This is a genomic window from bacterium, assembly GCA_028821235.1.
Classification (GTDB): domain Bacteria; phylum Actinomycetota; class Acidimicrobiia; order Spongiisociales; family Spongiisociaceae; genus Spongiisocius.
Window position 1 is genome coordinate 1 of the sequence record JAPPGV010000130.1, and the last position, 57,671, is coordinate 57,671.

Genomic DNA, 57,671 nt, shown 5'->3' on the forward strand with positions numbered 1-57,671 from the left:
CGAACGGATCCGCATCACCACCCGAGATATAACCCAACTTGATCGGCTCATCAGCGGTCATCGCAGTGGTCTCGGGCGCTGCCGCCTCGGTAGTGGCGGGGGCTTGGGTCGCGACCGGCTCGGGGGTCTCCTCGTCGTCACCGCAGGCCGCGGCGAAGAGGAAGAAGACCGAGACGATCACCAACCCTGGTCTGAACCTATACCACGTCCCTCGGAGCATCTTCTACCTCCCATAGCGCTGGTGCAAGGCATCGCCAAGCCGCCTCCTGCCCACTGATTGACCGTAGCAGGGGCCTTCGAAGCGGGGCCGTCCAGAAGGCGTTCTAATCTCCGGCCGCCGATCCGAGGATTCAGCGGCGGCGAGCCCGGTGGTAGAGGTCGACGAAGTCGCTGACGGAATAGCGGGCGATGGCCTCCCCGATGACCTCGAAAGGTAGGTCGTCGAGGCGGCGGAAGCGGACGCAGCTCTTGCCCATGTCCATGCGCTTGCCCGTAGCCCGGTACGCCTGCTCGAAATCGTCACGGGCTGCCTGATCGGCGTAGACGCCCGACAGGTAGACGGCCATGTGCCTCTTCTGCGATGCGAGCGCCGCGTACATGAGCGGCTTCCCGTTGTAGGTGTCAGGCTGGATCGCGAGCGGCACCTCGTAGGAGATCATGCCCCAGCGCATCTCCTCCTCGTACCCGTCCGGGAGCCGTTCGAGAATCAGGGACCGCACCGCCGAGATCGCCTCCCGCCGATCCTGGGGAAGGCTCGCCAGGTACTCCTCCACGGTCACGGCGTCCGATCTCATCGTGACACAGCATAGAACTGCGCCGGAGTTTCGCGGCGAGGTCGTCGCCCGCGGCTGCTGATTCATCCACGAACTCTGGATCGAAGGAGTTCTCTATCAGGATCGACGCCAGCTCAGCCTCGGAGCGGAGAAGCGAAGGTAGTCAAGGTCTCAGCGCGGTCAGGGGCACCACCGCCACCCCGTCGTCGGCCTGGTAGCCGGGCCCGAACGCCGTCAGCACGATCAGCCGCGCCGGCTCGCCGCGCCGGACCGTGTCCACCCGGGAACGCACGGCTCTCAGGGAATCCATGGCCCTCTTGACGGCCGATGCCCCTCCGAGCTTGATCTCCACAGCGGCCCAGCGACCGTCGAGACCGTCGATGACGGCATCGGCCTCCAGGTTCCTCTCATCCCGGTAGTAGTACAGATGCGCTCCCATCGCCTGGGTGTATACCCGAAGGTCGCGCACCGCCATCGACTCGAACAGCAAGCCCATCGTCTCCAGATCTCGCTCCAGAAACGCCGGGGAACCTCGCAGCGCGGCAACTGCCAGCGCAGGGTCGGCGAAGTACTTCTTGGGGGTCTTCCTCAGACGGGACGCCGATCTGAGATGAGCGAACCAGGCCGGTAATGGCTCAATCACGAAAAGGCGGGCGAGTTCGTCCAGGTAGGCCCCGATGGTTGAACGAGCGGGTGCTCCGGCACCCGCTTCGGCCAGATCGGCCTGCAGAGTGGCGATAGATGCTGTGGTGGCCTCGTTACGAGCAAGGGACGCGAGCAGGTCCGTCACCATCCGCGGGTTGCGTCTTACTCCTGCAACACGGGAGATGTCGATGCGGGCGATATCGCTCAGGTAGTCACGGAGGCGAGCCTGCGCGGTGCCAGCGGCCATCCCGATCATGCGAGGCCACCCTCCGCGACAGATGAGGGACGCCAAGTCGCTGATAGTCCGGCCCATGTCCGGCGCTCTGCATCGACCACCCTCCAATAGCGATGACAGAGACACCTCGCCGGTGGAGTCGCCGGATTCCCACAACGCCATGGGTCTCATACGTACACGGGCGACCCGCCCCGCGCCGGAGTGCTCGGTGAGATCGTCCGGGGGATTCTGCGAGCCCGTGAGTAGGAAGTGTCCGAACCCTCCCCGCCGGTCGCAGGCGCGGCGCATCGGATTCCAAATGCCGCGGACCAGCTGCCACTCATCCAACAGTCGCGGTTCCTCGCCCGCCAGTATCGAGTCCGGGTCCACTTCGGCGGCGATCCGGAGGGCTTCCGACCCGTCCAAGAAGATCTCGCTACGAGCGAACCTCTGCCCGGTCCAGGTCTTGCCACAGCCTCGCGGGCCCTCTATGAGCACGGCGGGTGACGAGGCTAGAGCTGCGGCTACCTCGGCGTCCACCGCTCGATCCAGATAATCGGGACTCCCGTGATCGACCAAGGCTCCTCCACAGGGCTGGTTGGCAAACTACACTTTGGGACGATTCTACACTCCACTTTGCGAGTGATCTGCAATGCACTTTGCGGAGTTCATGCACTCCACTTTGCGAAACATGGTGTCGTTCGGGCTGTGGGAGGCGGGAGGGACTCGGGGGGTCGACTTCGCTTACGGATCGAGGCCGAGGAGTTTCCTGGGATTGGTCCTGACCATCTTGCGGATGTCCTCGGCCGGCACGCCCAGGTCGAGGAGGCAGGCGATGAACTCGCGTAGGCCTTCGACCGGCGCCGGCAGGGTGTACCCGCCGAAGTCCGTCGCCAGGATGCAGTGATGCGTTCCCACCTGCCGCATCTGCTCGGCGGACTTCCTGATGCCGCCGCTCGCCTCCCCCGTCATCTCCTCGTCCGCCGCGTACGCCAGCTCTACGTAGTAGTGGGTCTTGGGGATCGACGTGGTGTGCGTGTAGGCACCCAGGGTGTACTCGATGAAAGCGCCCCTCCGGGCCATGTGCCGGAGCTGGTCCGTCGAGGCAGCCTGGGTGACGGCGGTGGCTACCAGCACGTTACCGATGCCGTACTCGTGTGCGAGATCGACCAGGCGGATGGCCTCCTCGGGCGAGACGTGGCCCGTGTTCAGGAAGACACGGGGATGGTCCGAGATGACGCTCAGGATCTCGTCCAGTTCGGGCCCCGCCGGCCCTTCAACGGGGATGCGGATGGACCGATCCACCTCCTCCCTCCTGAACTCCGGGTACAGGTCCTTCAGTGGTGTGAACTTCCCGTCCACGATCCGGCCCTCCCTGGAGGCCTGGTAGTAGGTGGAGTGGGCGCCGAAGCTGATGAACCTGGCGCCATCGCCGTACCCGATCGCCGTCTTGACAGCCCGAGGGTTCAGGCCGCCGTACGCGGTATTGAGGATCAGACCGCCGTAGACCGTGAAGTCGGGCACGGCCCGGTTCACGATCCAGGCGATCCCGTTGCTCATCTGGAAGACGTCCATCAGCACGATGGCCCTCATGCCTGCGTCCCGGGCCTCGATGGCCGCCTCGATGGGGTCCAGCCGTCGCGGGCTGCTGGGCAGGTGCGGGGTGGCGTGGACGTGGATGTCTATGGCACCTTCGAGAAGCTGCCGGGACAATTCGAAGGAACGGTTCTCGGGCAACATCATGCGACGGTCCCAGTCCCGGTCAAGCGCCGGGCTGGTTGATCAGGTGGGTGGCGGCGTTGTCGAAGTGGTCGAACATGGCGGCCCGGACCTCGGCAGGGAGGGGGCGGCCGGTGCCGTCGGCCAGGGTTGCGACATCGAGAGAGGCTGCCATGTGCGCCATCCAGGCGTCACGCTCGGCAGGGCCGATGGCAAAGGGCATGTGGCGCATCCGCAGGCGGGGATGGCCCCGCTCCTCGCTGTAGCGCGGCGGCCCACCCCAGTACTGGGCCAGGAAGCCGGCCAGGCGCTCGCGGGATCTCCGCAGGTCCCGCGGATACATGGGCCGCAGCAACGGGTCTCCCTCCACGGCATCGTAGAAACGGTCGACGAGATCGTCAAAGAATCGCTGGCCTCCGACCGTCTTGTAGACGGTGGGAGGAGCCTTCGTCGCCTCTCGTAGTGATCCGCGGAGGATCACCTTCGTCGGCTGACCAAAGTCGCCTGCCACGTTGCCCGGCTCGCTCACCTTCCCAGCCTAGATAATCGGGTTCTCATCGGCCCTATGCAGCTGCCGAAGGATGGGACACCGGTGTCGAACGCGCGACTTACCGTCAGGGTGCCGCGCGGCGGCTCAGATGGGGAAGAAGACCGGTACCAGGGCGACGACTATGCCCAGGACGACCACGGTCAGCGGAGTACCGACGCGGGCGTAGTCGATGGCCCGGTAACCACCCGCTCCCATGACGAGGAGGTTGGCCTTGTGGCTGAACGGAGTCATGAAGGCGGCCGACGCGGCCAGGCTCACCCCCATCATGGCCGCGTAGGGGTTCATGCCCAGCTGAGCAGCCGTTTCCAGGGCGACCGGCGCCAGGAGGACCACCGCCGGGGCCCCGTCAAGAGCCTGGCTGAGAAGGCTGGCAAGTACCACCAGGGCGATGAGGATGGCGAGGTGGCCCATCGGTCCCAGCCACTCCCTCACCCTGCTGACCAGGAGCAACGCCGCGCCGGTGCTCTCCATGGCGATCCCCACCGGCAGGACCGCCGCCACCAGGAAGATGGTGCGCCACTCGATGGCCCGGTATGCCTCCTCCATGGTGACGGTGCCGAACAGCAACACGAGGCTGGCGGCGATGAAGGCGGCCACGTGGATGGGCTGGATGCCCAGCACCACCATCGCGACCATCAGCAGCAACGCTCCCAGCGCGATGGGGGCCTTCTTGGGACGGCGAGGCCGCATCCCCGCCGGTGAGAGCACCACGAAGTCGGGGTCGGAACCGAGCAGGCTGATCCGCTCCCAAGGACCCTGCACCAGTAATCCATCACCGAAGCGGAACGCCAGATCGGCGAGGTCCTCGTAGATGGAGCGGCCGTCCCTCCAGACCGCCAGCAACTGGAGGCCGTAGCGATCCCGGAACTGCAGCTCGCGTGAGGTCTTACCCTCGATCGCCGAGCGGGGCGCCAGCGCCACCTCGACGATGCCGAAGTCCTCCGATTCGAGCTCTCCCTCACCCACCCGGGAATCCACCTCTACGTCACCCAGCCGGACCAACCTCTCGAACCGGGCCGGCTCGCACGCCACCAGCAGACCATCGCCGGCCTCGAGCACGTCGTCGGGATGCACGTCGAGACGGGTTACGTCATCACGGATGATCCCTCCGACCGTGACTCCCACCAGTTCGCTCAGCCGGCTCGACCCCACCGTCGATCCCGCCAGCGAGGAACCCTCCGGGACGCGGAGTACCGAGAGATGGCCCTCGAAGGCCTGCATCGCCGACAGCCCCAGGTCCTTCACCAGGAAGTTCGGGTCGGGTTGCATCTCCAGCAGCTGGGAGCGGGGCCCGATAGCGATCACATGATCCCCGGCGTGGATGGTCCGGGATGCCAGGTTCTCCCGCATGACCTCCCCATCCCGCTCCACGCCTACGATCACCGCCTCGTAACGGTCCCTGAAGCGCGCTTCGCGCGGGCTTGTTCCTGCCAGGCTCGACGAGGCGGGAACCTCGAACCTGATGGCGGTGAAACCTCGTCTCGGCCTGGGGAGTTGGCGGGTCGAGGTCGGCTGGAGTTCCACCTCCCCGACCCGCAGCAGGTCCTCGAGATCCGACAGCCTGCCCTCCACGAGAAGAACGTCACCGCCCCTCAGAAGGGTGTCGGCCGTCGGGGAGAGGTGCTTGGCGCCCCGGTGTATGGCTACCACCTTGATGCCCAGGGCGCCGGACAAGTGGGCTTCGGACAGGGTGACGCCGTCCATGGCGGACGGCTCGGGAATGCGGATCGTGAACAGGCGCTCCTCGAGTTGGTAGATGTGGGTCAACTCATCCGCCTCCGACTCCGCAGGACCCACCTGACGGTCGGGAAGGAGCCGCCGGCCGACCGTGATCATGAACAGGATTCCGGCGGCGAGGAGCACCAGCCCGATGGGAGTGAAGTCGAACAGACCGAACGGCGTCATGTCCCGCTCGGCGATGATGGTGGCGGCGACGATGTTGGGCGGGGTGCCCACCATGGTGGTCGTGCCGCCCAGGATCGACCCGAACGCGAGGGGCATCATCAGGCGCGAAGCCGGCAGCCCCGCCCTCCGGGCGATTCCCGCCACCGCCGGCATCAGGACCGCGGTGGCGGCGATGTTGTTCATGAACCCCGAGAGGATGCCCGACACCAGCATGAGGGTGATGATCAGCGGGACCTCCCTGCTGCCCACCAGGGTGTAGACCTTGGACGCCACGACGTCGGCTATCCCCGTGTAGAGCAGAGCGGCGCTGATGATGAAGATGGCGAGCATTGTTATCACGGCCGGCGAGGCGAAGCCGCTGAAGGCTTCCGTAGGCCCCACGTAGCCTCCGACGATCAGCACCGCCAGGCCCAGGAAGGCAGTCAGGTCCACCGGAAGCTTGGCGGTCAGGAACAGGTAGGCCATCACCACCAGCAGCAGGATCAGGAACCCGATCTCCCAGGTCACGAGCCTGCCCCGTCGACAGGAGCCTTCAGCCCGTTGGGTCTGCCTGCAAAGTAATCCATCGTGCGGTCCCTGTTTCCAGCGCTCCGGTTCACCGTGCGATCAAAACGACCAGAGACGGGGAATGAAGATCACCGACAGGATCCAGAAGATGATGCTGAGGGGCACGCCGGTACGCAGGAAGTCCGTGTACCTGTAGCCACCCGCGTTGTAGATCATCGTGTTCGTCTGGTAGCCCACCGGCGTGGAGAAGCCGGTCGAGGCGGCGAAGGTGATCGCCATCAGGAAGGGCCGTGGGTCGACGCCGATCTGCTCAGCGGTGGAGATGGCTATGGGCGCGAGGAGCACCGCGGCCGCGGCGTTGCTCATCGTGTCGGTCATCACCGAGGTCATCAGGTAGATGACCGCGAGCACGGCCACCGGCCCCATACCGCCCACCACTCCGACCGCCCGCTCCGCCAGGAACCCGGCCGCGCCGCTGGTCTGCATGGCTATCCCGAGCGGGAGGATCCCGGCGAGGAGGAAGATGACCTGCCAGTTGATGGCCTGGTACGCCTCGTCCAGTCTCAGCACGCGGGTCAGCAACAACGCGAGGCAACCGAGCAGCGCCGTCACGAGGATCGGGAAGACGTTGAAGGCGGCCAACCCGACGACAGCAACGAGGATCCCTATCACCAAGGGAGCGCGGTGTCGTAGGGCCGTACCCGGGACCTCGTCGAGCACGATGAAGCCTCTGTTGCGTCGCAGCGCCCTGATCTCGGCCTCGTGTGCCTGGACCAGGATCACGTCGCCGAGGCTGAGGGTGACGGTGCTGAGCCGGTCGTGGATCGTCTCGCCCCGGCGCTGCATGGCCAGCACCAGCGCCTTGTAGCGGTTACGGAAGTCCAGTTCCTTGAGGGTGTGGCCGATGAGCTCGGACCCCGGCGCGACCAGGGCCTGCACCAGGCGCAGGTCCTCGGTCTGCAGCGTCTCGTCCCTCAGTTCGAAGTCGACATTGAGCTCCAGGCCCATGGAGTCGCGCAGGCGGATCAACTCGTTGATCTCGCCGCGCACGAGGAGCACCTGATCCGGTTCGAGGACCTGCCGGAGCGGCGCCCATCCGGCATCCCCGATGTGCAGAACGCGTAGCACCGTGACGTCGTGCTCCTCACCGAGGCGGCTCTCGAGCACGGTCTGGCCGACCAGCGGCGAGTTACTCCGCACCCGCATCTCGGTGACGTACTCGCCGAGGTTGTACGTGCTGGCGAGCTCGCTCACCTGGCGGTCTGGTAGCAGCCAACGCCCGAACACAAGGAAGAAGGTGACTCCTGCGGCGAAGAGGATCAGGCCCATCCGGCTGAACTCGAACATGCTGAACGACCCGTACCCGGCCTGCTCGGATATCGAGCTGACCAGCAGGTTGGTGGAGGTGCCGATCAGAGTGCAGACGCCCCCGAACTGAGAGGCGTAGGAGAGCGGGATGAGCAGCTTGGAGGCGGAGACTCTGCGCCGGTTGGCGAGGATCGTGACCAGCGGGATGAAAACCGCCACCGCTGCCGTGTTGTTGACGAACGCCGACATCACCGTGATCGTGCTCATCACGACCACCAGCGCGCTGTAGTGGTCCTTGCCGAAACGGACCATGACCCGTCCTACCGCAGCCGTGGCGCCGGTCTTCTGGAGGCCCGCGCTCAGGATGAACATGGCGGCCACCGTGAGGGTTGCCGGATTGCTGAATCCGGAGAACCCCTCCTGTGGCGTGACCAGACCCAGACCCAGCAGGGCGCCCAGACCGAGCAATGCCACCATGTCGAGGGGGTACTTCTCGGCAACGAACAGGGCGACCGTTCCGACGAGAATGGCAAGGACGAGTACCGCGTCCAGCGACATATCCGTACTACTCGGGAGATCGAACGGATGGGAGTGGGGTCATGACTCCTCCCCAGGTTCCAGCTCTCGCGATACTGAGCCGGCGGCTCGCTTCGGCGCCTGGTATCCGACTCCGGATACCTTATCACGGGCTCCCGCCGCCGAACGCGCCCGCCCATATGTCAGAATCCGGGGTCAGCCACGGCGAGGACAGGTATGCCCGGTGATAACGCTCCCACCCTCAGGATCGGATTGCTGGCCGTCTACTTCGGGTTGTTCGATGCGGCCATGCCGCCCGAGTTCCGGCAGGAGCGCACGGCATTCGCCGAGGCTTTGCGGACCCGGCTCGAGCAGTTCGGATCGGTCATCTACCCCGGCGTGGTGGACAATGACGAAGCGGGGCGGGAGGCCGGCGTGCTGTTCGCCCGCTCCGACGTCGACGTGATCGTCTTCGCGCCCACCATGGCCGCCCCGCCCAGCTACGGATGGGAGGCGATCCGGAATCTCCCCCGGGTGCCGGTGGTGGCGGTAGGGGCGCAGGAACTCATCGAGGTGCCGGACGACTACGCCACCGAGGAGGCCACCCGCAGGAGCCTGACGGTCGGTCTGGTCATGTTCACGAACGTGCTGGTCAGGATGGGCCGGCAGTTCACCACGCTGGTCTCTTCGGTCATCGGGGACGAGCTCGACACCGTCCTCGGCGATACGCTGAGAGCAGCGGATGCCGCCGCCACGGTCACCAAGTCCCGGCTGCTCACCATCGGCAAGCCCATCCCGGGCTACATGGACGTCGAGGTCACCGGCGAGCAACTGGTCGATCTGGGGGTCGAGGTCATCGACGTCGATCCGCCGGGGATCGCCGCGGCGTTCCGGGCGGTGGGCGACGGCGAGGTGTCCGCCCTCGTCGGTGAACTCCGGGCTCGTTTCGAGGCCGACCGGGTCGACGATCAGGTCCTTGCCCGCTCCGCCCGGCTCGCTCTGGCCATGAAGGAGCTGTGCCACCAGAACGACGCCAACGCCGGGGCGGTCAACTGCCACGGCGACGCGCTCCGCTGGAATCCGGAAGTGGGTGTGACCGCCTGCCTGGGAGTGGCCTTGTGCGCCGAGGCCGGGTTGCCCTTCGCCTGCACCGGCGACATCCCCACCGCGATCGCTCTGGCCATCGGGAAGCGCCTGGCCGGATCGGCCCTGTACTGCGAGCTTTACCAGGTCGACTTCCCGGGGAACTGGATACTGGTGGCCAACGGCGGAGAGGGCGACCTCACCATCCGGGCGGCGTCGTCCCGCGTGACCCTGCTCCCCGAGGACCACTACATGGGCGATCACGGACCGGGGACCGCGGTGGCGTTCGAGCTCCCGGAAGGGCCGGCCACGCTGATCAGCCTCAGCCCGATCGATCACAGCAACGGATGGGTCCTGGTGGGCGCCGAGGGCCGGATCCTCGACTCGAAGCACCACGCTATGGAGGGGCCCAACGGGATGTTCCGGTTCGACTCGGGAGAAGTGGCCGGGGCCTACGCCCGATGGTGCGAAGCGGGCGCCACCCACCACGCCGCCGTGCTGCCGGGCCACCAGGGGGATGTGCTACGCCGGACCGCCGCAATGCTGCGGATAACCTATACCGCGGTGTAGCGGAACGCTAGAAGTAGGCAGACGTGTGTTTCGACCAGGACTCCGCTCCTCCCATCCCGAAGGGGGATCGACCGGCACAGCGTCGCGATCTGGTACTGACCGCGCGGGACGGCAACCGCTTCTCCGCATTCGAGGCCGCCGGAGGCACGCCTTCGACGGCCGCGGTGGTGGTCCTGCCCGACGTGCGGGGCTTGTTCCGGTTCTACAAGGAACTGGCCCTACTGCTAGCCCACGCCGGCCATGATGCGGTGGCCGTCGACTACTTCGGACGCACCGCCGGGCTCGGTGAGCGACCCCACGAGTGGGACTTCTGGCCCCATGTCCACGACACCACGTTCGCCGGCATCCGGGACGACGTGGCCGCAGCCGTCTCCCATCTCCGGGCACGCGATCCGGAGCGCGTGGTCTTCACCATGGGTTTCTGCTTCGGCGGATCCGCGTCCTGGCACCAGGCCGCCAACGGCCTCGCGCTATCCGGCGCCATCGGCTTCTACGGCAGACCCCGCCGCCCGGAGGAGACCGCCGGGGCCATAGACCGGGTGGCCGGCATGGCATGCCCGATCCTCGCCCTCATGGGCGGAGACGATCCCAGCATCCCGCTCGAAGAAGTCAAGGGGTTCGAGGACGCGCTGGCGGGAGCCGGGGTTCCCCACGAGGTCGTGGTATACCCGGGCGCTCCTCACTCGTTCTTCGACCGCCGCTACGGTGAGTTCGCCGACGACTCGATCGACGCCTGGGAGCGGATCCTGGCCTTCATCGCCGCCAATTCATCCCGGGAAGGAAGGTGAGGCATGTCAGAAGCGATCGAAACCCGAGGTCTCACCAAGTACTACGGTGACGCCGCCGGCATCGTCGACCTGGACCTCGCCGTCGACGTGGGCGAGGTATTCGGCTTCATAGGCCCCAACGGCGCGGGCAAGACCACCACGATTCGCCTGCTCCTCAACTTCCTGCAGCCGACCAGGGGTTCGGGAACCGTGTTCGGCATGGATATCACGGCCGACTCGGTGGCCATCAGGAGCCGAGTCGGATACCTGCCCGGGGATCTGGCCCTGTACCCGTCGATGACCGGACGGGAGTTCCTCCTCTACTTCAGCCGGCTCCGGGGTGTCGACACCGCCGCATCCACGACCCTGCTGGCCGACCGGTTCGAACTGGACCTGGACCGGCGTATCAAGGAGTACTCGAAGGGCAACCGCCAGAAGGTGGGACTGGTCAACGCATTCATGCACGAGCCCGAGCTGTTGATACTTGACGAGCCGACCGGCGGCCTCGATCCCCTCATGCAGCAGGAGTTCGCCACACTTCTCGGCGAGGTGCGGGCCGAGGGCCGCACCGTGTTCCTGTCCTCGCACTACCTGCCCGAGGTGGAACGGATGGCCGACCGGGTGGGGATCATCCGCCAAGGTCATCTGATCGCCGTGGACACCCTCGACGGGTTCCGCAGCAAGGTCCAGTCCAACCTGTCGATCGAGTTCGCCGCGCCGGCCGACCCGTCCGGCTTCGCCGGTCTCCGGGGAGTCATGTCGGTCGAGGTCCATGACGGCGGCAGGCTGTTGAGCCTGAGCGTTTCGGGGCCTCAGGACGCGGTGATCCGGGCCGCGGCAGACGCCGGGGCGATCGCCATCCACACCGAAGAAGCCGACCTCGATGACGTCTTCCTCTCCTACTACGGGCAAGGGGATCCCGAATCCGGACCGGGAGGAGGCGCGCCTTGACCACCGCCATCCTGGTCAAGAGCCTCAGGGACCGGCGCCGGGCCCTGATCGGCAACAGCCTCGGCCTGGTGGCGCTGGTCGTCTGGCTGGGAGCGTTGTTCCCGATCCTGCGGGACAACCAGGGCTTCAACGACATCATGGAGCAGGTCCCGCCGGAAATGTTCGCTGCCGTCGGAACCGATCTGGCCACATTCCTGACGGCGGCGGGGTTCCTGTCGGCCGAGTTCTTCGCGCTGTTCGCACCGCTCCTGATCCTCATCTTCGTGATCAGCGCGATGGTCGCGGAGACGTCCACCGAAGAACGGGAAGGTCTGATGGACATGCTGCTGTCCAATCCGGTATCCCGGCGCCGGGTCTTCCTTGAGAAGGCAGGCGGCGTGGCGGCGGCCACCCTGCTGATGGTGGCCGTGATCACCGTCACGCTCCTGGTTGCGAACCCCGTCTTCGGACTGGACCTGCCCGTGGTGGGTGTGGCGGCGGCCGGCCTGTCGCTCTGGCTGCTCGGTACCTCCTTCGGCGCGGTGGCCTTGCTGGTAGGGGCGTTTACGGGTCGGTCGGCCACCGCCGGCGGGATGGCCGGGTTGCTGGCGCTCCTGGCGTGGTTCGTGACCAGCTTCTCTGGCCTGTTCCCCTGGCTGGAGGGTGCGGGAGGGCTGAGCCCGTTCACCTGGTACCGGGAGCCCAACCCGCTGGTCACAGGTTTCGGCGCCGGTCACCTGTGGCTGCTCATAACCACCGCCGTCCTGCTGGTGGTCGCGGTGCTGTTGTTCGACCGGAGGGACATCGCCACGGAGCGGGCAGCCCTGCCTGATGCCAAGGTCCGGCGCCGAGCGCGGCGCCGGACTCGGCAACCACGGGCGGCGTGGCTCCTCACCGATCCGTTCCGAAAGGTCATCTGGGATCGTCGCCGGTCCGTCTGGGCGTGGGGCGGGGGCCTCGGCTTGCTGTCCCTCGCCATGTTCTCGGCGTGGCCGGCCCTCGCTCAGGATGCCGAGGCGCTGGCAGCGCTGGTCACCTCCATGCCCCGGGAAGTGTTCGTCATGTTCGGCATGACCAATCCGGATGCGATCGTCACCCCGGCCGGGTTCGTCTCATCGCGCAGTTACCAATCGATCGGCCCGATAGTGGTGATCTTCTTCTGCGTGCGCGGCGTGTCGATGGCTCTGGTCCGCCAGGAGGACTCCGGTGTGCTCGATCTGGTGCTGGCCCAGCCGTCGTCCCGTAGTCGGGTCGTTGCCTCCAAGCTGGCGGCCGTCGCTCTCTCGGCCGGGTTGGTGGTGCTGATCCCGACAGTCGTCGCCTTGCTGGCTGACCGCCGGTGGGAGACGGGACTCGGGTTCGGGCCGATCCTGGCGGCGGGCGCCGGGCTGTACCTGCTCGGCCTGTTCTTCGCCGGACTGGCGCTCCTGCTGTGGGGGTTCAGGGGCACGTCCCTGCCGGCCGTCCGGATCGCCGGCATCGCAGCCCTGGCAACCTTCCTGATGAACGGCCTGGGCGCCCTGGCGGATGGCCTCCGACCGATCCGGTTGGTCTCGCCCTTCTACTGGTACTTCGGAGACGATCCACCGCTCGCCAAGGGGTTCGAACCGTCCTACTTCCTGTTGCTGGCCGGGACGGTTGCCATGGCGTGGCTGGCCATAGCCCGCTTCCGGCGGCGGGACACCAGCGTCTGACCGCCGCTTACGTACCTTTGTGGAGCAGGGTCTCTAGCCGGGCGAGCCTCTCGCCGTGATCTCGGAGGGTCGTGACCACTTCGGACCGGAGCGCCTTCATTTCTGACCGGAGACCCTTGATATCGGATCGCAACCAGAGGAACATGAGTCCCAAGAGGACCCCGACAACACTTATGACCGACGAGAGCAACGCTTCCATATAGGATAACATATCACAACATCTTTCCAGATTTCAATATCTGGTTTTCGCGTTCTCTTCGTTTGCTCGATCCGGGACCTGATCTGTCGCATCGGCGCGGTGACATGAACGATCAGGCCTGGGAGACCCGAGCGAAGCCGATCCCGAGGTAGCGGGCTACCACACGCACTTCGTTAGCCAGGGATCCCGGAGCGGCCGCGCTGTGATGGTTGGCGCCGGCCAGCGCCCAGCGCCGCCACGCCTCGTCCACCGACTGCCCGCCCGCGAACCGGAAGGCGCCCCCCACCGTGGGACTGTCCGGGAACGACCTGCCGGTGATCTCCCCCTCGGCGGCTATGAGCCGGAAGCCGCTCGGCTCGTCGTGGTGGGGGGTGAACCCCACCAGGGTGGCCGGGCCGGGCGGCAACTCGAACCAGGCGCTGAGGCCTGTCATCGGGTCCGACCGGAACCACGGGTTCGGCTGCAGCCGGGGACGGGTGCCGTCACCGCACCAGCCGAGATCGTGCTCCCCCGAGTTGGCGATGGCCGCCTCGCCGGTCTCGAAGTCGATCGCCTCGATCTCGTGGTACAGGGCCGCGCCACCCAGCCGCTTGGCGACCAGCATGGCCACCGCGGTGAGCACGTCGCCGGCGCAGGCCCACGGCACGCCCCTCGTCGTCTCCCGGCCGATGCCGAAGCAGGGGGTGACCCCCGGCTCCTCGCCGAACCTGATCTCCGCCACGTGGCAGTTCATGGCCCCGGCATCGAAGCTGCGGGCCCGATCCAGTTCCTCCACCGCCGCCGCCAGCCGCAGAGAGCGCGTCCTGCCCTCCCGGTCTTCCGTCGCGTCCTCGTACGTGCTCGCCAGCTCGGCCTCCAGTCCCGACACATCGGAAACTCCCAGGTAGAGAGTCCGGATCTCGGCCGGATCGACGGGGATGAGCTCGATGCCGGTGGCCGCATTCAGTAACTGATCGTCGATGTCTACGCAGTCGTATCCGTCGATGGGACGACCCACCCGGGCGATCCGCGCCGATGCCAATGAGCGGGCCACCGCACCCGCGCCGATCGTCCCCGCCAACTTCTCGACGACCGGTTCCTCGCCGATCCCGCCCACGAGCAACTCGAAGGGCCTTCCCGATCGGACCAGCACGTTGGTCAGCATGGGCGTGCCCACCGTCGCGCCCATCGTGGTGATATCCGACTGGTCGAACCCCGCCCCGAGCCTCCGGTTCCGCTGCACGGCCCACACCACCACCGGCAGGTCGCACAACCGATCCAGCGCCGCCATGGCGTACGTGGGGGGAACCGCCATCGACTGCGCCACCACCAGCACCTGCGCGCCGGCAGCCACGATCTCCTCCGCTGCCGTGGCCCCGGCCTCCGGCGAGTCGACCATGCCCGACCACACCACATCGACGCCCGCCACCTGCAACCGCTCGACCACTTCGTCAAGCAGGCCCCGCCGTTCCGAGCGGAAGGATGCCCCCCCGGCACTGGACTCCCAGAACTCCCAGTACGGAAGCATCACCGCGGCCGAGGCCCTCGCCCTCATGGTGTCCTCCGTGGCATGGCGGACAGGGTAGGCGACAGAAGACATCCGACGTGACCCACCCCTCTGTCTGCCGCGGTAGCCAGCTACGTCGGATAGATCCCTCGGACGCTTATCCCATGTCTATGCTATCTTTATGCCATGCCACGGATTCGAGTTAGCACGACCGTAAGCGACCAACTACTGGAACAGGCGAGAGCCGCATTGCCGGATCTCAATGACGCCTCCCTGCTCGACCGGGCGTTGGCCGCGCTTTGTGCGGATTTGCACGCCGCCGAGATCGACCGGTCGTACGGGATCTACGAGACACTACCACTGGAAACCGAGGATGAGTGGGGCAACCCGGCCGCCTTCCTGGACGCGGTCGGATCCACGTGACAGCCCTACCGCAGCGAGGCGAGGTGTGGTGGTGCGAGGTTCCGGACAGGCACCGGCGGCCGGTGGTCGTGCTATCGAGAGACACAGCGATAGCCGCCCTGCGCCGCGTGATCGGAGCACCGTGCAGTACGGTGGTCCGCAACCTCGCCACCGAGGTCGTACTCGAACCGGGCGATGACCCGGTACCGCTCCCGAGCGTGGTGCAGCTGGATTCGACCTTCAACGTCTCGGTAGCCCACCTCACCTCGCGCCTTGGCAAGCTCAGCGGTGAGCGGATGCGCCAGGTCTGCACCGCTTTGGCAACGGCCGTAGACTGCCGATAGCGTCGATTCCACGTCACGGGCAACCGACGAATCCCCATAGCATTACCGCAAGGAGGCAAGTATGACGACCGAGACCCGTATCGAGTTCTCCGAGGCGGTCGGCAGAAGGATCCGCCTCGGCAGCTGGGAAGACCAGAAGATCTCCACCTACCGGAAGATCCGCGAGGCTGTGGCCGAGGAACGTTGGGACCATGCCGCTGATCTGGCGGACTACTTCATCGACGAGGCCAGCGTCTGCTTCATCCTCTACCGCCAGTGGATCAACGACCTGAGCAACTTCCTGCAGAACAACGGCGTGTCTCCTGAAGAAGTGGCCGGCATCAACGCCGACATCGTCACCAAGATCACCCTCCCCGACGGCTCGCCCTGGAACGCGCACCGCCACTGGGACCGTTTCAAGCGGGCACAGAGAACGCTGCTCTCTCACCTCTTCCGGGCCGAGCCCGACCACGCGCTGGCCGCCCTCGACACCATGAAGGAAACATGGCGGCAGACCCACGACCGGGATGTCGACCACACCTACGGCCTCATGTCGGAGATACAGGAGCGCTTCGGCGGCCAAGGCATCGTGGACATGTACAAGGTCGTGTTGGAGCCCTTGTTCGCGTGGCGCTACGAGAAGTTCGACATCGACAAGCATCCCTGGGACGAAGCCCTCGAGACGCTGATGAACGTGGCGTGCGAGTCCATGCGAGGCCACCTGGTGGGACCGGAACGCACCGGTGACTTCGAGCTGATCGAGACCGACGATCGCTTCATCCTGCGGTTCGACCCCTGCTCATCGGGCCAGCGCACCATCCGGGGAGACTGGATCGAGGGGACCCCGGCCCGCATGGAACCCCCCTACAACTGGGGTGTCAGCCAGGAGGAGGCCTCCTGGAACCATTACCAGAAGGGGGTCTGCCTCTACTGCGCGCACTGCATCATCCTGATGGAGGAGATGCCGATGGACCGGTTCGGCTACCCGGTCCGGACCGTGGATCCACCTATCTACCCGGACACCGATCCGGACCCCGACGTGCGGCAGAAGTGCCAGTGGGAGATGTTCAAGGATCCCACCCAGGTCCCCGAGGAGTACTACACCAGGGTGGGACGCAAGAAGCCGGACGTGTTCGGCTCGTCGAACTTCGATGCTCCGCCCATGCCGGACGCCGGTTCGCTGGGACTGCCCGGCACGGGGTAGGCGGTGCGGGCCGCGGTCCTCAGGGAATACGGTGGGCCGCTCGAACTGACCGAGATACCCGATCCGGTCCCGGGTCCCGGACAGGTCGTGGTCGACATCCGGGCGTGCGGCGTCTGCGGGAGCGATCTGTTCCTCCAAAAGGGCGGCTTCGACTCGACCATTCCGATCATCCCCGGGCATGAGGCGGCCGGCGTGGTGTCGTCCCTGGGTCCGGGGATCGACTCGGTCGGCATCGGCCAGCCGGTGGCCCTCTACTACATCGACTACTGCGGGACGTGCCGGATATGTCGGTCCGGGCGGGTCAACATGTGCCTGGGGGTGCGCCGCATGGGCGTGGAGTTCAACGGCGCCTTTGCCGAGCGCGTGGTGATCCCCGCCCGCTCGGTCATTCCGGTGACCGAACATGACGATCCGGCTGCGGTGGCGGTGCTCACCGATGCGGTGGCTACGCCCTACCACGCTCTCGTACAGCGGGCGGGCGCCCTACCCGGTGAGACGGTCGTGGTGTTCGGGATCGGAGGGATCGGGGCCAACGCCGTGCAGCTGGCCGCCTACCTGGGCTGCCGCGTGATCGCGGTGAGCCGCTCCGATGCAAGCCTCGAACTGGCCGTGAGGATGGGGGCCGAGGTCGCTATCAGGACGGGCCCCGGCATCAGCGAGCGGGTCAAGGAGGCAGCCGGACCGGGAGGGCCGGACATCATCATCCAGACGGTCGGGTCGGCGGAGGTCTTCTCTCAGGCGGTCGAGTCCGCCGGCATCGGCTGCCGGGTGATCGCGGTCGGCGCCACGCTGGACCCCTTCCCGGTGAATGCCATGGACCTGATCTGGAGGGAAGCCGCCCTCTCGGGCTCCCGCGGCTTCACCCCTCGAGACATCCGGGAGGTGCTGGACCTCCACCGCGACGGCGCCATCACCACCGACCACCTGGTCGGGAACCGGCGGCCGCTCGATCAGGTGAACGACGCTCTCGATGATCTCCGGGCCGGGCGGGTGGTCCGCTCGGTGATCGACTTCGGATCGGGCTGGTGACCACCGTTCCGGAGCCGGAGGGGCGCGCTCGGGCGATGACGGTACGGGGACCCGTTCCGGTCTCCGAGCTGGGTCCTACCCATATCCACGAACACCTCCACATGGATTGCCGGCCGATCCTCCGCATCCACGGTTACCCGGTGGTCTCGGAGGCGCCGCTGACCCTCGAGACCGCCGCCGAGGCCCGATGGAACCCCGGCGGCTTCCCGGACAACTACCACCAGACGGATCCCGATCAGGTCGTGGCCGAGTTGGAGCCGTTCCGCGCGGCCGGAGGCCGCACCATCGTGGACGTGACCCCCAGCCACCTGTCAAGGGATCCCGGCATCCTGCGGCGCATCGCCGAGCACAGCGGGGTGCAGGTGATCATGGGCGGTGGCTACTACCTGGCCGGAAGCCATCCGCCCGACACTGCCCGGCGAACCACGGAAGCCATCGCCGGCGAGCTGATCGACGAATGGCGCCACGGGGTGGGCGACACCGGTATCCGTCCCGGAATCATCGGGGAAATCGGAACCGACGACCCGGTCCAGCCCGAGGAGGAACGTGTCGTCCGGGCCGCGGCATGGGCCCATCTCGAGACCCGCCTACCGATCAGCATCCACGTACACCCGTGGGGCTTCGAGGGCGGGTATGTGCTCGACATCCTCGAATCGGAGGGGGTTGATCCCCGCCGGGTGATCCTGGGCCACATGAACACGGCGGTCGGCCATCCGCCCTACTTGGAGGACCTGCTGGGCAGGGGGACCAACCTCGGCTTCGACCTGATGGGCTTCGACCACTCGCTGATCGGCCTGGGCAAGTACCCGCCGAGCGACTTCGACGTGGTGGCGCGGATTGCGGACCTGGCCGAGCAAGGCTTCGTCGATCAGTTGTTCGTCTCCCAGGACATGGGCGGGGTGAAGACCCGCCTGCTGGCCTACGGGGGCTGGGGATACGCCCACATCCTCGATCATGTGGTCCCGCTGCTCAGGAGCGCAGGCTGGGGCGATGCGGAGCTGGAAACCCTGATGGTCACCAACCCGGCCCGGCTGCTGGCGATCCCGGGCCTGGCCCGGACGGCCGCCGCCGGACGGCCATGACCGGCGCCACTCCATCGACCGCGGACAGCCCGAACCGCTCCGGCCGGTCGCACCTGGGCGCCGGGTTGGAAGGCCGCGGCGTGATCGTCACCGGCGCAGCCAGCGGGATCGGGCGTGCGGTCACCATCTCCATGGCCGCGACCGGGGCCCGTGTGGCGGCCATCGATCGGGACGAGCCGGGTCTCCGATCCACCCTGTCGGAGCTCCCGGGAGACGGTCACCTGCCGGTGGTGTTCGACCTCTCCGACTCATCGGCCATACCGCAGCTGGTCGCGTCCTTGGTGGAGCGTCTCGGCGACCTGTGGGCGCTGGCCAACGTGGCCGCGGTGCTCCGCCGGCGCAGCCTCGACGAGGTCGACGACGAGGCCTGGGACCTGCAGATGGACGTGAACGTGAAAGCGTCATTCCTGCTGAGTCGCGAGGCGGGAAACGCGATGGTGGCAGCCGGGGGTGGCGGCCGCATCATCAACTTCGCCTCGATGGCCTGGCTGACCGGGCCGTTCCTGGGGAGCGACGCCTACGTGATCGGCAAGGCCGGGATCGTCGCCATGACCCGTGGCCTGGCCCGCTCCTTCGGTCCGCACGGAATCCTGGTCAACACCATCTCGCCCGGCCAGATCGACACCCCGATGCAACACCTGGACAACCCTCCCGAGATGTCCGCCCGTACTGCCGCCCAGTGCCCCCTAGGCCGGATGGGCCGCCCCGAGGAGGTGGCGGCAGTGGCGGTGTTCCTCGCCTCCCGGCACGCCAGCTTCATAAACGGCGCCACCATCAACGTCAGCGGCGGCCTGGTGATGTACTAGGAAAGCACCGAAGACATCCCGCCGACCTGCTAGGCGGCAACGACGGCCCGGAACACATCCGGGGAAACGTCGCTCAATCGACCGTTACGCCCGCCCGGCGTAGCTGCTCGACCGCCGCCTCCCCGTCGCCGGGGTCCAGGTTGACCGCCGCGGTGGCAGCGAGGAGCACGGTGGTGTCGAACCCTTCCCTGGCTGCATCGAGGGCCGTGTCCTTCACGCAATAGTCGAGGGCCAGCCCCACCACCACGACATGCCGGCAACCCGCCTCCCTGATCATGGAAGCCAGCTCGGTGGGAATCTCCTCGCCCGACCTCGGATCACGCATCGTGAATCCCGAGTAGCCGTCCTCCCCCCCGGCGCCCTTGTGGACACTGGGGCCTTCGATCCGGAGGTCGGGGTGGAAGTCGGCGCCGGCGGTCCCGGCCACGCAATGGACCGGCCAGATACCCCCGTCGATGGCAAAGTGCGGGGTCCGCTCCGGGTGCCAGTCCTGGGTGTAGAAGACGGAGGCACCCGCCTCCAACGCCAAGGAGATCTGGTGGTTCACCGCCGGGACCACCTGAGTGTCCCCGCCCGGAACGTACAGGCTTCCATCCGGATCGGCGAAGTCGTTCTGGACGTCCACCACGACCAGCGCGGTGTCCGGCGCATAGGCAGTCACGTCTTGAGAGTACCTGCTCGGGTAACGTGGCGGCGTGCTCACCGAGGGCATCCTGGCCACCGATCATTACCAGCTGACCATGGCTCAGCTCTACCACAGCTATGGCCTGGCCGACCGGACCGCCCAGTTCGACTACCACTTCCGGCATTATCCCGACTACGGCGACCACCAGGCCGGATACTGCATCACCGCCGGCCTGGGACCGCTGATCGACTGGATGGAGCACACCTGGTTCGGGCCCGCGGAGGCGGACGCCCTGCGCACAGTGCAGACCAGCTCCGGCAAGCGCCTCTTCGGCGACCCCTTCATCGAATGGCTGACCCGATCGGACGGGTTCGCGTCCCTCTCGATGTGGGCGATTCCGGAAGGCCGGGTGGTGCATCCCAAGACGCCGGTCGTGACCGTCGAGGCGCCGTTGGCCGTGGCCCAGCTGCTGGAGACCCCCCTGCTGAACCGGCTCAATTACGCCACGCTGGTGGCCACCAAGACCTCCCGGGCGGTGGAGGCGGCCGGAGGGACCGCGGTGCTGGAGTTCGGGATGCGACGGGCGCCCGGCCCTGCAGCCGATTCGGCCACCCGGGCGGCTCTCATCGGCGGCGCGGCAGGATCCTCCAACTTCGCCACCTCCCACCGACTGGGCTTCGAGTCGCGCGGCACCCATGCCCATTCGCTGGTCCAGGTGTTCATCGCCGAATCGGGGAGCGAGCTCGAGGCCTTCAGGGCCTATGCCGACCTGTATCCCGATGACTGCCTGCTCCTCGTCGACACGATCAACACCCTCGAGTCGGGCCTGCCCAACGCCATCAAGGTATTCGAGGAGTTGAGCCGAAAAGGCCACCGACCAGTGGGGATCCGGCTCGATTCGGGCGACCTGGCCTACCTGGCGGTCAGGGCCGCAGCCATGCTCGACCGGGCCGGCTTCGAAGACGTGGCGATCGTGCTCTCATCCGATCTGGACGAGCTCACCATCTGGCAGGTGCGAAACCAGATCCTGGAGGAGGCCGGGGACTACGGGGTGGATGCGGGAAGCCTGCTGGACCGGCTCGTCTACGGAGTGGGTACCCGCCTGGTCACCTCGGACGGTTGCCCGAGCCCCAACGGTGTCTTCAAGCTGGTCGCGGTCAAGGACTCGAGCAGCGAGTGGACCGCGGCGATCAAGATCTCGGAAACGCCCTCCAAGGTGCTGGATCCGGGCCGCAAGCGGCTGTGGAGGATCTATAACCACCGAGGAACGGCCACGGCCGACCTGATCACCCTCGACGGCTTCGATCCGGGCGTCCGACCCATCCAGTTGGTCCATCCCGGCCATCCCGAGGTGGGCCGGATCCTGACCGCCCGCCAGGTGTCGCGGGTGGAGCCGCTCCGGGTGAAGGTGCTGGAATCCGGCCGGCGGGTTGGCGGCGACTTCGGCGATCTCGAAGCGGCGAGAGCACGGCGGTCAGCGGATCTCGCCCGGCTGGATCCAGGAGTACGGCGCCTGGTCAACCCCCACACGTACCACGTGTCGCTGAGCCCGGAACTGTCCAATCTCAAGCAAGAGCTCATCGCCGGCCTCCAGATGTGATCCAAACCGCCCCGGTCGGCAGTCCGGTCGAGGTGACGCTTCGAGAACATCGCAAACTGTCAGCGCGCCTAAGGACCTGACAGAACGGCAGCGGCGGCGAACCTGAGGATCAGAACGTCATATATGACGCCCTCTGCCTCAAGAACCGCTAGAGGGCGCAAGTCGCGAAAACCGAGCCTCCGGCCAAGGGCCCGCCCCCACCACCACCTATCCGGTTTGGAGCGTGGTCGGCCACGCCCGGCTGGCTGCCGGGAGATCGGCCCTCGCTCCATGAAGCTCTGTTCCCTTCCGCTGACCGTTCCGATCGGTTCCGTGCTGTAGGTCAGTGTCGGTGCTTGGCGCTGACCAACATATATCGGAGGTGTGCCAAGTCGACCCGTATCGGAGAGAACGCGAAATATTTGCCGGGCCGGAACAGCCAGGTGGTGGTACGGCCCTCGTATGGAGAACAGCACCGGGGCTGAAACGGATACGCACCGGCACCTCGGGATGTTCAGCAGACACTTCCATCCCACCCGCTCGCAACGATCCGGTTCGGGTCAACCCTCACGGGTAGTGATCGGGCAGGTCGTTCTCGTAAAGGACGGCGTCGCCCGGACCCAGGTGCTCCCGGACCCAGGCCACCGCCTGCTCCCTGTTGTCGACCAGGATCACCTCGACCGTGCCTCCTCGCGCGCCACGGAGCAGTGCCCTACGGTTGGCCCTGCCCACGATCACCAGATGATCCGCCACCTCCGCGGCTGCCGCGGCGAACCGCAGGTTGGCGTCGTGCTGCCGGGGGCCGAGTTCCACCATCCCGGGAGTCACCACCACCCGGCGGCCGGACGGCTTTCCGGCACCCACCAGGACTTCGAGGGCCCGGGCGGCGCCGGCGGGATTGGAGTTGAACGTGTCGTCGATGATCTCGAACCCGGCCTCCGACCGACCGGATGTCTGGCGATGGTCCGTGGGGGCGAGACGGCGGGCCCGATCGGACACCACTGCGGGAGGAACCCCCATCTCCAGAGCCACCGCGACCGCACAGGCCAGGTTGGCGGGAAACGGGCCGGTCGGGACCGGCTCGCCGAGCGCGCGGCTGTGCACCACGATGGTCAGGAGGTCGCCGTCCTGGCGGACCCGCACGTCCGTGGCCCCCTCGGAGGTTCCGCATCGCCACACCTTCCGGTCACCCAGGCGCCCGGCCAACTCCGCCAGCGCCGGATGGTCCACGTTGACAATCGCCACCTCGGCATGCTCGAAGATCTCGGACTTGGCCTCGACGATGCGCTCCTCCGACTTGAACCGTTGCAGGTGAACCGGCCCGATGGCGGTCAGGACGGCGATGCTCGGAGGTATCCAGGAGCAGGTGTCGGCGATCTCCCCGGGCTGGTAGGCGCCCATCTCCGCCACGAACACCTCGGCGTCATCGGTCAGGGTCTCGTTGATCGCCCGGGCCAGGCCGAGCCGATTGTTGAAGCTGGCCGGGCTGGCCACCACCCGCCTGGTCCCGGACACGAGGTCCCGGACATACCACTTGGTGCTGGTCTTGCCGTAGCTCCCGGTGATACCCACCACTACCGGAGCCACCCGGTCGAGCGTACCGGCCGCTCGGACCACGAACTTCTCCGACAGGCGCCTCTCGACAGGGGCGGCTATCCACAGCACGAGATCCGGGATGGCGTACCACGAGACGACGGCGGCCATGGCGAGAGCACCGGGCCATCCCCCGTCGAGCACGATGGTGATCATCCAGCCGAGCAGGGCGGTAGCTAGGGCGAGGAGGATCGCCCCGACCGAGGCGGTGCGCCTGAGCCGGACGGTCCAGTTGAGCGGGGACGTCCGGCCGCGGTAGCCGAGGCCGATCGGGAAGATCACCATCCCCAAGCAACCCAACAAGGGCCAGAACGAATCGGGCGCCAGGGCATAGCCGGCCAGGGCGCCGGCCAGCATCACCTCCTCTAGGACGTTCACGGACCGGCCGGTGATCCATACCCGGCGCATGAAGAGGATCGAACCGGCCAGGTAGTGCTCCCGCTGGGCCACCCGGAGCCATTTGACGGCCGCGACGGCAATGCCCGCCAGGCTCAGCACCGGCACCAGCCAAGAGGTCCAACTCATATCAGGGTCTCTATGGCCGTCCGGATCCGCTCCGGGGCCTCTCGGAGAAGGTCATGCCCGCAACCCTCGACCACCTCGATGTCCACGTTCCTGAGAAGCGCTGCGGCTCGATGCGCCACCTCCGGTGGAACCTCCGAGTCGGCCGCTCCCCACACCAGCCGCACCGGACAGGCCACGTCGGGCAGGCGGTCCTCGTAGCTCTCGTTCACCACCCTCACCAGGGTGTCGCGCATCACCCCGGTCACCGCCCGGTAGTCGGCCGATCCCCGGCGGCGCTTCTCGCGTTCGAGACGCTCGTCGCTGATCAGACCGGTCCGGTGGGCCAGGCGCAGCAGCCGGTAGGCGACCGAAGGCCGGCGGGCAGCTCGATCCAAGCGGTGGAGCAGGGGTACCCCCACCAGGACCAGGCCGGCTACCAGCTCCGGCCGGGTCGCGGCCAGGACCACGGCGACCCGGCCCCCGAACGAATGCCCCACCAGGACCTGGGGCCCGGATAGCTGCTCCAACCAGACGGCCACCATCCCGGCATATCCGGCCGCGCCGGTGGCTTCGGCCGGTGGAGGCGTGGCGCCGAACCCGGGCAGGTCGACCGCCACCCCATCGAAGCCCTCCAGGACGCGCCGGAAGTCACGCCGGTCCCGACCCCAGCCGTGGAGAGCCACCACCCGGACCGGTCCCGATCCGTAGCGCTCGCCGAACAGGCCATCCGCAAGGCTGGTCAAGGGCATCGGGGGTGTCTCCAAGGTCTAGTCCCGGACCGTTCCGGACAGAACGCGCTACCGGGTTCTCACGGCAGGTTACCGAGCGAGCCATCCTGCCTGGTCGCTTCCGCTCGCGGCAAACCCCGAGCCTTGCCACAGGGTCCGAATTTGATATCTTTACGCTCAGATTTTCTGGGCATAATCCACGCGCCACCGGCGTTGGAACAGGTGGAAGGTAGTCCGGCCCCGGAGAGGCGGAGTAACGATGGACGCAGGAAGGTTCACCCAGAAGGCACAGGCGGCCCTGGTAACAGCCCGCGACGACGCCACCGCTCGCCATCATCAGGCGGTCGAGCCGGCCCATCTGCTCGTGGCACTCCTCGGGCAACCCGACACCGTCACCCTTCCCCTGCTGGCCCGCCTCGATGCGACGCCGGCTCTTCTCCGCCAGGGCGCCGAGGCCCTCGTGGAGTCACTCCCGCAGGTGTACGGCGGCGCCGAGACCGGCTACGCCCGCTCCACCATCCGCATCCTGGAGGACGCCCGGGCTGCGATGGCCGCGGCCGGTGACAGCTACACCTCCGTAGAGCACGTGCTGGCGGCCCTGGCCGGGTCCGACACCCGGGCCGGAAGCCTCCTGCGGGACTCCGGCGTCACCCGCCAGGCCATCTCCGACGTGCTGGCGGACGTCCGCGGCGCCCGGCGGGTCACCACCGACAACCCCGAGGAAACGATGGCCGCCCTGGAACGGTACGGGCGCGATCTGGTCGCCGAGGCCGGGGCGGGCAAGCTCGATCCGGTGATCGGGCGGGACGATGAAATACGCCGGATCATCCAGGTGCTGAGCCGGCGCACCAAGAACAACCCGGTCCTCATCGGCGAGCCCGGCGTCGGCAAGACCGCCATCGCCGAGGGACTTGCCCTGCGTATCCTGGACGGCGACGTCCCCGAGGGCCTCAAGAACAAGCGGATCGTGGCGCTCGACCTGGGCGCCATGGTGGCGGGAGCCAAGTACCGGGGGGAGTTCGAGGAGCGCCTCAAGGCCACGCTCGACGAGATCAAGGCCGCCGAGGGCCGGATCGTCACCTTCATCGACGAGATGCACACGCTGGTGGGCGCCGGCGCCGCCGAGGGGGCGATGGACGCCTCCAACATGCTCAAGCCGCTGCTCGCCCGGGGCGAGCTCCGCATGATCGGCGCCACCACACTGGACGAGTACCGCAAGCACGTGGAGAAGGACGCCGCCCTGGAACGGCGCTTCCAGCCGGTGATGGTGGCGCCTCCCAGCACCGACGAGACGGTCGGGATCCTGCGGGGTCTGAAGGAACGCTACGAAGTGCACCACGGGGTCCGGATCACCGATGCGGCCCTGATCGCCGCGGCCGTGCTGTCCGACCGCTACATCACCTCCCGGCACCTGCCCGACAAGGCCATCGACCTGATGGACGAAGCCGCCTCCCGGCTCCGCATCGAGATCGACTCCATGCCCGAGGAGATCGACACCCTGACCCGCCGGCTGCGCCAGCTAGAGATCGAGGCAAGCGCGCTGGGCAAGGAGTCCGACCCGGGTTCGAAGGCCCGGATGGAGGCTGTCCGCCAGGAGATGGCCGAGATCGCCGAGGAATTGGACCGGCTGACCACCCATTGGCAGCACGAGAAGGACGAGATCGAGGCGATCAGGTCGGTCAAGCAACAGATCGAGGATGCCCGCATGGAGTCGGACCAGGCCACCCGGGCCGGTGACCTGCAGCGAGCCGCGGAGCTGCAGTACGGGGAGCTCCCCCGCCTGGCGCGGGAACTGGCAACCCGCGAGGAGGCCCTCGCCGATCTGCAGGCCGACATGTCCATGCTCAGCGAGGAGGTCACCGAGGAGGATGTGGCGGCGGTCGTGAGCCGTTGGACCGGGATCCCCGTATCGCGCCTCATGGAGAGCGAGATGGCCAGGCTGGTCCACCTCGAGGATCATCTCCACGAGCGAGTGATCGGCCAGGATGCCGGTGTGTCGGCGGTGGCCGGCGCGATCCGACGGAGCCGCTCGGGTCTGGCCGACCCCAACCGCCCGATCGGATCTTTCCTCTTCCTCGGTCCCTCCGGGGTGGGCAAGACCGAGCTGGCCAAGACCCTCGCCGCCTTCATGTTCGACGACGAGCGGGCCATGGTGCGCATCGACATGTCCGAGTACATGGAGAAGCACTCGGTCAGCCGGCTGGTCGGCGCGCCTCCCGGCTACGTGGGTTACGAGGAGGGCGGTCAGCTGACCGAGGCGGTCCGGCGCCGCCCCTACTCGGTGGTCCTGCTCGACGAGGTGGAGAAGGCGCATCCCGAAGTGTTCGGGGCGCTCCTCCAGGTGCTCGACGACGGGCGGCTCACCGACGGCCAGGGCCGGACCGTGGACTTCACCAACGCGGTGCTGATCATGACCTCCAACCTGGGCTCGGAGCTGATCACCCCGGATCTTCCCTGGGAGGCGGTCCACAGCCGGGTCATGGAACGGGTGCGGGGCCACTTCCGTCCCGAGTTCCTCAACCGGATCGACGACATCGTGGTGTTCTCCCGGCTATCCGAAAAGGACCTGCGCCGGATCGTGGATCTCCAGTTCGCCCGGCTCGCCGAGCGGATCGAGGCCAGGGGCATCACCGTGAACCTGTCCGACGAGGCGGCCGACTGGCTGGCCGGCAGAGGCTACGACCCCGCCTACGGCGCCCGGCCGCTCAAGCGCCTCCTCCAGACCGCCCTGGTCGACCCGCTCGCCCTGGGCCTGCTGGAAGGACGCTTCCGATCCGGCGACACCGTGACCACGACCGCCGACGGCGAGGGGTTGGCCCTCTCCGTGGACAAGTCGCCGCCGACCGGTCGCTCGGGCGTGCGGGCATAGGTCGTCTCGCGCGGCGCCGTCCCGACCGCAGCGGGGAGCATGACCACTAGCGTGAGCCGGATTGCGATGCGATGGAACCGAATCCGCGGCCGCACGAACACCGGCTCACGGCGCTGGTCGCTGTTCCTGACGGTGGCGGTGCTCGTCGGCGCGTCCTGCGGGAACGAGCAACCCCGGGACGACCTCGACTACCTGGCCTGGGAAGTGTGCCGGCAGGTGAGGACCGAGGGCATGACGGCCGATGACGTGAGCGGGATCCTGGTCGACGCTACTCGCCACGGCGCGGTCATGGACCGGATCGAGGCGGAGTGCGGGGACGAGATCGCCGCCGTCTACCAGGACAACGGTTAGGGCGGATAACGGCTAGGCCAGGCTCGGAGCGGTCGCCAGCCGGTTCCTGATCCAGTCCAGGTCGGCGTTGTGCTCGGCAACGCCCCCCGGGGTCTCGATGATGGTGGGCGCCCCGGCCTGGCGGACGATCTCGGTCAGCAGGTCTCCGGGGATGTGTCCCTGACCCAGGTTGGCGTGGCGGTCTCGCCGGGAGTCGAACCCGTCCCGCGAGTCGTTCAGATGGACGAGGTCAATCCGGCCGGTCGCCTCGAGCACCCGCTCGACCACTCCTTCCAGGGGCTCTCCCCCGGCCCAGACATGGCAGGTATCCAGGCAGAATCCGGGCCCCAGGTCGCCGATCTCTTCCCAGAGCCGGGCCAGGTCATCGATCCGCCGGGCCTGGGCGTTGTCGCCCGAAGCAGTGTTCTCGATCAGGATGGGAAGGTCGGTCTCGAAGCTCTCCAGGGCCTTGCGCCAGCGCGGGAACCCGTCCTCGACCGGCTCACCACCGGTCACGTGGCCACCGTGCACGACTACGCCGGCCGCACCGATCTGCTCGGCAGCATCCACGATGTTGGCCAGGGTCTTGCGGCTGGGGATGCGGATCCGGTTGTTGGGGCTGGCCACGTTGAGCCGGTAGGGGGCGTGGACATAGATTCTCACGGGGGAATCCCTCAGCTCCCGGGCGTCGGGTCGCGACGGGGGCTTCTTCCATGATTGCGGCGGGCCGAGGAAGATCTGCACCAGGTCCACACTGCGTAGCAGGGCCTCGTTGACCGGATCCTCGCCCGACACATGGGCGCCGACGGCGATCACGGGTCCCCATCCTCGGAAGGCATGCCGGCAACCGGATCGGCGGCCATCTGCGGAGGTGACGGGTCGGATCCGGTCTCATCCGGCGTCGGGTGGGTCCCCGGCCCTGCGGCTTCTCCCAGTTGGTCGACGACACTCCGCGGATGTTGAGTCCAGTCCGGCGCGCTGATGGAGAGGATGGAGGGCTCGATCCATCTGGCGCCCCAGGGGTTGGGGCCGATCCGGCTCGGGTCGGCCAGGTTGACCAGCAAGGCAGGAACGTCTCCGTAGTCGTCCGACGCCGTCGTCGCCGAGACTCCATCCACCTCGCTCCATGGGACGGTGACCGCCCGCCGGAAAGGCCCCCCTACCGCGAGCGCCAAGCCGGAAGGGTCTGCCCGGAGGACCGGTCTCCGGCTGACGAGCCGGACGGACACCCAAACGATCAGCAGTACACCCACGATCAGGAACATCGCCGCCCACCCCATATCCCGCGTTTCTATCCCTGGAAGGTCGTCCTCGTTCGGGTAGATCAGACCGAGCACCGTGCTGGTGGGCGACCACCCGAACAGCAGACCGCCGCCGTGAAGGATCAGGAGCGCTCCGACCAACCCGAGGGACCACCTCCCGCCAAGCCTCCTCCTTACGACCAGAACGGCGTACCAGGGCGGCTCGGTCTGGAGAGAGGGCGCAAGAGGCTCGGAAACGGACATCCGGCCAGGTTACCGGTTCCAGGTGCGCAGATGGATGAGCGACCATCGGGACGGCCCCGGTGGCTCGGCGCGGAGCCGAGATTTGGCAACCTGCCGAATCCTCGGGGTTCTTCGGACTGAGGAGTTCCCAAGTGACGCCCTGAACCCGAGGTTGCAGCCGACTGGGAACTTCTAGTGGTCTGTCTGTGTAATGGCGGTGTGGTATGGCGAGGCAGCGGTGTTCCTCGCAAGGCCCGCTGACGAAGGCGTACCCGCAGGGTACGTTAAGGAAGCGGAACGCAGCGACGGGACGCCGATGACCGCCAGAACACCCGGTTGTTTCGCAGGCAGACCACTAGGTCTCAACCTGCCCCGGAGGCACTGTTGGTGAGATCGAATGCGTTCACGCGTTGGGGATCGGTCGAGTAGCCGGTGTACTTGATCCGTCCGTAGAAGCCCGCATCCAAAGCCTCCTCGAATACCGCCGGCGTCACCGACCGACCCTCCAGCAGGAACCGGTCCCTACCGGTGTAGCTGATGACCCTTGGCGTGGGATGGCCTACCACTATCTGATTGCGCAGGGTGTCCGAGACATGGATCACCACGCCCGAACTGGACGCTCCATTGAGCTCCGGCTTCACCCAGAAGTGCCGGATGGAGGCGGGCGCCAGGTCCGAGCCGGCCAGCCGGGCCGTTATCCGTTCGGCGGCCGCATCCGAGCTGCCCCACAGGTAACGCAGAACCGCGATACCTCGCTGATCGGTCAGCCTGGACAAGGTACTCCCTATGCCGTCCGGATCGTCGGATGTGAAGTCGATCCGGGCGTCAGGTACGGGGCTGCCGTACTGATCGGTGAGTAGAGCCCTGATCAGGTTGGTGGGACCGGGCGCCGACGCAGGCAGCAGGTGGTACTGCACCGTCTGTGCCAGCCCGAGGGTGCTCGTCCGCGGCGCCGCGTCGGACCACGTGAACCAGGCGTCCCTGGACTCGACGGCATCGTGGGTGACCACGCCAGGCGTGGTCCGGTCCAGGACATCGAGAAAGCCGGCATCCACGTCCAGATCCATCCTGACGGTGTCGCCGACCTGTGTCGAGCTGGGATCCCTGCCTGTGAACGACAGTTCCACCCTCCCCTTGTCATCCGTCAGATGAGTCCTGACAACCTTCCGTTGCCTGATCCCGTTGATCTCAAGGGTGGTGCTCACCTGAACGCGCACCCCCTGGTCCTCCACTGCCTGGCCATGCTCATCCACCAACCGGACGGTGACCTCTATGGACTCGCCCATCGGAGCCACGATGGCGGTTGGAGGTAGATCGTCCAGGACGTCGACCGCCACCGCATGCTTCCACACCGAAACCCGGACCATGTCGGTCGGCACACCATCGAGCACGAACGTGTTCCCGCCCGAGCCGGTCCAAGCCCAGAGCACCATGTGATCGGTGGGCTGGAGCACAGCCAGCAGGTTCCCCTGATCGTCGACCCGCTGATCGAGTTGGTCGATCCTGCACACCAACTCACCGAACACTGCCTCCACGTCGTTGACGCAGAGGCCGTCGCTGTCGAAGGACGTCAAGGGCCTCGATAGGGGCGTAGTGAACATGTCCACGTAGCCACGTGCAACCGGCCGGTGATTGCTGTCCCGCACCGACACGTGCACGATCAGGGTGTCGCCCGAGGACACCCGATCGGCTGCGGCGTGCATGGTCACTCCGGCAGGGCGGGCATTGGTGTGCGCCAGCATCCGGGCAATGAAGATAGCCATCTGCGCCCGCGTCACGATCGAGGAAGGCGAGTAGGTGGTCGCCGAAGTGCCGGACGTCACCCCCATCTCGAACAGGATTCGTATGGCGTTGTTCACGTTGCCGCTAAGACCGCCGATGTCCGAGAAAGTCGTGTCGTCCGGCTTGACGCTCGCGGCGCGAACCCCACCCGGCCCGACGGCCGACTGCAGGAGGAACCGATGCAGGAGCAGCGCCATCTGGCTCCGGTTCACCAGGGAATTGGGCGAGAAGGTGGTAGGCGAGCTACCCCGTGTGATGCCCAGGCTCGCCAGCTGGTTGATCGCATCCTGAGCCCCTGGCCTGAGACCCCCGATGTCCACGAAACCCTGATCGATTGGTGGGCTCAGGTCGACCCCGGCGAGGGGGGCCGCACGGACGAGGAACAACGCCATCTGCCATCGGGTGACGGGAGATTCCGGCGTGAAGATGTTCGGCGCGGTCCCGGCCGTGATGCCGTAGTGGGCCAGGCAGTTTATGGAAGGCTCAGCGATCAGGCCGAGCGTGTCGAGGAACCCGGCCGACTTGGTTGCGGCTCCGGCACAGGCTGTCGCGGCGGGCAGGTGATCGGCGACGCCGTCGGTTGCCCGGGCAGGAACCGGACCGAAGGCACTCGCCGAGGCGATCAGCGCTCCCGCGAGTAGCGCCGCAACGGTGCGCCGGCCGGGCCCGGTCGCCCTTCCTCCCGCTACCTCGACCCGCAACTCCAACCTTCCGATCTCAGAAACCCGTGCGTGAGCATGCTCTCCTCGACCTCGTAGCGGCCGGCGAGACTGCTCGGTCGGGTAAGGCTAGCCCGCTCCGGGCGCTCTCAACGAGGCCGGCTTGCGAACACCAGGTTTCCGGCCGCAGCACCCGGCTAGGCCCAGGCCCAGGCGTGACACCCGGCACGGCGTGACGTAGGCGCTCGCGATGCTGCGGTTGAGGTGGCATGGTGTGCGTCCGTCGGGGAGGGGACTACGAAGAGTCACGGAAGGGAGCATCCCTAAGAGGGAGGAGGGCATGGGTGGCCGGCCACGTCCTCCGCCTTGGGTTCCAGCGCCGGTCATGGGCTGACTGGACACTTTGAGTACCCTCCTAGGAGCACCGCACCAGGAGGAGAACCGCCGTGCCCTCGCCGCTACGAGCCGGGCTTCAACAGATCCTGAGGACCAAGGCGCTGAGCCACCGCGACGAGGAGATACAGCTGGCGTGCGGGGCCATGTCGAGAGACTTCATCGACGGCAAGGAGGCCTTCGCCGCGTGGCAGGACCTCAAGGTCGCATGCGATGCCATCGTCGAGGCCGTCGGCGCAGCCGGGATAGAGTTCGATGCCGCCGGTGGTCCCACATTGGGCGCCGACGCGCTGGCGGTGGGCATCGCCGCCGTGACCGACACGCGGTGGTTCATCGTTCGTAAACGGCAGAAGGGGCGAGGAACCGGGCGCCGCATCGAGGGATTGCAGATCGGCCCCGGCGATAGGGTGCTGCTTGTCGAGGACGTCGTGACAACCGGCGGGTCCGTCATCGACGCCCTCGGCGCGGTCCGGCGGACCGGCGCCGAGGTGGTGGCGGCGGTAACGCTGGCGGACCGGGGCGACACCGCCACAAACTCCTTCCACGAGCTCGGCGTCCCGTACATCCCGATGGCCACCTACGCCGACCTGGGTATCGCCCCGGTCGTTCCGCCCACCGACCACCCGCCGATGGCCGACCGAGCCGTCAGCTGAATCACCAGGTGATTGAGACCGGCCTCCCCACTATGCACGACGACCTGACTTCGGCCATCGACGAGCTGTTCCCCGCGCTGAGGAGCGACTTGGAGGAACTCGTCCGGGTCGACTCGATAAGCGCTCCCGGCTTCGATCCCGGCCGCGTTCGCCAAGCCGCGGAGGTCTCCGCCGCCCAGCTGGAGGGGGCGGGCCTGGCGGGAGCAAGAATCCTCGAGCTGGACGGCTCCCACCCGGCCGTGTTCGCCGAGATCGCTCCCCCTGCTCCCGACGCCCCCACCGTCCTGCTCTACGCCCACTACGACGTGCAACCCCCCGGGCCGGCCGAGCTGTGGAGCACTCCGCCCTTCGAGCCGACCGAGTCCCGCGGCCGCCTGTACGGCCGGGGCACGGCCGATGACAAGGCCGGGATCGTAATCCACACAGGGGCGATACGGGCTCATGAGGGCCGGCCGCCCGTCGGGGTGAAGGTCTTCCTCGAAGGCGAGGAGGAGATCGGTTCCCTTCACCTGGACGGGTTCCTGGCGCGATACCGGGAGCTGCTGGCCGCCGATGTCATCGTGGTGGCCGACGCAGCCAACTGGGCGGTGGGCGTGCCGGCGCTGACCACCTCTCTGCGGGGGTTGATCGACTGCACCGTCACGGTCCGCACTCTGGAGGCGGGGGTTCATTCCGGCGTCTGGGGAGGGGTGTTCCCCGACGCTCTCTCCGTGCTGGTGCGGGCGCTGGCCTCTCTCCATGACCAGGATGGAAGCGTGGCGGTACCCGGCCTGGTGCGCGGGCAACCCCCGCTCATCGATGCTGATGAGGACGAGGCCCGCCGGGATGCCGGCGTGCTGGCAGGGGTGGAGACCATCGGGGAGGGGTCGATCACGGAACGCCTGTGGGCCGGGCCGGCCCTGTCGGTACTCTCGATCGATGCTCCTCCGGTGGCGGGCTCCATCAACCAACTGGTGCCGGAGGCCCGGGCCAAGGTATCGGTCCGGCTGGCGCCCGGGGACAACCCCGACCGGGCGATGGACTCCCTGGTACGCCACCTGGAGGGGGCGGTCCCATGGGGCGCAGACGTCGAGGTGGAGCGGGGTGCGTCCGCCCACCCCTTCTCGCTGGATACGTCCGGTCCTGCCTACGAGGCGTTCCAGGCCGGTTTCCGCCATGCGTACGGACGCGAGGCCGCCTACACCGGCATCGGCGGCTCCATCCCCTTCGTGCAGGCGTTCTCCGAGGCGTTCCCCCAGGCCGATCTGGTGCTGACCGGAGCGGGCGACCCCACCAGCTACATACACGGCCCCAACGAGAGCCTCGACCTGGGCGAGCTGCGCAGGAGCGCGATAGCCGAAGCGGTGGCCCTGCGGGCCCTGGCCGGCTGAGCCGTCGCTCTGATCCCGCCCGTCAGACGCCGCCGCGGTACGCCAGTTGGCGCCAGGCCTCGAACAGGACGATCGCGACCGCATTGGACAGGTTGAGGCTCCTGCGGTCCGGCAGCATCGGGATCCGTAGGGTCTCGGTCACCCCCTCGTGGCCCAGGATGTGCCCGCTCAGCCCGACGCTCTCCGGACCGAACAGCAAGGCGTCGCCCTCCCGATAGGTCACCTCGGAGTACCGCTTCCGGCCGCTTCCCGACATGGCAAACAGCCGTGCCGGCCGGGCCGCCTCCAGATACGCCTCGAAGTCTGAGTGTTCCCTGACGCTCGCGTACTCGTGGTAGTCGAGGCCGGCCCGCCTCAGACGGGTGTCGTCCATGGAGAACCCCAGCGGGTGGACCAGATGCAGGTCGGCACCGGTATTGGCGCACAGACGGATGATGTTCCCCGTGTTAGGCGGTATCTCGGGCCGGTAGAGCACTACCTGGAACATGCCCGGTGTCCTGGTCTCAAGAGAACGCGAAAATCACGCCAAGCGGGCTGCGCCCGCCGGGCCCTCCCCCGGCACCACCAGTCCCGGTTCGGAGCGTGGTCGGCCATGCCCGGCCGGATGCCGGGAAACGGCTGCTCGCTCCATGAGCCCTGTGTTCCCTCGGGCCGGCCGAACCGATCGGTAATGGCATCATCGGCCGGCGTAGGTGCTTGGCGACAGGCAACGTATAGCGGCGGTGTGACACATCCAGCCCTCCCCCTCCGATCGGTGGATCGTTCATCGCCAGGCACAAGCGGTCGGGCCTAGAAAAGGCGCAGATGATTGGACGGAGCGCCTCTCAGTTCCTCGTAGTCCACTTCCACGCAGGCGATTCCTCGTGCCGCCGCCAGCACCCTTGCCTGAGGGGCGATGATCGTCGCGGCGAGCACTCCCCGCAGCGGATGCAGGCGCGAGTCGTTGCCGAGGCGATCCAGGTACCGGGTCAGTTGTTCCACCCCGTCCATCTCGCCCTTCCGCTTGATCTCGACCGCCACCGTGTCGCCGTCGGCCGACCGGCACAGCAGATCGACCGGTCCGATGTCGGTGGGGTACTCCCGGCGAACCACCACCATCCCCTCCTCCAGTACTTCCGGCTTGGCGGCCAGCAGTTCCTGGAGGTGGGCTTCCACACCGTCCTTCTCCAACCCGGGATCCTGCCCCAGATCGAATCGGCGGTCGGACACGACCTCCTCGATCCTGATGGTCAGTTCCTCCCCCTTCGGGTTGGTGACAACCCAGCGAGCCTCCTCCTCGACCAGCGTATTGGGAGCGTTCATCCAGTTCAGAGGCTTGTAGGCGCCGCCATCGGCGTGGATGGCCACGCATCCGTCCGCCTTGACCATGATCAGGCGGGTAGCGGAAGGAAGGTGGGCGGTGAGGCGGCCGCGGTAGTCGACCGAGCAGCGCGCGATGACCAAGCGCATCGTGACGGGAGGATAACCGCCGACCGCCGGGCGGCGTAACGGACCAGTGGCCGGCCCTCGCCACCGTGCCCGACACGGAGAGGGTCGGGATAGGGCCAGTTCTCCCTTTCCGTGTAACAACCCGAGGTTGGTAGGGTCGAAATCAGGCCATTCCCCGCATGCCGGACGCGGCCTCTAGCACATTCGAGGGTGATCCCCCATGGACATGACGTGCGCCGGAGTCGTGAGTGGGGAATAATCACCGGGACGACGAATGTCCGGGTTTCCGGCATCCCGGCCTGCATAAGCCCCTTCCGAAAGGAACTTCCGAATGAACAGTACGGCGGCTCGCGCCGAAGACGTCACGAAGGTGTACGGGTGGGGTGACACCCGCGTGACGGCGCTCGACGACATATCCGTGGCGTTCACCAAAGGCGAGTTCACCGCGGTGATGGGACCGTCCGGTTCGGGCAAGTCGACGCTCATGCACTGCATGGCCGGACTCGACTCGGTGACGGAGGGCTCGGTGTTCATCGGAGACCAGGACCTGTCGACGCTGAGCGACCGCCAGCTCACCAAGCTCCGCCGGGAGCGGGTCGGCTTCATCTTCCAGGCCTACAACCTGGTCCCCACCCTCTCCGCCAGCGAGAACATCACCCTCCCCCTCGACCTGGCCGGCGCCAAGGTCGACCAATCCTGGTTCGACTCGGTCGTGGAGACCCTAGGTGTGGCGGACCGGCTCAAGCACCGCCCGACCGAGCTGTCGGGCGGCCAGCAGCAGCGGGTTGCGGCGGCCCGAGCCATGGTGTCCCGGCCGGATCTGATCTTCGCCGACGAACCGAGCGGCAACCTCGACTCCAAGGCCAGCGCCGACCTGCTCGCCTTTCTCCGATCCGCGGTCAAGGACCATGCCCAGACCATCGTCATGGTCACCCACGACGCCAACGCCGCCGGCTACGCCGACCGGGTCGTGTTCCTGGCCGACGGGAGGGTGGTCGACTCGATGGAGGATCCCACCCCGGAGCGGGTTCTCGACCGCCTCAAGAGCCTGGAGTACTGATGCTGCGGGTCTCCCTCAAGGGTGTCTGGGCCCACAAGGTACGCCTCGTCCTCACCGCTCTGGCCATCATCCTCGGGGTCGGTCTTATCAGCGGGGTGTACGTGTACACCGACACGATCGGGAAGGCCTTCGACGGCATCTTCGCCGACGCTTATTCGGGAATCGACATCGCGATCGGAACCGAGTCCGAATTCAGCTTTGGCGAGGGAACCTACCTGGATGAGGCCGACTTCGCCCTGATCGACGATGTCCCGGGGGTGGAAGAGGCCTACCCCTACCTCCAGGGCATCGGAGTGACCGTTCTGGACGCGGAGGGTGAAGTCTTGAGCAGCGGTCCGGGGCCGCCCACCTTCGTGTCCAGCCTGTCCGATCTCGAAGGAAGCGCCTACGACGACACCGGTGGCTTCACGATCGCCGAAGGCGCCTACCCGGTCGGAAGTGGGCAGGTTGCCTTCGACCGCGGTGTCGCCGATCTGGGGGGATTCGAGGTCGGGGACCGGGTGACGGTGATCTCCGATCTGGTAGGTCGTCTTGATCTCGAACTGGCGGGTATCGCCGTGTTCGGCGAGGGCGGCGGCCTGGGGGGCACCAAGTGGGTGTTCTTCGATCTACCGACCGCTCAGTCCGTGCTGCAACGTCCGGGAAAGCTGTCCGGAGGGGCGGTGCAGGTCACTCCGGGGGCCCAGATCGATAACGTCATAGCCGGCATCCAGGCGGTACTGCCGGACCACGCCACCGTCGTGTCGGGCCAGGACGCCGCGGAAGAAGAGGCCGCCGAGATCCAGGCCGCCCTCTCCTTCTTCACGATATTCCTGTCGGTGTTCGGATGGGTGGCCCTTTTCGTGGGCTCCTTCCTCATCTACAACACCTTCCGGATCGTGGTGAGCCAACGCACCCGGGAACTGGCACTATTGCGGGCCCTGGGCGCCGGTGCGCGCCAGATCCGGGGAATCGTCCTGCTCGAGGCGGTGACCATCGGCCTGATCGGCGCGGTCCTAGGGGTGGGCTTCGGCATCATGCTCGCCTTCGGCCTCCAGCTGATACTGCCGGCGGCCGGGATCGAGCTACCGACGGCCACGCTGTCCATCAAACCTCGAACGGTGATCGTCGGCCTCGCGGCGGGCACCCTGATCACGTTCTTCTCCGCACTGATCCCGGCCAGGCGGGCCTCCAAGGTCTCAGTGATGGCCGCCCTCCGAGAGGATGCCGCCGGCCCGGCCCGGGGCGGGTTCCTGCGCCGGGCCCTGGTGGGAGCGGTGATCCTGGTGCTCGGGTTGGCCGGCCTCTTCTTCGGGTTGTTCGGCGATACAGGTTCCGGGCCGAGCCCGATCGTCTACGTGGGAGTAGGGGTCGGGGTGATCTTCCTGGCGGTCTTCGTGCTCAGCCCGCTGGCGGCGGGTCCCGTCACCAACCTTCTCGGAACCGTCCTGGAACGGTTCACCGGTACGTCCGGCAGGCTCGCCCGACGGAACGCCATGCGGAGCCCGCGGAGGACCGCAGCCACCGCCGCGGCGGTGACCATCAGCATCACGCTGGTAGCGCTGGCCTCCACCCTCACCGGCTCCATCCGAGGGACCCTCGACGAAGTGCTGGCCAACAATGTGGACGCGGAGGTGGTCGTCCTGCCGGCCGGCCAGTTTGGCGACCCTTCCGCCGCCTTCGCCCCCGAGGTAGCGGAGCGCATGGAGGGAATAGATCTCGTGGCGGATCTCACCCGGATCGGGATCAGTTGGGGACTTCTCACCGTCGAGACGCCAACAGGGACTCTTACCGACGAGATCCTGATCACCGGGGCGGAGCCGAACCTGGCCGACTTCATTCCGCCCGACGAGTTCCAGGGCTCGCTCGACCCCGGCCCGGGAGAGGTCGTCATCGAGGCTGCGATCGCCGACGACTATGACGTCGCGTTGGGCGACTCCCTGGTCATCGAGTTCGAGCAGTCCGGCGAGTTCCCATTCACCTTGGTGGGCATCGCGGAAGGGCCCGCCTGGGCCGGGATAGTCGCCGTCCCCGCAGCTGACCTGATATCGGCCACCGGGCGGGACCAGCACTCCCAGGTCTATGCGCAGGCGGTGGAGGACGTTACCCCGGACGAACTGAAGGCTGCCGTCGAGCCGTTGCTGGCCGACTTCCCGAACGTGGCGGTCCAGACGTTCGAGGATCTGCAGAGCGAGGCCGAAGCCCAACTGAACGGGTTGCTCAACTTCATCCTGGCCCTGCTTGCCCTGGCCGTGGTCATCGGGATGCTGGGGGTGACCAACACGATGGCCCTGGCGGTGTTCGAGCGGACCCGCGAGATAGGTCTCCTGCGGGCGGTGGGCCTCGACCGGCGGACCACCCGACGGATGGTCCGGGCCGAAGCGTCGATCGTCTCGGTGTTCGGGGCCCTGATGGGGATCAGCCTGGGCATCTTCTTCGGCTGGGCGCTGATAAAGGCCCTGGAGGACCTGGGGTTCGCGGTCTTCGTCATCCCGTGGCTTCCGTCTTCGGCATCGGTAGCCGGCGTGCTGGGGAGCCTGGTCTTCTGGCTGCTCGCCACCGGAATACTCGGCGTCCTGTTCGCGGTCTATCCGGCGTGGCGGGCAGCCCGGCTGAAGGTCATCGAGGCGATCGCGCACCTATGAGCCCCGGCCTTGGCGAGTGGCTAGGCCGCGGGACCCGCCTCGGGTTTGGTGGGTAGCCGGAGGATGTAAACGATCAGGCCCACCCCGAACAGCCCCAGTAGCAACCGCATCATCGGGCTGTCGAGGGCGAACCCGAGCGTGATCGCGAAGGACAGGGTGATGGCGATCACCGCGGCAGCCTTGAGGCGGACGCTGAATCCGTGGCCGGCTCTCCAGTCCCTGATGATCGGTCCGAACACCCGATGCTCGACAACCCATCGATCGAAGCGGGCAGAGGACTTGGAGAACAGGAAGGCGGCCAGAAGGATCGGCCCGGTGGTGGGGATCAGGGGGACCCAGATGCCGACGATGCCGATCGCGGCAAACAGGAGGCCCAGCCCCAGGAGGACCCACCTCAGAACCCGGTTCTGCACTAGTCCCGTCGGCATGCCCGTGGACGTTAGGCACGGTGGATGACAACAGAAAGTCGGAAACGTTGCCTGACGCGAGCATCCCGGTTCGGGGTGATGGCCACCGCGCGCAACACCGGGCGGCAATCGGGGGAAGCAAGCTTGTCTAGACTCCCGAGCCGTGGATCGGACTAGCAAGAACTGGATCGATTCCGATCGGTTTATCCCCGCCAGGTTCGTGCGCCCGGTCCTCCGGCTGACCCGCATCGAGGCAGCGTCGGGGATAGTCCTGGTTGCGGCCGCCGTGGCCGCCATGCTCTGGGCGAACCTTCCGGTATTCGGGGACTCCTACTACAACTTCTGGCACCACCACCACCTCGAAGTGACCCTCGGGCCCATCCACTTCACCGAAGACTTGAAGGACCTGGTCAACGACGGGTTGATGGCGATCTTCTTTCTCGTCGTGGGGCTGGAGATCAAGCGGGAACTCGTCCTGGGAGAACTCCGCGATCCGCGCAAGGCCGCCCTCCCGGTGGTGGCCGCCCTGGGCGGTATGGTCCTGCCGGCGCTTATCTACGTGGCTTTCAACGCCGGCAATGCGGCCGCCCTCCGGGGATGGGGAGTCCCGATGGCGACCGACATCGCCTTCTCGCTCGGCGTGCTGGCCCTGCTGGGCTCCCGGGTGCCGGTCGGCGCGCGGCTGTTCCTGCTGGCCGTGGCCATCGCCGATGACATCGGGGCAATAGCCGTCATCGCCATTTTCTATACCGACGATCTCAGCCTCGGATACCTGGGATTGGGGGTCGGCGTACTGGTCCTGATCGTCATAGCGACCAGGGTCAACATCCGGTCCCATATCCTCTACGCCCCGCTGGCGATAATCGCCTGGTTCTGCTTCCTGGAGTCCGGCGTGCACAGCACCATCGCCGGCGTGATCCTTGGCTTCCTCACCCCCTCCCGCCCTCTGTACGACAACCACGAATTCGACCGTGCCGCGCGGGAGATCGTCGACATCTTCCCGACCCACTCCACCGAGCCGGGGTTCCAGGAAAAGGTCGAGTACGAGGCGCGGCAGCTCGCGGACGTGGCGAGGGAATCCATCTCCCCGCTGTCCCGCCTCATGCACCTGCTCCACAACTGGAGCGCCTTCGTGATCGTTCCGGTATTCGCGCTGGCCAACGCGGGCGTGTCGCTGGCGGGGATCGACCTCATCGATTCCATCACCTCGAGGGTCGCGCTCGGGGTGGCGATCGGCCTGGTGGCCGGGAAGGCGATCGGCGTGACGGGTTTCGCCTGGCTGGTGGTCAAGCTGGGTTGGGGCCGCCTGCCCACGGGTATCGGATGGCGGCACATGATCGGCACCGCGACGCTGGCCGGGATCGGATTCACGGTGGCCCTCTTCATCGGAGAACTGGCCTTCACGGACCATACGATCGTCGATCTCTCCAAGATCGGTATCTTCACGGGCTCGATCCTCGCCGGGGTGCTCGGCTACCTGATCCTGCGGTCGACACCCGAGCGCAACCAGCCCTCCCAGACAGCGGACGGCACCGTCAGCTGATCATGGCCGCCTACGACGCGGTAGTCGTCGGCTCGGGACCCAACGGGCTGGCCGCGGCCGTCCTGCTGGCGGAACGCGAGCACCGGGTGGTGGTGCTGGAGGCCGCTCGGACCATCGGCGGGGGCACCCGAACCGAGGAGTTGACGCTTCCGGGCTTCCGGCACGACGTGTGCTCCGGCTTCCATCCGTTGGGCGCGGCCTCGCCGCTCTTCGACCGGCTACCCCTGGAACGGCACGGGCTCCGCTGGATCGCGCCGGAGATCCAGCTGGCCCACCCCTTCGACACCGGCGGCGCGGCGGCGCTGTGGCACTCGCTGGACCGGACCTGCTACAACCTCGGCGCCGACTCGGACAGGTGGCGACAGGCCGTTGGATGGATCGCCGCCGGCTGGGATGACTTCGCGGCACGGACGATGAAGCCCCTGGCCAGACGGCCCCTGCCTGCGGCCGGCGCGATCCGGGCGGCCCTTCCGGCGGCCACCTTCGCCCGGCGGTTCCGTACCCCCGCCGGCCGAGCCCTCTTCGCCGGGTTGGCCGCCCACGCCATGGCTCCGTTGGGGACTCCGGGCACCGCCGGCATCGGCCTGGTGCTGGGCGCCCTGGCCCATGTCGGCGGATGGCCGATCGCGGAGGGTGGCTCTGAGGCGATCGGTCGCGCCCTCGCCCGCTACCTCGAAGGGTTGGGCGGGTCGATACGGATCGGACACCCGGTCAGGACGCCCTCGGACATCCCGGATACGAGGGCGGTCCTGTTCGACACCCATCCCCGGGCGCTGGTTGCCGTCTACGGCCGCCGAGCGCTCGGCCGCGCCGCCCACCGCCGGATCCGCCGCTACCGGAGCGGCGCGGCCTCCTACAAGATCGACTACGCACTGGACGGCCCGATCCCGTGGACCGCGCCGGAGTGCCGTCGAGCCGGGACCGTGCACCTGGGAGCAACCTACGAGGAGATCGCCGGGGCGGAGAGATCGGTCGCGGACGGCGCCATCCCGGATCGCCCCTTCGTGCTGGTCGGCCAGCAGAGCCTCTTCGATCCGGCCCGGGCGCCGGAGGGCAAACACACCGCCTGGGTCTACACCCACGTGCCCTTGGGCAGCACCGAGCCGGTAAGGGACCGGGTAGAGCACCAGATCGAGCGTTTCGCGCCCGGTTTTTCCGACCTGGTCCTGGCGGCGCGGGTCACCACACCCCACGACTTCGAGTCCTACAACCCCAACTACCTGGCAGGCGACACCGCCACGGGCGCGTACAACGTCAGCCGGGTGCTGGGCCGTCCGGGCCCGTTCCGCAACCCCTACCGGACAGGTATCCCGGGCGTGTTCCTGTGCTCGGCGGCCACCCCGCCCGGACCCGGCGTCCACGGGATGTGCGGCGCCAACGCCGCGGCCGCCGCCATTCGGGAGTGCCTGGAAGGCTAGTTGCTAGTTATTAGTCGGTAGTAAGAAAAACTGGACCCTGGCCGATGGACCCAATCATCTAGCGGGGGCTATCCGACCGGTGTGTCGAGACGGCCCTTCCTCCAGGCCATGATGTAGTTCATACACATCTCGTCGCGGCCCAACAGGGTGTCCTCGGCCAGACCGTAGGCCTCGGAGTCGCGATCCACCGAGAAGACCGCGGCCGGCGGGTTCATTACCGGATCGATGATGCCGCTGTCCGCACCCGCTTCTACGGCCAGGTTGATGAAGGCGGCGTTCATCAACTTGCGGGCGGGTATGCCGAACGAGACGTTGCTCATGCCCCCGGTGATGTGGATCTCTGGCCCGTAGCGCTCTCGGAGGGTGCGGATCGCCTCCAGGGTGTGCAGCCCGAAGCTGCTGTCCACCGAGATGGGGAACACGAGCGGATCCACGAACAGGTCACCGATACGAAGGCCCGCACCTAGCGCCCTCTCCACCATCCGGGAGGCGTTGTCGATCCGCTCCCCGGCGCTCGACGGCATGCCGTCCGCCCCGGCCGCGGTGACGATCGCCCTGGCGCCGTACTCGACCGCGAGCTCCACGGCCTCGGTCCGCTCCAGGGAGGCCGAGTTGAGGATCGGTGAGGCGTCGCCGGATCGGCGAGCGGCGGCCAGCCCGGCCTCGATAACGGTGATGTCGGAGGAGTCCACCGAGATAGGGAGAGCAGTCAGCGAGCCGACGTAACCGACCAACCACTCCATGGCGGCCCGCTGCTCGCCTGTCCGGAGGGAGATCTCGTCTACGTTCACGTCCAGGTAGTGGGCGCCGGTCCGTTCCTGATCGGCCACCACCCGGCGCAGGTACTCGAGGCCCAGGTCCGGGTCGCCTCCTCTCCCCATGGCTGCATCCACCGCCAGGGCGATGTGCTTGATCCGGCCCTCGTCATAGGCTTTGGTGGCCCGCATGGCGTCGGAGATCGGGAGCAGCCCGGACTCCCCGTCGAGGGTCTCGAAGGTGACGCCCTCCACGCCGTTCTCAACGGCGAAGCGCTTGCCCTTCCGCAGGACGATGCGGCTGGTATGGACGTTCTCGCCGATGACGACGAACCTCGGTTGCTTCATCGCATCACCAACTCGGAAGCCGCCGGGCTCCCGCCCTCGGGGGCCGGCGGGAGGGTGTCGGGCATGGGCTTCATCTGGCATCCCTCCACGAAGATCTCGAAGAAGTCGGGGGTGGTCTCGAGTTCGAGATGCGTCACCCGCTTGGCCAGTTCCTCGGCCCGGGGACGTCTGGTCCTGTCCAGAAGCAGCGCACGCGCTCCCTCGATAGACGCGTTCCCCACCTTGACCACCCGCTCCTCGGGCACGGGCGCGATGAGGCCGATCTCGATCGCGTTGGGGACGTTCAGGTAGCTGGCGAACCCTCCCGCCAGGTAGAGGCGGTCGATACCGGATGGCGTGACCCCGGCAGTGCGCATCACGATGAACTGGCCGCAATAGTTGGCGGCCTTGGCCTGGGCGAGGTTCCCGATATCACGCCTCGAGAAGGTGATGCCCCGGTCGGGCACCAGGTCGATGGCGGCCAGCCTGCGGTCGCTGGTGAAGACGCCCAGCGGGGTCATCAGTTCCAGGCGGCGAAGCTCGGCCAGCAGGTCGGTGAGCCCTGAGCCGCAGATGCCCGACGCCGGAGCGTCGCCGATGGTCCGGTAGGAGCCGGCCGATCCGTCGCGGTCCAAGCGGATCGACTCGATGGCCCCGTCGTACGCCCTCATACCGTAGGTGACCAATCCCCCCTCGAAGGCCGGTCCCGCCGGGCAGGAGGCCGCGTAGAGACGGCCCCGATGGTGGAGCACGACCTCGGTGTTGGTACCGATGTCAACCAGCATCTCGGTCTCCCCGGTCCGGCCCAAGCTGACGGTCTCGAGGCACGCCACCGCGTCAGCACCCACATGGCTGGCGATGAGCGGCAGGCCGTAGACACGGGCGCGGCGGTTGGCGCGCAGGCCCAGATCGCGGCTCAGGGCCAGCACGGCGGTGTGCGGGCGCCGACCGTCCCGGTACTCGTGCTCGATGAGGGACTTGTATGGCTTCTGGCCGATGCTCTGGACATCGATGCCGAACAAGATGTCCCGCATGGTGGAGTTGGCGGCCACCACGATCTCGTAGACGTGCGGAGGGCGCTTACCGAGGTGGGTGACCATCTCCCGGATGCCCTGACCGATGGCTGCTACGGCGGCGTTCTGAAGCTCGCCGGCCACGCCCCGCCGCGCCTCGTAGGAGATACGGTTCATGACATCGCTGCCGCCGAACTGCTGGGGGTTCTCGAAACTGGTGACGGCGACGGTCTCGCCCGACTCCAGGTCGACGAGCTCCAGCACCACGGTGGTGGTTCCCAGGTCGACCGCCACGCCGAGGATGGCCCCGCGGTACGTGTCGATCACCTCGCCCGCATACGTGACCCGGTCGCCAACCCTGCTCACCATCGGGTCGAGCCGTTCTCCGGGATCACGGCGGCGGAGGCTGGACTCCAGGATCCTCGGACGGCGGCGGAGCGGCTCGAAGCTGATCGGGCGCTCGTCGCTCACGATCTTGGCCTGGCATGCCAGCCTGAAGCTGCCCCGCAGAAAGCCCTCGGGCTCGGTGCGCGGCGCCAGCGATTCCATGCCGCCGGTTATCTCCACCACGCACTCATGGCACCGGCCGGTGCGGAGGCACGAGGTAGGCACCTCGACCGACAACTCGTCGGCGTAGTCGAAGATGGTCCGCCCGACCCGCAGGTCCCTGGTCGTGCCCAGGTGGGAAACGGTCACGCCTGCGGCTCTTCCCCGGTCTGGTCCCCTCGGCGGGCGGCGGCCTCCTCCTGGATGGCGGATATCTTGGCGCTGGCCCTCTCCCGGGCGCGGGGACGGCTCTCCCAGGCGGTGCGGTAGTCGAAGCTTCCGTCGTGGCCGCAGGTCAGCAGATCCGGTTCGCTGTCCGCTTGGATCTGGTTTCGGCACCGGAACAGCGCGGTGCAAAGGTCGTGGCGGTCCCGGTAGGGGCAGCGGGTGCGAGATGACACCTCGGCGTGGCTGACGATGCCGGCGAACATACGGGCGATCCGGTCGAGCCGCTCCTGGAAGGCCTGCTGGTCCTCGTTTGCCATAGTGTGGCTCGGGTCAGAGGCTCAGCGGCGGACTTCGAGCGCCAGCTGCTTGGCCAGCGACACGCAGGCCAGGGCGTCCTTGCCGTAGCCGTCCGCCCCCACCTCTTCGCCGAACTCCGGGGTCACCGGGGCCCCACCCACCATGAACCGCACCTGCTCGCGGAGGCCGGCGTCCTTGAAGGCCTCAACCGTCTTGGCCATGTTGGGCATGGTGGTCGTGAGGAGGGCCGACATCCCGATCAGGCGGGCTTCGCTGTCCTTGACGGCCGCGAGGAACTCGTCCGGTGAGGTGTTGACGCCGAGGTCGATCACCGTGAACCCGCCGCCTCGGAGCATCATGATGCAGAGGTTCTTTCCGATGTCGTGCAGGTCGCCCTGGACGGTGCCCATGATGACGGTACCGATCGGTTCCACTCCCGAGGCGGCCAGGATCGGCTCGATATGGGCCATACCTGCCTTCATGGCCCGGGCCGACACCAGTACCTCGGGGACGAAGACGAATCCCTCCCGGAACTTGATACCCACGATCCCCATGCCGGCAATCAGGCCGTCGTCCATGATCTCCAAGGCGGGCACGCCGCCCGCGAGAGCCGCGGTGGTGAGCCGGTCGACAGTCTCGTTGTCCCCCTCGATCAGGGCGGCGGCGATGTCCTGCATGGCCGGAGAGGCGCGGTTGAACAACTCTATGTTGCGTTCGATCTCCTCAGGCCGCTCGAGGAACTCCTCGATCTCGGCCCGTATCGTCTCGTTCGCTATACCGGATAGCTGAGCCATTGCGAATCGATCAATCCCGTCTCATCGGTTGGAACGCGGTCCTGGAAACCTTTCCAGCACTCCGGAAGGCTACCCCGATCCGGTCGGTCAAGCAAGGGGTGAGCGGACCGGCGACCTACTGCCCGGAGCCATCGTCACCGCCCGCCGGCGGCAGATCATGGACGACGAACCGGCCATCCGGGCGGTGCGCGTTGGAATAGTCACGGGCGGAGTCCGCCAGAGCGGCTAGCACCTCCATCTTCGTCCCGAGCGGAACCGAGCCCTCGGGCGCCACTCCCTGCACCCCGGCGTTGAGTACGGTCATGCAGGCCTCGTAGCAGTCATCGTAGGTGCCGCTGAACAGGACGGTCGGGTTGTTGATGTTCCCGAACAGGGACATGCGGTCGCCGGCGATCTCCTTCGCCTTGATCGGATCGACCTGCGACTCGAAGTGGAAGCAGTCCCAGCCGGCCTCGGCGAAGTAGTCGATGCGATCGGTGGTCTCGCCACAGCAGTGGAGGATGCTGGGACCGCCCACCTCGGCCTGGATCTGCTGATGCATCTCGAGGAGGAAGTCACGGTACATGTCGGGGCTGACCAGTTCCCGGTTGGCGTGATCGCACCACATGATGGCGTCGGCCCCGGCTTCGAGCTGGGCATGGGCGGACATCATCGACGCCGGCAGCAGGACCTCCAGGTAACGGCGGATCTTGTCGGGGTCGAGGATGGTGTCCATCAGGAAGTTCTCGATACCGACCATATGGAAGCCCACCGACCAGGCTCCGTAGACCTTGCCGACGATGCCCACGTCCGGGTAGCGCTTCCTGAGCAGGCGGATGGCGCCGAGGGCCGCCTTGAACGAGCGGCGCTCCAGGTAGTCGGAGGGGACCTTGAAGTCCTCGGGGTCGGTCAGGACGTGATCGTCGACCGCCGGCCAGTTGTCCTTGGTGCCCCACCAGGTCGAGGCGTCGAGGGCGTCGGCCTCGAGTTGGGAGTGGAAGACGGGCATCACCGTGTCGAGTCCCAGGTTCTCGTGGGCGGTGGCCGCCAGGCGGGCCATCTTCTCGGCGTCCAGATGGGCCTCCGGAAACTCGGCGTCGGCGATCTCCATAGCCTCGAGGGTGATCACCGAACTCAGGGTCATGGCCGGGACCTTGTCGACCCGGCCCCCGTACAGGGCCGACAGGAAACGCCGGCGGGGGGTCATCCATTCGCCGCTGAGTCGGGGGTACTGCTCTTCGGTCATGCTTTGCCTCGTTGCCTCTTGGTCTGTCTTCGGTGGAGTCCTGCCCGGCGGGCGGGATAGGCCGAAGATAGTAGTTGCTCCCGGTCCCTGCCCCGGGCATGCCTCGAGATGAATCGGCGGTGGTCGAGGCGGGCCGCTCCAGGGTGGCCTACCCGCGTCCGGCTAGCCATGGGGCAGGAATAGACTCGGCGGACCAGGGAGGTTTGACGTGAGCAAAGAAGGAGAGCACTCCAAGCCCGAGGGCTCGTGGGAGGAAGGCTCCACCGGGTTCGCGGAGTTGGGTGACCTGTTGCGATCCGGTTTCAGCGAAGACCGCGACGGAGGGCCGGCGGCCGGCGCGGAACTCCGCTCGGCCTGGAGCGGCTTCGTGGATGCCGCTCGCGATCTGGGCCAGGCGCTCGCGGCGACCGCGAACGACCCGGAAGTCCGGGCGACCGTGAAGAGCGCCATGCAGACGTTGGTCGACACGGTCGGGACCGCTGCTCGTGATGTCGCCGGTACGGCCGCCGAACGCGTCAGACAAACCGCGGAGAGACGGAAGGATGGGGGCGAGGACGCGGAGGACGAAGCCGAGCGCGCGACCCCGCCCCTCGTCACTTGTGACTGGCTGGCCGGCAATCTGGATAGTCCCGGCATCCGTATCGTGGACACCCGATGGTTCCTGGGAGAACCTGGCGCCGGAAAGCTCCGCTACCAGGAGGATCACCTCCCCGGCGCCATGTTCCTGGACCTCGACGATGACCTGGCAGCCTCCGAGGGTCCCGGTCGCCACCCGCTCCCGACCACGGACGATTTCGCCGATCTGCTGGGCCGCCATGGAATCGGCAACGACCATCACGTGGTGGTCTACGACCAGGGACCCGGGGCCATAGCCGCCCGCCTCTGGTGGATGCTCAGGAGCGTCGGTCACGAACGTGTGAGCGTGCTCGACGGCGGATACAACCGTTGGTCCAGCCAGGACCATCCGCTAACCACGGACCCACCGGACGTCGTCCCTAAGACGTACGAGCCCACGGAAGGCCCCACCCTCACCGTCGATCGCGACCAGCTCCTCGAACGCCTGGGAGCCGCGCAGGTAATAGACGCCCGGGAACCGGAGCGCTACCGGGGTGAGACGGAGCCGATCGACAGCGTGGGCGGTCACATCCCGACCGCCCTGTCGGCGCCCACGGCTGAGAACGTCGGCCCGGACGGCACCTTCAAGCCTGCTCACGTGCTGGCGGCCCGGTTCTTCGAAATGGGCCTTGATCGGGACGAGCCGGTGGTCAGTTACTGCGGCAGCGGCGTCACCGCCTGCCACAACCTCCTAGCCCTCCAAGTCGCCGGATACCCGGAGGGCATCCTCTACCCCGGCTCCTGGTCCGACTGGTCCGCCACAGGAATGCCCACAGCGGTAGGCGCCGACCCCGGCCCACCCCCGGAGCCATCGCCGCGTAACTGACCCTTCCGAGTGGCGAGGCGCGGAAATCCGCCGACGATCCTCATGCCTCGGGCGGGAGCCGCAATGGAGGGACAGCCCTCAAGCTGCCCGAATCACGCCGGTGTGATCGCCGACGAACACCCCGCTTTCACGCCGCAATGGAGGGACAGCCCTCAAGCTGCCCGATGGGGCGGTCGTGAGCACACCCCGTAGGTGTACCCGGTTGCCGCCAGGGTCGGACAGTTTCAAGCTGCGCGAATGCCGTCTCCCACTGCAATCGGATCCTGCCGGAGGACTTACCGCAATGGAGGGGCAGCGCTAGAGCTACCCGAACCCCTTCCTGAGCCTCGTGGAACACTGTGTAGGCCCGGCCGCAATGGAGGGGCAGCGTTGAGGCTACCCGAGCTTGTACGGCTCCAGTCCCCGCTTCGACCAACTCCCCAAGCCGCAATGGAGGGGCAGCGAAAACGCTGCCCGACCCACGCCGCGCAGGAACCCGCGGGCCGGTATCTCGGTGCCGCAATGGAGGGGCAGCGAAAACGCTGCCCGACCCGACCTCGCGCAATGGGTTAGCGTGGCGGCAATGACGCCGCAATGGAGGGGCAGCGAAAACGCTGCCCGACCCGACCTCGCGCAATGGGTTAGCGTGGCGGCAATGACGCCGCAATGGAGGGGCAGCCATAACGCTGCCCGACCCACCGTGGCCGACAACGGCTCGCTGGAAGGCCTCGGCCGCAATGGAGGGGACCTCACCCACCGCTCTCGGCCCCGCGGAGGAACCGCTTGCCGCAATGGAGGGGCAGCGAAAACGCTGCCCGACCTTTGGACCCCTACGCCCAGGGCGTCCGCCCGCTGCTTGCCGCAATGGAGGGGCAGCGATGACGCTGCCCGACCACCTCATCAAGAAGAGCCAGCAAGACATGCTGCCGCAGCCGCAATGGAGGGGCAGCGATGACGCTGCCCGACCCCCTCGTGCTGGGTGACCCCGAGCCCGAGCCCGAGCATACCCGCCGCAATGGAGGGGCAGCGATGACGCTGCCCGACCGCGCAACTGATAAACGAGCGCCGCATGAGCGTCCACGAGCCGCAATGGAGGGGCAGCGATGACGCTGCCCGACCCGACCTCCGACATTTGGGCCACCAACCCGCAAACGACGCCGCAATGGAGGGGCAGCGATGACGCTGCCCGACCCGGTTTCTTCTGGGCGGGCGGTTTCTTCTGGGCGGCGCCGCAATGGAGGGGCAGCGATGACGCTGCCCGACCGCGGACCGTCAGATCGCCGGGCCCCTGTCGGTCGTCCAGCCGCAATGGAGGGGCAGCGATGACGCTGCCCGACCTCGGGTTCGGTACCGGTGGTCCGGCGATACAGGTGGGCGCCGCAATGGAGGGGCAGCGATGACGCTGCCCGACCGCGCGCCGGATTCTGACGCTGGCGATTGTGTTCGGTGCCGCAATGGAGGGGCAGCGATGACGCTGCCCGACCCGCCTTGCGGGGGCTCTGCATCCGCAGCCAGAACGGGTGCCGCAATGGAGGGGCAGCGATGACGCTGCCCGACCCGCTCGCTCTATAACCTAGCTCTGACATGGGGCTTTGCCATGGGTTGCGAGGGGTGGCGACCAACGGGCATCAGGCTACGTGATTTGGTTGTCAAGGAGCCTTAAAACTGTATGCCACCTGGGTTCGAGCGCTGGGCCGCCTTGGTGTCGTCACCCAACCGCTCGCATCAGATGACCACCGGACCGGATGTGGGTAGACGGCTCGCGAGACCCATGAACCGGAAACATTCACTGCCTCGATCTTCCGGGGCACCAATGTCGACAATAGCTATCGAGTCGAGCGCATGGTGGATAATGTCGCCGAGGTCAGTTCGCATCGCGAGAAGCTCCATCGAATCTAGATCACAGATAAACACGCTGTATTGGAGGCTCCATCCGTAGCCCTTCATGGTCTTGTGGACTCGTCGGAGGCGTTTGCCCTCCCGGATGTCGTAGGCCACGAGGTATCTCCTGCGTCCCGCCATCGGTCACCTCGTCATGAACGGGACGTATTCGGGTATCTCGCCCAAGAGGTAGGCGCCGAGCATGCGGGCCTGCACCTCCAGTACGCGACGGTAAGTGATCCGGTATCTGTACGTGGGGTGGGTTATCTCGTGATCGAGGCGTCGTTCGTAGGCCGATAGGAACGAGCGCCGAGCCTTTTGGTTCATGGCCACGCCCTGGGCTCGGACGATGAAGCCGGATGAGCGGATCTCGCCGTTGTTGATCACGCTGACAACAACTGAGTCGGCTATAAGCGGGCGGAACTCTTCGGCTAGATCGAGCGCAAGCGCTGGACGGCCAAAGCGAGGGCGGTGGTAGAGGCCCAGGTATGGGTCGAATCCGACTCCGAGCACAGTCGCGGTCAGGTCTTTCGCCAAGAGGGAGTACGCGTATGAAAGGAGGCAGTTGACGGGGTCCTGTGGGGGTCTCCGGTTGCGGCCGTTAACGTCAAAGGTGCCTACGTCATCATTCTTGAGCATGCCGGAGAACCGTCCGAAATACAGTCGAGCGGCGGTTCCCTCTAGTCCGAGTAGGGACTCCACGGACTCCGCGGAGGCGGCCTGATCGGCTAGGCGCTTGAGTTGAGGGAGCACGGGTCCGGTGTCCCCGCGAGTGTTTCGTCTCAGGAAGGTACGGCAGTTACGTATCTTGCCTTCAACCAGGCGTCGCGCCACTGGTAGGCCGGCTTGGGCGGCGATACCAGCTTGGCGTCGCCTGAGTTCGACGTGCTTGGACGGCAAACCCTGGGCAATGCCCTGAAACCACCCTCCGTACGAAAACCAGCAGACTGGGATCTCCCGGCTGAAAGCAGCTCTCATGAGTTGCGAGGACAACTGGACGTTGCCGTACACGGAGATCTGAGACACATCGATTGCCCGGACCTGTAGAACTTCCTTATCTTGCCGGGTCACGCGGACCCGCCCTCCTTGAATCCCGACCTTCACCCCCTGCTCTGTGATGTAGAGGGGCCTAGCCGCGGAGTCCGTAGGAGTGAGCCGTCTCGGTCGCTTGGAGGATCTCTCGACATGGAGGTTGGTTTCGTCCGGAAGGCATATACCTACCAAGGAGCAATAGGCGCACTTTGGGCTATCGACAAGTGGAGCAGGTGCAATCGGTAAGGCGGCTACCTCGCGCATCGCCCTGATCATACCCTCTGTTTTATCCATCAGGGCATCATCAAAACTGTTAGTTATTCTTCGCCGAGTCTTCGTAAAGTAGAGTACGCCCTCAGTACATGTATAGCCTTGATCGCGAAGGATGAGGCCTATCGCATAGAGCTGGGCGAGTTCTGGGGTCCACTGAGGGCCATGAGTCGGTTGGCTTCGCTTAAACTCTACAGGCACAACCGATCCGCCAGACCCTTCGATCAAATCAGCCTTAGCTATGAGGCCGAGACGCTCGGAACTGATCACTACGGATCGAACTCTACCGGCGGGGTCATCGTCGAGGGGGCCTCCCATCCTACCCCCACCTGCATCTACAATTCGATGGTTGTAGCGCCCGTGCATTGTATCTGGATTGTCCTCAAACTCAGATCGTACCCACTCCAGATAGAACAGCCTGGGACAGTATTCAAATTTTCTGACCATTGAGGTCGGGATGAGTCGGGGAATATCCGTCATGTACTCAAAGTTGAATACACTATCCGTGGCGGCCCCATGTTTCCGAGACCCAGAGCTCTCTTTGCTCGTCTGATATCTGATTCAACAATGGAATGAATACTCCAGCCTGTGTACCACTTGCTGCGCTGTGTGAAGGCTCGATGATCCTCCGAAACCGTATGGGCAAGCAACGATCTAACCACTCGCTGGCGAAGAGGCCTACTCCAGAGTGGCCAGACGAACTTGCCGCCTTGAGTCCATTCACCCTCACAATTCTGTGTGAGGGTTCTGCCTTGCCTACCAAACACAGCGAACAAACTGAAACCGAGTAGGGCGAGTGCTTCAGCGCCTGGACAGGTTCGCTTGTCTATGCCTGGTTTTGTAGCAGACAGTGCCCAGTCCGGATCGTCAACCGTATCCCACCTCAATGAGGGTAGCTTACTGCGGTACTCCCAAGGACCTCTCAAGGCGACCAAAAGGTCTTCGGCGCGAACGTTATCGAGTATCCTACGCGCATCCCTTAGGAAGGCCACCCTACCCGCCGAGAGGTACAAGTCACTCGGTTTAGCATTGCCGTGTCCGTCATAACTTCCTTCAGCAACCAGACAGCTAGCCATTCGATTAGGCGTTCCGTCTATCTCGTTTACGGCGATGTAGCGACGAAGCTGATCCGGTTTGAACTTGGCATCATCGTCTGCTTTCCTGTCTATTCCCGGACTTAGAGCAGAACTACTCAGCCACATGGGGAAGATCTCAAGAGCTCGACGAACGATTCGGTCTGTGTCAAATTGGCCGTCGGTGACGGCGTGGGGGATCACGTCCTCGGTCCACCACAGGCGGGGCTGCTTATCTTCTCCTTCGAAGAGAACCTGAACTCCAAGAGCCGCCAGAAACCCAAGCGGGTTGGTTCCCGAAAGCCCGGTCAGATGTGTTGTTGTCATCCTTCAGCCCTCCTTGACCCGTGTGCACTCCTCAGCGCTCTGCCGGTGGTCGGCCAGTCGGAGGACTGTTTCCAACCACGCTAGGCCGTAGTACCCGTATCGCTCGATCAAGTTCCAGAACCTCTCGGCCATGTCCGGTGCGATGGAAGACTCCACTAGGTCCGAAGTGGCTTCCATGGGATGCTCGTCGTGCGTGAACTGAAGCCTTTGCGGGTCCGGATCGTCAATGATCGGCGGAAGCGGCCGACTGTGCCCGTGATGGGTGCTGATCAGGTGTAGAACCAGATCTCGGTCACATGCCCCAATCAGGATGTCTGGGTTGGACAAGGCCATCGCCACGCTTGCGATCTCGTGTCGCATCCCCCTCGGGTATGGCCAGCGTCGAGATCGCCCGGGGTAGGACTTGGCGAGCGGTTCGTCAAGCATGGCGAGTCCTACGTCGTCGCCTCCGACCAAGCCCTTTTGGAACCGTAGGTCTACCTTGCCAATGTCGTGAAGCCTGCCAGCCAATCGAAGATCGTCCTGTATTTCCTTCGGAAAACCAAGTAGTCGGGCAGATTCGGCTGCGCGGTCCCCGACTCCATCTAGATGGCACCGCAGAGTGGTACCCGCACCGGTGAAGGAAGCCGCCAGATCCGAGCCGTCGAAGGTCTCGGGTGCGACCGCAGGTTCGATCAGTGTGTAGTAGTCAGTATCGTTGCCACCGTTGGTGCTCAAGGTGCGGATCCGGAACCTACCCAGTCGGTCGACTATCTCCCGAGTCCAGATCGGTAGGTCATCAGCTTCGTGCAACCACTGTTCGATCCGGTCGCGGCGAGGAGTATCCTCTCCTGTTTCATCAGCCGGCGCCGGCGGCCGGATCGCGGTGCGGAGGATCCTGTGATCGAGGCGCAGGGTCGCCCTGGTGCCGTGATGGAACTGAGCGGTGTCACCGACGTCTTCCACGGTCTCGTTCGAGGATGGATCCCAGGTTCCTCCACGGATACCACCGCGTTCTGGGCTGACAACGATCACATCACCTGCCTTGATGTCTCCCAACGGGATCTTCTTTACACCGTCACCTTGGCCTGCCCAGCAGGTGTAAAGCTGCTTCTCCGAATTGTGCGGTACCGCGAGAGCCGCGTCGTGGGCTGGCATGTCCATGTCGGCCACGTCGGTCTCGACTCCGGTTGCCAACCACGCTCGCGCGGCGCTGATCGGAATCTGGAGGTACTCAGCCGGTCGGGGGGGCACCAAGCGCAATACATCTGCGGAGTCATCCCAGCGCCATACCAGGGACATGTCGGGTTCACGGACCTCTTCGATGCCATGCAGGAGCCAATCCACAGACGGTTGCACGATCGGCTCGGGGTTCGTCTGTACCAGAGCCTCCAGATGCGTCCGTAGCAGCAGGGGTGCGTCGGGTCGTGGCGCGGCAGCATCCCCCGGAAACGAAGATAGCGCGAGCGGACCGATGTCGAGCAGGCCGTCCGAACTCGCGCCGACCCGTCGATTGATCTCGTCCCAGGTAGCCAGGAGTGCCTCGCCGTATATGGGGTCAGGCTTTCTAGGATTGAGGGTCGCTGGAACCCCGAGGATCCATGCCCGGGCTGGCGCACCAGATCGGTCTGAGAAGGTTCCTCGCCGATCGAGCCGTCCGAAGCGCTGGCGCAGACTATCAATCGGCGCACACTCGGTTATGAGTGCGTCGAAGCTGAAGTCCGCCCCTACCTCGATCGCCTGGGTGGCGACTACGACGGTGAGATCTTCATCTTCGTCCGTCCGGTCTGGGTCGACCGCGTCAGCGAATGCTCCCAGAACCTTCGCCCGATCAATAGGTCGCATTCGCCCGGTAACTAGGTGAACGTTGAATCCAGCTTCGATCAGCGTCCGGTAAATGTCGCGCGCAGTACGGACACGATTCACCACTATCCCGACGGAGCGCACCGCCTCGGGGAGTTCCTTAGCGAGAACACGCATGACCTGAGTCGGAATCGACACATGTGGCGGTTTCGTCTTTCCGGGTACCGCTCTAACCTCAGCCACCTTCGGAGCTATGACGCGTCTACGGAGTTCATCACTCCCCTCGAGGTCCGTGTCTTCGAGTTCGAATCGTCGTGCTTCCTCGTTGGCCGGTGTCGCTGACATCTCAACGACGTGAAAGCGAGTCGGGAGACGTCCCCGATCCAGACCCTTCACCGCCGTGAGGGTTTGTGAGAACGGTTTGCTCAGGTGTACCTCGTCGAGAACTACAAGGCAGTCGTTCCCAGCTAAGCCAGCGTGGACAGGTCTCATCCTCCTACTGACGCCGTAGCCCCGGAACAGCAGCCTGGATCCGAATTGATCCACGGTCGAGACGACCACCCAAGGTAGATCGGGACGATGTGTCCACTCATTGTCGATCGGGATTCCTCCCCGTAGGGCGACTACTCCGAGGGGACGACTCTCACCGACCGCTCCCAGTCTGCCCTGGATCTTCCGAAGCACCTCGGTAGGTGCCATCGCAATCCGCTTCTGGATGCAGAGGGCGCGCTTGTAAACCTGATCGACGATGATACGGCGGTCGATCACGAACACCACCCGGCGCGGGAAGATCTCGGGTCGCACGGCTAGTGAGAAGATCGCGGTATCGAGAACGGCGGTCTTGCCCGTTCCGGTAGGCAGGTCGATGACTTTCGGCCACTTGCCCGTTTCCAGCACTTCGGCGGTGAGGCGTTCCTGCCAGGGAAAAGGTGGGTAGCCGTGTACGTCCTGAAAGTACGGTACGAAATCACTGCCTGACAGGTCAGTCATCCTCTTTTCTCCGTATCGAACGGGCGCATCAGCCCGAGACCGAGGTACCTCCCGGCACCCAACACCAGCGGCCCGCCGACCGGTTCTGCAAAGGTCACTGAAACGTGGACCTGGCGACGAGCCACACCACCCCGGTGGTCCCCCTGATGGAAGGCCGGGAAACGCTGGGCAGGCCGCGCCCCGCGGATGAATGGGTCGAACGACACCACCACTCTCACGGGTTCAGGCAGCCCTATGTGCCGACAGGAGGCGATGACCGCCTCCTCTGCCCGGATCCAAGCCTTGGCCCTAGCAGTGGCGGTTCCTCGGGCGAGCGGGCCGGGATGGGTCGGCAGGGCGACCGGCGTCGCAGATACCCAGCGGCGTGCGGGGCGGCGCCAGACGCTTGGTCTGAGTGCCACGAGGTCGCTCGTTCCGGTTTGGCGTCTCATAGCAACGCGACCACCCCTTCCCAGTTTTAGGTATACGAGCGGCTGGTATCCCTCCAACCGGTTGTCACGACAGGTTTCTTCCCACATGCCGATCGCCCGGAGGACGGACCGGCGTGCTCTGCCGTCGAGAGACTCGGGTATAGCGATGGCGGCTCCCATGAGGCGTCCGTCGGCGTGCTCATGACCAATGTGCGGAAGCGGCAGGAAACCAACGTGAGGTGAGGAGGAGGGGGTTCCATCCTCACGATGTCCGGTCAATCCCTCGGGAAGTGGGTCTTCGGCGTATTTGAACACCGCAGCCCGCAAGGCCTTGGCGATCTCAACCGCCCGGGTTGATGGAAGACGCCGCGACGCTGGTCGGAACTCGAAGATCAACCAATCGCCGACAGTGTCAGCACTGAGAGAGCTGGTGACCCCGACACGTCGTTCGTCTCGCACTGACCGGTAACGAACCGCGGTGAACGGCAGCGTGCGGGGCCGGGATCCCTGGTGCTGTCGGTATTCGGATTCCAGGTGTTCAAGCTGGCCTTTTCTGACCCAGCGCAGGACCTTCCCCCGATCGGACGGAACGTGGGTTGG

Annotated in this window: 46 protein-coding genes, 1 pseudogene and 1 CRISPR repeat array (1 of these 48 running past the window's edge); of the genes and pseudogenes, 20 read left to right on the forward strand and 27 right to left on the reverse strand. The window is 66.4% G+C overall.

Going from position 1 to position 57,671, the window contains the following annotated elements:
• From OXK16_13585 to OXK16_13615, 7 genes and pseudogenes are all read right to left on the reverse strand, one after another.
• Nucleotides 1-181 (reverse strand): hypothetical protein (locus OXK16_13585; GenBank protein MDE0376976.1); only part of this gene is annotated, 181 nt, incomplete at its 3' end.
• Nucleotides 182-350: 169 nt separating this feature from the next.
• Nucleotides 351-794 carry a DUF1801 domain-containing protein gene (locus tag OXK16_13590; protein ID MDE0376977.1) on the reverse strand — a complete coding sequence of 148 codons (444 nt, stop codon included), beginning with the start codon at nucleotides 792-794 and terminating at the stop codon, nucleotides 351-353.
• Between the two features lie 142 nt (nucleotides 795-936).
• Nucleotides 937-2,211 carry a DUF4143 domain-containing protein gene (locus OXK16_13595; protein MDE0376978.1) on the reverse strand — a complete coding sequence of 425 codons (1,275 nt, stop codon included), beginning with the start codon at nucleotides 2,209-2,211 and terminating at the stop codon, nucleotides 937-939.
• 165 nt (nucleotides 2,212-2,376) lie between these two features.
• The gene (locus OXK16_13600; protein MDE0376979.1) at nucleotides 2,377-3,375 is read right to left on the reverse strand and encodes a DUF6282 family protein; all 999 of its coding nucleotides are present in this window, start codon (nucleotides 3,373-3,375) and stop codon (nucleotides 2,377-2,379) included.
• Nucleotides 3,376-3,394: 19 nt separating this feature from the next.
• On the reverse strand, nucleotides 3,395-3,829 hold the full coding sequence (locus OXK16_13605) for a globin (GenBank protein MDE0376980.1): 435 nt from the start codon (nucleotides 3,827-3,829) through the stop codon (nucleotides 3,395-3,397).
• Nucleotides 3,830-3,985: 156 nt separating this feature from the next.
• On the reverse strand, nucleotides 3,986-6,313 hold the full coding sequence (locus OXK16_13610) for an SLC13 family permease (protein ID MDE0376981.1): 2,328 nt from the start codon (nucleotides 6,311-6,313) through the stop codon (nucleotides 3,986-3,988).
• A 99-nt stretch (nucleotides 6,314-6,412) separates the two neighbouring features.
• Nucleotides 6,413-8,185 (reverse strand): annotated as a pseudogene (locus OXK16_13615) (SLC13 family permease).
• Between the two features lie 189 nt (nucleotides 8,186-8,374).
• Here OXK16_13615 and OXK16_13620 point away from each other — a divergent pair.
• Genes OXK16_13620 through OXK16_13635 form a run of 4 tightly spaced genes read left to right on the forward strand, consistent with a single transcriptional unit; the run spans nucleotide 8,375 to nucleotide 13,181 of the window.
• Nucleotides 8,375-9,790: a hypothetical protein gene (locus tag OXK16_13620; GenBank protein ID MDE0376982.1), complete on the forward strand. Its 1,416-nt coding sequence runs from the start codon at nucleotides 8,375-8,377 to the stop codon at nucleotides 9,788-9,790.
• Nucleotides 9,791-9,813: 23 nt separating this feature from the next.
• A complete protein-coding gene (locus OXK16_13625) occupies nucleotides 9,814-10,578 on the forward strand; it encodes a dienelactone hydrolase family protein (protein ID MDE0376983.1) in 765 nt (254 codons plus the stop codon).
• 3 nt (nucleotides 10,579-10,581) lie between these two features.
• Nucleotides 10,582-11,508, forward strand: coding sequence for an ABC transporter ATP-binding protein (locus OXK16_13630; GenBank protein MDE0376984.1), 927 nt, complete (start codon nucleotides 10,582-10,584; stop codon nucleotides 11,506-11,508).
• Nucleotides 11,505-13,181, forward strand: a complete 1,677-nt coding sequence (locus tag OXK16_13635) for an ABC transporter permease (GenBank protein MDE0376985.1) — start codon at nucleotides 11,505-11,507, stop codon at nucleotides 13,179-13,181. The genes OXK16_13630 and OXK16_13635 overlap by 4 nt, the downstream gene beginning before the upstream one ends.
• A 311-nt stretch (nucleotides 13,182-13,492) precedes the next feature.
• Here OXK16_13635 and OXK16_13640 read toward each other — a convergent pair whose 3' ends face one another.
• Complete coding sequence (locus tag OXK16_13640; GenBank protein MDE0376986.1) at nucleotides 13,493-14,914, reverse strand: hypothetical protein; 1,422 nt, start codon at nucleotides 14,912-14,914, stop codon at nucleotides 13,493-13,495.
• A gap of 201 nt (nucleotides 14,915-15,115) precedes the next feature.
• Between OXK16_13640 and OXK16_13645 the strand changes: the two genes are divergently transcribed.
• The 6 genes from OXK16_13645 to OXK16_13670 all read left to right on the forward strand — a co-directional run bounded on the left by OXK16_13645 (nucleotide 15,116) and on the right by OXK16_13670 (nucleotide 19,712).
• Nucleotides 15,116-15,289 carry an antitoxin MazE5 gene (locus OXK16_13645; GenBank protein MDE0376987.1) on the forward strand — a complete coding sequence of 58 codons (174 nt, stop codon included), beginning with the start codon at nucleotides 15,116-15,118 and terminating at the stop codon, nucleotides 15,287-15,289.
• Nucleotides 15,286-15,612, forward strand: a complete 327-nt coding sequence (locus OXK16_13650; protein ID MDE0376988.1) for a type II toxin-antitoxin system PemK/MazF family toxin — start codon at nucleotides 15,286-15,288, stop codon at nucleotides 15,610-15,612. Before OXK16_13645 ends, OXK16_13650 begins: the two co-directional genes overlap by 4 nt.
• Nucleotides 15,613-15,673: 61 nt before the next feature.
• Nucleotides 15,674-16,795, forward strand: coding sequence for a hypothetical protein (locus OXK16_13655; GenBank protein ID MDE0376989.1), 1,122 nt, complete (start codon nucleotides 15,674-15,676; stop codon nucleotides 16,793-16,795).
• Between the two features lie 3 nt (nucleotides 16,796-16,798).
• Nucleotides 16,799-17,824 (forward strand): alcohol dehydrogenase catalytic domain-containing protein, encoded by a 1,026-nt coding sequence (locus tag OXK16_13660; GenBank protein ID MDE0376990.1) that lies wholly within the window; start codon nucleotides 16,799-16,801, stop codon nucleotides 17,822-17,824.
• Entirely contained in the window at nucleotides 17,821-18,906 is a 1,086-nt protein-coding gene (locus OXK16_13665) for a phosphotriesterase-related protein (protein ID MDE0376991.1), read from the forward strand. The genes OXK16_13660 and OXK16_13665 overlap by 4 nt, the downstream gene beginning before the upstream one ends.
• A complete protein-coding gene (locus OXK16_13670; protein MDE0376992.1) occupies nucleotides 18,903-19,712 on the forward strand; it encodes an SDR family NAD(P)-dependent oxidoreductase in 810 nt (269 codons plus the stop codon). The genes OXK16_13665 and OXK16_13670 overlap by 4 nt, the downstream gene beginning before the upstream one ends.
• Before the next feature lie 73 nt (nucleotides 19,713-19,785).
• Here the strand turns inward: OXK16_13670 and OXK16_13675 are convergent, their stop codons facing one another.
• Nucleotides 19,786-20,415 (reverse strand): isochorismatase family protein, encoded by a 630-nt coding sequence (locus OXK16_13675; GenBank protein MDE0376993.1) that lies wholly within the window; start codon nucleotides 20,413-20,415, stop codon nucleotides 19,786-19,788.
• Here OXK16_13675 and OXK16_13680 point away from each other — a divergent pair.
• Nucleotides 20,408-21,937, forward strand: a complete 1,530-nt coding sequence (locus OXK16_13680; GenBank protein MDE0376994.1) for a nicotinate phosphoribosyltransferase — start codon at nucleotides 20,408-20,410, stop codon at nucleotides 21,935-21,937. The two genes, OXK16_13675 and OXK16_13680, sit on opposite strands and share 8 nt — an antisense overlap.
• A gap of 546 nt (nucleotides 21,938-22,483) precedes the next feature.
• On the opposite strand, the gene OXK16_13685 is transcribed toward OXK16_13680, so the two are convergent.
• Together OXK16_13685 and OXK16_13690 are read right to left on the reverse strand one after the other, a co-directional pair.
• A complete protein-coding gene (locus OXK16_13685) occupies nucleotides 22,484-24,034 on the reverse strand; it encodes a UDP-N-acetylmuramoyl-tripeptide--D-alanyl-D-alanine ligase (GenBank protein ID MDE0376995.1) in 1,551 nt (516 codons plus the stop codon).
• Nucleotides 24,031-24,762, reverse strand: a complete 732-nt coding sequence (locus OXK16_13690) for an alpha/beta hydrolase (protein MDE0376996.1) — start codon at nucleotides 24,760-24,762, stop codon at nucleotides 24,031-24,033. The genes OXK16_13685 and OXK16_13690 overlap by 4 nt, the downstream gene beginning before the upstream one ends.
• Nucleotides 24,763-25,000: 238 nt before the next feature.
• Here OXK16_13690 and clpB point away from each other — a divergent pair, with 238 nt between their 5' ends.
• Both clpB and OXK16_13700 read left to right on the forward strand, forming a co-directional pair.
• Nucleotides 25,001-27,610, forward strand: coding sequence for an ATP-dependent chaperone ClpB (gene clpB, locus OXK16_13695; protein MDE0376997.1), 2,610 nt, complete (start codon nucleotides 25,001-25,003; stop codon nucleotides 27,608-27,610).
• A 39-nt stretch (nucleotides 27,611-27,649) separates the two neighbouring features.
• A complete protein-coding gene (locus tag OXK16_13700) occupies nucleotides 27,650-27,961 on the forward strand; it encodes a hypothetical protein (GenBank protein ID MDE0376998.1) in 312 nt (103 codons plus the stop codon).
• 12 nt (nucleotides 27,962-27,973) lie between these two features.
• Here the strand turns inward: OXK16_13700 and OXK16_13705 are convergent, their stop codons facing one another.
• From OXK16_13705 to OXK16_13715, 3 genes are all read right to left on the reverse strand, one after another.
• Complete coding sequence (locus OXK16_13705; protein MDE0376999.1) at nucleotides 27,974-28,753, reverse strand: deoxyribonuclease IV; 780 nt, start codon at nucleotides 28,751-28,753, stop codon at nucleotides 27,974-27,976.
• Nucleotides 28,753-29,445 carry a hypothetical protein gene (locus OXK16_13710; GenBank protein ID MDE0377000.1) on the reverse strand — a complete coding sequence of 231 codons (693 nt, stop codon included), beginning with the start codon at nucleotides 29,443-29,445 and terminating at the stop codon, nucleotides 28,753-28,755. The genes OXK16_13705 and OXK16_13710 overlap by 1 nt, the downstream gene beginning before the upstream one ends.
• Before the next feature lie 341 nt (nucleotides 29,446-29,786).
• The gene (locus OXK16_13715; protein MDE0377001.1) at nucleotides 29,787-31,907 is read right to left on the reverse strand and encodes an S-layer homology domain-containing protein; all 2,121 of its coding nucleotides are present in this window, start codon (nucleotides 31,905-31,907) and stop codon (nucleotides 29,787-29,789) included.
• Between the two features lie 404 nt (nucleotides 31,908-32,311).
• On the opposite strand from OXK16_13715, the gene OXK16_13720 reads away from it, so the two are divergent.
• Together OXK16_13720 and OXK16_13725 are read left to right on the forward strand one after the other, a co-directional pair.
• Entirely contained in the window at nucleotides 32,312-32,911 is a 600-nt protein-coding gene (locus tag OXK16_13720; GenBank protein MDE0377002.1) for a phosphoribosyltransferase family protein, read from the forward strand.
• Nucleotides 32,912-32,943: 32 nt separating this feature from the next.
• On the forward strand, nucleotides 32,944-34,281 hold the full coding sequence (locus OXK16_13725; GenBank protein ID MDE0377003.1) for a dipeptidase: 1,338 nt from the start codon (nucleotides 32,944-32,946) through the stop codon (nucleotides 34,279-34,281).
• A 22-nt stretch (nucleotides 34,282-34,303) separates the two neighbouring features.
• Here OXK16_13725 and trmL read toward each other — a convergent pair whose 3' ends face one another.
• Nucleotides 34,304-34,768 carry a tRNA (uridine(34)/cytosine(34)/5-carboxymethylaminomethyluridine(34)-2'-O)-methyltransferase TrmL gene (trmL, locus tag OXK16_13730; protein MDE0377004.1) on the reverse strand — a complete coding sequence of 155 codons (465 nt, stop codon included), beginning with the start codon at nucleotides 34,766-34,768 and terminating at the stop codon, nucleotides 34,304-34,306.
• A 302-nt stretch (nucleotides 34,769-35,070) separates the two neighbouring features.
• Entirely contained in the window at nucleotides 35,071-35,730 is a 660-nt protein-coding gene (gene nucS / locus OXK16_13735; protein MDE0377005.1) for an endonuclease NucS, read from the reverse strand.
• A 310-nt stretch (nucleotides 35,731-36,040) separates the two neighbouring features.
• Between nucS and OXK16_13740 the strand changes: the two genes are divergently transcribed.
• Together OXK16_13740 and OXK16_13745 are read left to right on the forward strand one after the other, a co-directional pair.
• Complete coding sequence (locus OXK16_13740) at nucleotides 36,041-36,769, forward strand: ABC transporter ATP-binding protein (GenBank protein ID MDE0377006.1); 729 nt, start codon at nucleotides 36,041-36,043, stop codon at nucleotides 36,767-36,769.
• Entirely contained in the window at nucleotides 36,769-39,393 is a 2,625-nt protein-coding gene (locus OXK16_13745; protein ID MDE0377007.1) for an ABC transporter permease, read from the forward strand. Before OXK16_13740 ends, OXK16_13745 begins: the two co-directional genes overlap by 1 nt.
• 20 nt (nucleotides 39,394-39,413) lie before the next feature.
• Here OXK16_13745 and OXK16_13750 read toward each other — a convergent pair whose 3' ends face one another.
• Nucleotides 39,414-39,821, reverse strand: a complete 408-nt coding sequence (locus tag OXK16_13750) for a YbaN family protein (GenBank protein ID MDE0377008.1) — start codon at nucleotides 39,819-39,821, stop codon at nucleotides 39,414-39,416.
• Nucleotides 39,822-39,963: 142 nt separating this feature from the next.
• On the opposite strand from OXK16_13750, the gene nhaA reads away from it, so the two are divergent.
• A complete protein-coding gene (gene nhaA, locus OXK16_13755) occupies nucleotides 39,964-41,343 on the forward strand; it encodes a Na+/H+ antiporter NhaA (protein MDE0377009.1) in 1,380 nt (459 codons plus the stop codon).
• Nucleotides 41,344-41,345: 2 nt separating this feature from the next.
• A complete protein-coding gene (locus tag OXK16_13760) occupies nucleotides 41,346-42,761 on the forward strand; it encodes an NAD(P)/FAD-dependent oxidoreductase (GenBank protein ID MDE0377010.1) in 1,416 nt (471 codons plus the stop codon).
• Between the two features lie 68 nt (nucleotides 42,762-42,829).
• Here OXK16_13760 and OXK16_13765 read toward each other — a convergent pair whose 3' ends face one another.
• The 5 genes from OXK16_13765 to OXK16_13785 form a co-directional block, all read right to left on the reverse strand.
• A complete protein-coding gene (locus OXK16_13765; GenBank protein MDE0377011.1) occupies nucleotides 42,830-43,864 on the reverse strand; it encodes a dihydropteroate synthase in 1,035 nt (344 codons plus the stop codon).
• Nucleotides 43,861-45,552 carry an ASKHA domain-containing protein gene (locus tag OXK16_13770; GenBank protein ID MDE0377012.1) on the reverse strand — a complete coding sequence of 564 codons (1,692 nt, stop codon included), beginning with the start codon at nucleotides 45,550-45,552 and terminating at the stop codon, nucleotides 43,861-43,863. Before OXK16_13770 ends, OXK16_13765 begins: the two co-directional genes overlap by 4 nt.
• Nucleotides 45,549-45,887: a hypothetical protein gene (locus OXK16_13775; GenBank protein MDE0377013.1), complete on the reverse strand. Its 339-nt coding sequence runs from the start codon at nucleotides 45,885-45,887 to the stop codon at nucleotides 45,549-45,551. Before OXK16_13775 ends, OXK16_13770 begins: the two co-directional genes overlap by 4 nt.
• Before the next feature lie 21 nt (nucleotides 45,888-45,908).
• Complete coding sequence (locus OXK16_13780; GenBank protein MDE0377014.1) at nucleotides 45,909-46,661, reverse strand: corrinoid protein; 753 nt, start codon at nucleotides 46,659-46,661, stop codon at nucleotides 45,909-45,911.
• Nucleotides 46,662-46,776: 115 nt separating this feature from the next.
• Nucleotides 46,777-47,886: an MtaA/CmuA family methyltransferase gene (locus tag OXK16_13785; GenBank protein ID MDE0377015.1), complete on the reverse strand. Its 1,110-nt coding sequence runs from the start codon at nucleotides 47,884-47,886 to the stop codon at nucleotides 46,777-46,779.
• A 208-nt stretch (nucleotides 47,887-48,094) separates the two neighbouring features.
• Between OXK16_13785 and OXK16_13790 the strand changes: the two genes are divergently transcribed.
• Entirely contained in the window at nucleotides 48,095-49,327 is a 1,233-nt protein-coding gene (locus tag OXK16_13790; protein MDE0377016.1) for a sulfurtransferase, read from the forward strand.
• A gap of 277 nt (nucleotides 49,328-49,604) precedes the next feature.
• A CRISPR array of direct repeats spans nucleotides 49,605-50,864; the repeat unit is 21 nt; unit sequence GCCGCAATGGAGGGGCAGCGA.
• 167 nt (nucleotides 50,865-51,031) lie between these two features.
• On the opposite strand, the gene cas2 is transcribed toward OXK16_13790, so the two are convergent.
• The 5 genes in view from cas2 to csb2 are tightly spaced (at most 3 nt apart) and all read right to left on the reverse strand, a layout consistent with a single transcriptional unit that may run on beyond the window.
• A complete protein-coding gene (gene cas2 / locus OXK16_13795) occupies nucleotides 51,032-51,328 on the reverse strand; it encodes a CRISPR-associated endonuclease Cas2 (GenBank protein MDE0377017.1) in 297 nt (98 codons plus the stop codon).
• Nucleotides 51,329-51,331: 3 nt separating this feature from the next.
• A complete protein-coding gene (gene cas1, locus OXK16_13800; GenBank protein ID MDE0377018.1) occupies nucleotides 51,332-52,969 on the reverse strand; it encodes a CRISPR-associated endonuclease Cas1 in 1,638 nt (545 codons plus the stop codon).
• The gene (locus OXK16_13805) at nucleotides 52,966-53,889 is read right to left on the reverse strand and encodes a hypothetical protein (GenBank protein ID MDE0377019.1); all 924 of its coding nucleotides are present in this window, start codon (nucleotides 53,887-53,889) and stop codon (nucleotides 52,966-52,968) included. The genes cas1 and OXK16_13805 overlap by 4 nt, the downstream gene beginning before the upstream one ends.
• A 3-nt stretch (nucleotides 53,890-53,892) precedes the next feature.
• A complete protein-coding gene (gene cas3u, locus OXK16_13810) occupies nucleotides 53,893-56,661 on the reverse strand; it encodes a type I-U CRISPR-associated helicase/endonuclease Cas3 (protein MDE0377020.1) in 2,769 nt (922 codons plus the stop codon).
• Nucleotides 56,658-57,671 carry the 3' portion of a type I-U CRISPR-associated protein Csb2 gene (gene csb2 / locus OXK16_13815; protein MDE0377021.1) on the reverse strand. Its footprint extends 630 nt past the window's final position, so only the last 1,014 of its 1,644 coding nucleotides appear in the window; its start codon lies off the right edge, out of view; its stop codon occupies nucleotides 56,658-56,660. The genes cas3u and csb2 overlap by 4 nt, the downstream gene beginning before the upstream one ends.

Excerpts from the sequence above, each read along its gene's own strand:
- OXK16_13590 (MDE0376977.1), bottom strand. The coding sequence starts at position 794 with ATGAGATCGGACGCCGTGACCGTGGAGGAGTACCTGGCGAGCCTTCCC.
- OXK16_13600 (MDE0376979.1), bottom strand. The coding sequence starts at position 3,375 with ATGATGTTGCCCGAGAACCGTTCCTTCGAATTGTCCCGGCAGCTTCTC.
- OXK16_13620 (MDE0376982.1), top strand. The coding sequence starts at position 8,375 with ATGCCCGGTGATAACGCTCCCACCCTCAGGATCGGATTGCTGGCCGTC.
- OXK16_13630 (MDE0376984.1), top strand. The coding sequence starts at position 10,582 with ATGTCAGAAGCGATCGAAACCCGAGGTCTCACCAAGTACTACGGTGAC.
- OXK16_13640 (MDE0376986.1), bottom strand. The coding sequence starts at position 14,914 with ATGAGGGCGAGGGCCTCGGCCGCGGTGATGCTTCCGTACTGGGAGTTC.
- OXK16_13655 (MDE0376989.1), top strand. The coding sequence starts at position 15,674 with ATGACGACCGAGACCCGTATCGAGTTCTCCGAGGCGGTCGGCAGAAGG.
- OXK16_13670 (MDE0376992.1), top strand. The coding sequence starts at position 18,903 with ATGACCGGCGCCACTCCATCGACCGCGGACAGCCCGAACCGCTCCGGC.
- OXK16_13685 (MDE0376995.1), bottom strand. The coding sequence starts at position 24,034 with ATGAGTTGGACCTCTTGGCTGGTGCCGGTGCTGAGCCTGGCGGGCATT.
- OXK16_13690 (MDE0376996.1), bottom strand. The coding sequence starts at position 24,762 with ATGCCCTTGACCAGCCTTGCGGATGGCCTGTTCGGCGAGCGCTACGGA.
- clpB (MDE0376997.1), top strand. The coding sequence starts at position 25,001 with ATGGACGCAGGAAGGTTCACCCAGAAGGCACAGGCGGCCCTGGTAACA.
- OXK16_13700 (MDE0376998.1), top strand. The coding sequence starts at position 27,650 with ATGACCACTAGCGTGAGCCGGATTGCGATGCGATGGAACCGAATCCGC.
- OXK16_13710 (MDE0377000.1), bottom strand. The coding sequence starts at position 29,445 with ATGTCCGTTTCCGAGCCTCTTGCGCCCTCTCTCCAGACCGAGCCGCCC.
- OXK16_13725 (MDE0377003.1), top strand. The coding sequence starts at position 32,944 with ATGCACGACGACCTGACTTCGGCCATCGACGAGCTGTTCCCCGCGCTG.
- trmL (MDE0377004.1), bottom strand. The coding sequence starts at position 34,768 with ATGTTCCAGGTAGTGCTCTACCGGCCCGAGATACCGCCTAACACGGGG.
- nucS (MDE0377005.1), bottom strand. The coding sequence starts at position 35,730 with ATGCGCTTGGTCATCGCGCGCTGCTCGGTCGACTACCGCGGCCGCCTC.
- OXK16_13740 (MDE0377006.1), top strand. The coding sequence starts at position 36,041 with ATGAACAGTACGGCGGCTCGCGCCGAAGACGTCACGAAGGTGTACGGG.
- OXK16_13745 (MDE0377007.1), top strand. The coding sequence starts at position 36,769 with ATGCTGCGGGTCTCCCTCAAGGGTGTCTGGGCCCACAAGGTACGCCTC.
- OXK16_13750 (MDE0377008.1), bottom strand. The coding sequence starts at position 39,821 with ATGCCGACGGGACTAGTGCAGAACCGGGTTCTGAGGTGGGTCCTCCTG.
- OXK16_13760 (MDE0377010.1), top strand. The coding sequence starts at position 41,346 with ATGGCCGCCTACGACGCGGTAGTCGTCGGCTCGGGACCCAACGGGCTG.
- OXK16_13765 (MDE0377011.1), bottom strand. The coding sequence starts at position 43,864 with ATGAAGCAACCGAGGTTCGTCGTCATCGGCGAGAACGTCCATACCAGC.
- OXK16_13775 (MDE0377013.1), bottom strand. The coding sequence starts at position 45,887 with ATGGCAAACGAGGACCAGCAGGCCTTCCAGGAGCGGCTCGACCGGATC.
- OXK16_13780 (MDE0377014.1), bottom strand. The coding sequence starts at position 46,661 with ATGGCTCAGCTATCCGGTATAGCGAACGAGACGATACGGGCCGAGATC.
- OXK16_13785 (MDE0377015.1), bottom strand. The coding sequence starts at position 47,886 with ATGACCGAAGAGCAGTACCCCCGACTCAGCGGCGAATGGATGACCCCC.
- cas2 (MDE0377017.1), bottom strand. The coding sequence starts at position 51,328 with ATGGCGGGACGCAGGAGATACCTCGTGGCCTACGACATCCGGGAGGGC.
- cas1 (MDE0377018.1), bottom strand. The coding sequence starts at position 52,969 with ATGACGGATATTCCCCGACTCATCCCGACCTCAATGGTCAGAAAATTT.
- OXK16_13805 (MDE0377019.1), bottom strand. The coding sequence starts at position 53,889 with ATGACAACAACACATCTGACCGGGCTTTCGGGAACCAACCCGCTTGGG.
- cas3u (MDE0377020.1), bottom strand. The coding sequence starts at position 56,661 with ATGACTGACCTGTCAGGCAGTGATTTCGTACCGTACTTTCAGGACGTA.